Source organism: Lysinibacillus sphaericus (assembly GCF_006864135.1).
Lineage (GTDB): Bacteria > Bacillota > Bacilli > Bacillales_A > Planococcaceae > Lysinibacillus.
Genome location: NZ_SADV01000001.1, coordinates 173,014 through 230,684 on the forward strand (window position 1 = coordinate 173,014; position 57,671 = coordinate 230,684).

Sequence of the window (57,671 nt, forward strand, 5' to 3'; positions counted from 1 at the left end):
ACGCACCATGTGTAGACGTATGGGAGTCACCACAGACAATCGTTTTACCAGGCTGCGTTAAACCTAGCTCTGGTCCAATCACGTGAACAATCCCTTGGTCAGGATGCCCCATTCCTGCAAGTTCAACGCCAAATTCTTCAGCATTTTTAGCTAACGTTTCGATTTGGTTACGCGCAATCAAATCATGAATCGTTGGTAGATTTTTTGTAGGTACGTTATGATCCATTGTTGCAAAGCTTAAATCTGGGCGACGTACTTTACGTCCGTTCAATCGTAGACCTTCAAAGGCTTGTGGAGAAGTTACTTCATGAATTAAATGGAGATCAATATATAACAGGTCCGGTTTGCCCTCTTCCTGATAAACGACATGTTTATCCCAAATCTTTTCAATTATATTTTTGCCCATTATCTTCACCTATTTCTTTAAATGTATGTTGTCATAATGCTTTCTGAAACAAAGCTTGTATCTATCTCGTTAATGACTTTATCTGTCCATTCATTCGTCGATAGTATACGACTACCATCACGTGCAAGATCTGCTGTGAAATAGCCATCATCAAATACTGCACTTACAGCACGTTCGATTTCTGAAGCCTCTTCTTTTAAGCCAAATGAATATTGTAGCATCATGGCAACTGAAAGAATGGTTGCGGCAGGGTTCGCTACACCTTGACCTGCAATTTCTGGTGCTGAGCCATGTACTGGTTCATATAGACCAAAATTATCTCCGCGAATAGAAGCAGATGGTAGAACGCCTAAAGAGCCTGTAATAACAGATGCTTCATCACTTAAAATATCTCCAAACATATTTTCAGTAACGACCACATCATAATAACTAGGATTTGTAATTAATTTCATAGCAACTGAGTCTACTAAATTGTGCTCTACTAGCACATCTGGATACTCTTTTTTCTTCGCTTCTACAACTTCGCGCCATAAACGACTTGTTTCAAGTACATTCGCTTTATCAACAGAGCATAATTTGCCCCCACGTAAACGTGCTAATTCAAAGGCATTTTCAACGATACGTTCAACTTCAGCAGTTGAGTAAACAGTTGTATCTATCGCGCCATTTTCAGTACGCATACGTGGTTCCCCGAAGTATACGCCGCCTGTTAATTCACGTACAATCATTAAATCGACGTTTTCGGCTACTTCACGCTTTAATGGTGAAGCATCTAGTAAACTCGGGAACGCCTTTACTGGACGTAGATTTGCGAATAAATCGAAATGTTTGCGAATGCGTAATAATCCTTTTTCTGGACGTAATTCCGGTGGATTATTATCCCACTTCGGACCACCAACGGCTCCTAGTATAACTGCGTCACTATTTTCACACATCTCAATTGTTTCATCTGGTAGTGGATTATTGTGTTGGTCGATGGCAGCGCCTCCGATTGTTGCATAACTTAAATGGAATGTATGGTTGAATCGCTTACCAATCACCTGCAATACACGTACAGCAGAAGCAACAACCTCTGGCCCTATTCCGTCACCAGGAAGTACTGTAATTTTTTTCTCCATCGTCAAAACACCTTTCTTTGTATAGCGTTGAACTACGCTATTTTAGTAAGACTCTCACCTATATTTATAGGTGAGGTCATCAATATTACGACTACACGTAATCGGAATCATTGCGTTTGGATGTGAATGATGTTGACTCTATTCACTACTATTAAAATTGCTGACATTGATTAACTTACAGATTGTGTACGAAGGCTTGCTTGGATTAAATGACGGTTAATGGCATTTAAATAAGCTTTTGCCGATGCTGCTAAAACATCCTGTGATGAGTTTCGTCCGGTTGTTGACATACCATCATATCGAATATTAATCACAGCTTCGCCTAATGCATCTCGTCCTTTACCAACCGACTTAACTCGATAATCAACCACATGAATATCTCCTTGAACAAGTTGCTCAAGTGTATTGAAAATAGCTTCTACCGAACCCGAACCCGTTGCCACAACTGTCTTTTCTAAACCTTCTGGTGTTAAAACAATCGCTGTTGCTGTTGGTATATTTTCTGTACCATATTGTACCTGTACCATCTTTAATTCGTAGAGTGGAACATCTTCTATTTGAACTTGTTCCTCAGTAAGAAGCGTTCGTGTATTCCATATGAATTGGGGAAGTTGCTAGGAAAATAAGAATGTGTGGTTGTTCGGCCACTTGAATCGCTTCCCACGTTGTGCCGATGTCTTTTTGTACACAACGAGCTAAGCCTGTTACGATAGAGTGTTTCACTGTTTCTGCAATACGATTTACCGCCTCAAAGTCACCTGGTGACGAAGCAGGAAAACCTGCTTCAATAATTGTCACTCCTAGGCGCTCCAGTTGCTTGGCGATTTCAATCTTCTCTGCTGTGTTTAGATTAATACCAGCAGATGTTCGCCGTCGCGAAGTGTTGTATCGAAAATATCAATTTTTCGTACTTGCAGCCACTTCTCTTACGACCTTTTCTTTACCTTCGTTGATGAATGGCATCATAGCACGTAATTTAGCACCAACTTCTTCGATTTGGTGGTTTGCACCAGCTTCTTTGAATTTTGTATATTCTGGACGACCGTTTTCATTTTCTTGAATCCAACGGCGAGCGAATGTACCATCTTGGATATCCGTTAATACATCTTTCATACGAGCTTTAACTGAGTCATCGATAATGCGCGGGCCTGCAACATAGTCGCCCCACTCTGCTGTATCTGATACTGAGTAACGCATTGTTGCCATACCACCCTCAAACATAAGGTCAACAATTAATTTTAGTTCGTGAAGTGTTTCAAAGTATGCTAGCTCTGGCTGGTAGCCTGCTTCTACTAAAGTTTCAAATCCTGCTCTAACTAATTGTGTAGCACCGCCACAAAGTACAGCTTGCTCACCGAATAAATCAGTTTCAGTTTCTTCTTTGAATGTTGTTTCAAGTAAACCGCCACGAGCTGCACCGATTCCTTTACCGTATGCAAGAGCTAAATCTTTTGCTTGACCAGTTGCATCTTGATGAATTGCGAATAAACCTGGTACACCAGCACCTTCTTGGAATTGACGACGAACTAAGTGTCCTGGACCTTTCGGAGCAACTAAGAATACGTCTACATCTGCTGGTGGTGTAATTTGACCGAAATGAATGTTAAAGCCGTGTGCAAACATAAGTGCTTTACCCGCTTCAAGATGTGGAGCAATTTCAGCCTCATATACCGCTTTTTGGCGCTCATCTGGAAGTAAAATCTGGATAACATCTGCTTCTTGCGCTGCTTCCGCAACAGTCTTTACATCTATTCCATCCGCATTTGCTGCATTGAATGATCCGCCTGGACGAACTCCTACCACTACATCGAATCCTGATTCTTTAAGGTTTAATGCATGTGCATGACCTTGTGAACCATAACCGATGATTGCGATTTTCTTTCCTTTTAATACTTCCTCGTTGATGTTTTGTTCATAGTACATAGTAGCCATTGTTTTTTCCTCCTAATTTTGGGTTTGTTTTTTTCAACCTCAGATGCAAGTAAGCCAACAAGGGCTATGCATCCAAAGCTGTGAATTTTATATGCAAACTATTTTAAAATAGAGAGCTGCGTATTTGAGATTTTTTGTGTTTCACGAACAGATGCAGTAGCCCCTGTACGCGTTAATTCTTTAATACCATAAGGTCGAATTAGTTCAATAAAGGCATCAATCTTATCTGGATCGCCTACTACTTGATATGTGACAACGTTTTTCGCTGTATCAATAATTTGAGGACGGAATGGTTCCACTATTGAATTCATTTCTAGTCGTAAGTTTGGTGGTGAAATTACCTTCACAAGCGCTAACTCGCGTAGCACGATTGATTTATCTGTAATATCATTGACCTTTAATACATCAATTTGCTTCGATAATTGCTTCACTAGCTGTTCAATTTTACGCTCATCCTCAACGTTTACAACAAAAGTCATTTTCGAAAAGTTTGGTTGCTCTGTATGACCAACTGTGATTGATTCAATATTAAATTGACGCTTCATAAGTAAGCCTGTTACACGATTTAACACACCACTTTGGTTAATCACTGTTACTGTAATTACTCGTTTCAATTCTTTTTCACCCCAATCATTTCATGTAGGCCTTTGCCTGGTGCTACCATTGGGTAAACACATTGGCTCTGTTTTACACGACAATCAATTAATACTGGCTCATCGGAAAGTAGTGCCTCACGGAAAATACTTTCCGCTTCATCGATTGTGTTTATTCGGTAGCCTTTAAGACCATATGCATCCGCTAATTTAACAAAATCTGGTTGGATCGGCATTAATGAAGATGAATAACGCTCCTCATAAAATGTTTCTTGCCATTGGCGTACCATTCCTAGACAGCTATTATTTAAAATCACTACTTTTACCGGTAAGTTGAATTCTTGTAGTATGGAAAGCTCTTGCGCAGTCATTTGGAATCCTGCATCACCTACAATGGAAACAACTTTTTTGTCTGGTTTCGCAAATTGGGCGCCAATTGCAGCTGGGAAGCCGAAGCCCATCGTACCAAGTCCACCAGACGTTACCCATCCGTGATCATTGTTTAAGCGATAATATTGCGCAGCCCACATTTGATGCTGGCCAACATCTGTAGTAACAATTGCGTCACCTTCTGTAATTTTATGCACAAGCTCTAGTGCTTCCTGCGGTAAAATCTCTTTGTCCCCTGGCTCCTTGCTGTACCATAATGGATATTCATTTGCATGATTATTTAAGTACGCTAGCCATTCAGTTGTATCAGGACCATCAAAGTCCTTTTTCAATAATGCTTTTAATGCTTCTTTGGCATCTGCAACGATTGGAATATCTGTCGGCACGTTTTTTCCAATTTCCGCTGGATCAATATCGATGTGTATAATTGTTGCATTTGGAGCAAATGTTGCTAAATTACCAGTTAAACGGTCATCAAAGCGAGCTCCGATATTCAACAGTAAATCTGATTTTGTAATAGCTGTGTTCGCTGTTGCAGTTCCATGCATTCCTGCCATACCTAGGAATAATTCATGCTCTCCATGAATTGAACCCAGTCCTAATAGAGTGTTTGCTACTGGAATTCGATATTTTTCAGCGAATGCTGTTAACTCTTCTTTAGCATCTGCAAAGAGGACACCAGCTCCAGCTAAAATGATGGGATTTTTGGCCAGTGAAATCGCCTGAATGGCCTTTTGAACTTGTAAATAATTCGGTTTGTATGTTGGTTGATAACCCGGTAAATAGATTTCATCAGGAGCCTGTGGTGGATTCTCCACATCAAATAGCATTTGAGAAACGTTTTTCGGGAAATCCACTACAACAGGACCCTTCCGACCAGTGCTGGCAATATGGAAAGCCTCTTTAACAATACGCGGGATATCATTAACATCCTGTACCTGATAATTGTGTTTCGTAATGGGTGTCGTAATTCCCATAATGTCCGCTTCTTGGAAAGCATCTGTACCAATCACAGATGTTGAAACTTGACCTGTGAATACAACTAATGGGATGGAATCAATCATTGCATCAGCAATACCAGTTACTAAGTTTGTTGCCCCAGGACCGCTTGTCGCAATAACAACACCTGTTTTATTTGAAACACGCGCATAACCTTCCGCTGCATGGATTGCACCTTGTTCATGTCTAGTTAAAATATGACGAATTGGATTTTTATACATTGCATCATAGATTGGTAGTACCGCTCCACCTGGGTAACCAAAAACAATTTCAACACCTTGTTCATGCAGTGCTTGCACTAATACGTCAGCACCATCTTTCGCTTGATAGGTTTGTTCAGCTTTTACCGTTGTTGCTAATTCTTCTTTCTCATTGATAGAAACATTCGTACTCATCAAATATGCCTCCTTCTTATCATTCAATTTCACATCAGTCATGTGCATCATTGAAGTATTACAAACTGGCTATCTCCTTGAAAAGAGATGACAGACTCTTTTAACGTCCTAAAAAAAATAAAAAGCCTTTTTCTCCACACGCAAAGAATTACCTTACGTAGGGATGAAAAAGACTTTCCATGGTACCACCCTTTTTTATAGCAAATAATTGCTACCTCGTGAATAAATATCAGCATTTATGCACCAATGCGAAATCATTCGCATCCAATACGGTGTCATAAATTATTTATTCATTAATAACGAGCACTTTCGATTATGCCCGGAGCTATCTAATGGCGAACACGCGTTTAATAGCTCACTCAGAGGGGATGTCGGATCTAGTTGTATTGCCGGCTTCCAGCACGACCGGCTCTCTGGTAATACAAGGCTCTAGAACCTTTAACCTCATCAACGCTTTATCTTTTTAAATTTTCATAACGCCACCTGTAGAGGCGCTTGTTACTAATTTTGAATATCTTGCTAGCCAACCGCGCTTAATTTTCGGTTCAAATTCCGGTAGTTTTGTACGACGTTCAGCTAATATTTCATCTGAAACTTCTAAATTAATAGTACGATTTGGTAGATCAATCGTAATAATGTCACCGTTCTCTACTAAAGCGATTGGACCGCCTTCTGCTGCCTCTGGTGAAATATGTCCGATTGAAATACCACGAGATGCACCTGAGAAACGTCCATCTGTGATTAACGCAACTTTTGTGCCAAGACCACGGCCTTGAATCGCAGACGTTGGTGCAAGCATTTCAGGCATCCCTGGGCCACCTTTTGGTCCTTCGTAGCGAATGACGACTACATGGCCCTCTTTAACTGTCCCGTTATCGATATTTTCTTGTGCGGCTTCTTGTGAATCAAAGACGATTGCTTCGCCCCTGAATACTTTAATAGAAGGGTCTACAGCTCCTACTTTAATAACAGAACCATCTGGCGCAATATTACCAAATAACACTGATAAACCACCAACTGGGCTATATGGATTGTCTTTCGTACGAATAACTTCAGCATTTGTAATATGATAATCTTTTACAAGCTCACCCATTGTTACACCTGCAACTGTTGGCCGATCTGGGTGAATGGCACCTGGGATAGATGCTAATTCATTAATAATGGCACTAACGCCACCTGCTTTATTAATATCATCCATTGAAATATCTGAAGCAGGCATGATTTTCGCTAGATATGGCACACGTTCTGCCACTTTATTAATATCTTCAATGTTATAATCGATTTCAGCTTCATTGGCGATTGCTAGTGTATGAAGGACTGTATTTGTCGATCCCCCCATCGCCATATCAAGTGCAAATGCATCATCAATTGCTTCTTTAGTAATAATGTCACGAGGTTTGATGTCCTCTTTAATCATACGGACTAATTGTTTAGCAGCTTCTTTAATAAGCTTATGGCGCTCTTCAGAAGTAGCTACGATTGTTCCATTACCTGGTAAAGCCACCCCTAGCATTTCCATTAAGCAGTTCATAGAGTTTGCAGTAAACATTCCTGAACATGAACCACATGTTGGGCATGCATTGTTTTCAATATCTAACAGCTCTTCAGCTGACATTTTGCCTGATTTATGAGCCCCTACACCTTCAAAAACGGATGTTAATGACAATTGCTTGCCAGTAACAGATGTTCCTGCCTCCATTGGACCACCAGATACGAAAATGGACGGTACATTAGTACGAACTGCTGCCATTAACATTCCCGGTGTGATTTTGTCACAGTTAGGAATATAAAATACGCCATCGAACCAGTGTGCATTAATAACAGTTTCAGCAGAATCTGCGATAATTTCACGACTCGGTAAAGAATAACGCATACCAATGTGCCCCATTGCAATACCATCATCTACACCGATTGTATTAAATTCGAATGGAATACCACCCGCTTCAATGATGGCCTCTTTGACAACATCAGCAAATGTACGTAAATGGACGTGACCTGGTATAATGTCGATATATGAATTACAAACACCAATAAATGGCTTACCTAAATCTTTCGCTTTTACTTTGCCTGTTGCATATAAAAGACTTCGATGCGGCGCACGATCTACGCCTACTTTAATCATGTCACTTCTCATTTTAAACGCCCCTCATTTATTGCTATGTTCGTTGCTATATACGAAATGTTCTGTCTATTCCATTTTTGCGTATATGTTAATCTCTTAGGAGATTACTAGCTGCTGTAACGAACGTGTTAAATTGTTGTAATCATAGTACGAAAAAAAGGTCTAGTCAACAGTATTTTTAGAATTGTTTGAACAATTTAAATAATACATAAAATTTGAAATCGTTTTCATGCTGATTAAGTGTCATTTTTATCTCGCTCCGAAGAATATTTTGACATTTCGTTCAAATTTTATTTTTTAAAATAATCTATCAATAATGTTGCCAAATCCTCCAAAAGTGGTTGGACAGCTATTTAGCGAGATAGCGCTTATAAAGTAAATAATTTTCTTAAATACCCTGTCAAAAACACATGATCAGGATCATATTGTCTTTGAATGGCTAAAAACTTTTCGATATCTGGGTATAGCTCGTAGACATATTTAGCAGTTAAATGACTTAGCTTGCCCCAATGCGGTCGTCCTTTATATTTCTTCATCATCGTATGGACCCATTCAAAATAAGGATCTTCCTGCATTCCTTTATACATATGAAAAGCAATAAACGCTGATTCTTGTCCTTGGGTAGGACTTAAAAAACCAGCTTCCCCTGCCGTTGTCCGACATTCTACCGGAAAATGCACATTAAAAATCCCACTTTTAAAGGTTGCGTGGATCTCTTCTATACATGCTCCAAATTGTGCTAACGGAATAGCATATTCACTTTCTTGGAACTTAACGCTACGTGGAGACGGATAAATTTCATAGCTTATCCCCGTTTTCTCTCCCTCCACAACATTGGCTGCTGCTAATTTACTCATAGCGCCACTTAACACAGGCTTCCATTTACAAAGTTCAGACATAGCAAAAAAAGCACCGTTCTCTACTATTTGAAGCTTCAATGTTTCGATTCTCTTATTCCAATTACTCTGATAAACAGGCGCTATAGCGTTCATGCGCTTCACTTGAATGGTTTCGCTACCCGGGAAATAAAACCATTCAACATGTCGATGCTGTCGAATATCTTCAGCAAACATCGCCAGCCCATTTGCTAAAGTATCCCTTGTGCTCACATAATGTAAGCTATAAAGAGGTATCACCTTGATCGTTACTTTCACAAACACACCAAGCATACCAAGTGAAACATGCAAAGCTTCTGATAAATCATCCATTCCTCTCGTATGCTCTCTATAAGTACCTGTACCATCTACAAACCCCCATCTTGTTACAGCTGAGGATAACGAACCGAGTGTTACACCTGTTCCATGGGTACCCGTTGACACTGCTCCTGCAATCGTTTGCTCTTGAATATCCCCCATATTGATAAGGGCAAATCCATGCTTCGCAAGCAATGGGCCTATTTCATATAAATACGTTCCAGCCCAAAGTGTCGCCTCTTGCTTCTCCTCATTTACAGCTATAAGCCCACGCATATTATGTAAAGAAAGTGCTATATGTTCAGGCATCGCAACAGCGCTAAAGGAGTGAGCTGCACCTGTGACACGAACCGTTTTTCCTAATTCACGTGCATGCTTCAAGATATTTGTAACCTCTTCAATAGAGCGAGGCAGGTACATCTCAGATGGATAAGAGATGACATTACCAGCCCAGTTTGTCCACTTCTCACCATTTTTCCACTTATCTATAGAAAACATTGTCCATCCCCCCTGTAGGTTGTATAAGTTCCTACATACTTGTCTCCTCTAATTCCATGTAGTTCTTGAAATCTTTCACAAAGTTCACCAGCCTTCGCATGTCGAAAATAAAGCGTGTCTCCTATATTAACTGTTTTACGCTTTACTTTAACGGGTGTTTGAACTTCTCCTGCTCCTTCTAGACTAAGATATGAAAAAAAGGTCGGCTCATAGAATACCGGTAAACGATCAGCACCAATTGCCCCAGACGCCGTATAACCTCCACCATGACAAACAACAATATTTCTTTCTGGCTTTCTTGTTACACTTAAAGCAAATCCAGCTGCCTTTTCCAGCTGTAGATGCGTAAATTGATCAAATAAAGCTGGAGCATAAAATGCAGAGCCAACCGTAATTTCTGTTATTTCCTTCTGTTGTGCCGTGTATGCCATACTCCCTGAACCACCACCATTCACAAAGTGCAAGCTTGGAAAATACGCTTTTATATGCGCAATTGCTATTCTACGAAACTGGGTAACTTGCTTTTTAGCTTGCAATTGCATTACTTCAATAAATTTCCCTTTAACAGCATTGACTGGACGATTACCGACTCCTGCTATTTGAGCCTCATAGCCCATCGCTCCAACCACCTTAATAAATTCTTGATTTTTAATATAGTCGAGGAATGGTGTAAGTGACTCAAGTGAATGAAGCGAAGAGCGTTTTGTACCAAAATAAAGCAACTTAAAATCGTTAGATACATTAATATCAATACATACTTGCACGCGGACACCTAGCTCTTGCCCTAGCTCCGCCAAAAATCTGACATGTTCCCGCTTATCCACCATAAAGGTGACCGTTTTTCCCGCCTTTATGAAAAGTAATATCTGACGAACAGCAGCTACCTCCATCACCGGATATCCTATTAATAAATTATCAAAATGCTGTTGTAGTAAAAATATTGTTTCTGCCGCTGTAAACGTCATAAATCCCGTCACATTGGGTAGATTCTCTTGTAAATAACGTAATATCTCCACAGAACGAACTGATTTCGTAGCGATACGTATTTTTTTCTGTCCACAAGCATTGTGTACAGTTGAAACATTGTGATCCAATGCATCAAAATCCAACCAAGCAAATGGACGTTCTAGTTCATGAAACGCGTGATTAAATCTAGTGGTCATGCTATCATTCCTTTATTTGTACTTTGTCTTTAATATTCATGTTAAAAATTATATTAAAACAATAAAAAACAACCGTGGACATATAATCAAATTTGCCTTCACGGTTGTTTTAATAATGGACAAGCATTTAACTCACCTTTCTATTATGTTAAGAGATTACGAGGAAAATATGAAATCCGCTGCTAAATTTAACAATACTAGCAGATGTATGCCTGCAATCAGTAATCCTTGGCGATTTAAACGTTTCATAGCTGTCATATTCATATAGACCACTCTCCTTTTTTCACATTATACTCTCAGAAAAATCAATTTTCAAACTATTCGTAATATTAAATAAGAATCATTTTTCTGACAAACAGGCCCAAATATGGCATGATAAAAGTGAAATTATACCTATAGGGAGAGTGAAAAGGTTGAAAAAGGCTTTATTAGTCATTGATTATACGTATGATTTTGTCGCTTCTGATGGAAAACTAACTTGTGGAGAGCCCGGTCAAGCATTAGATAAAAAAATTTCATCCTTAATTCAAAAATTTATGACTGAAAACGAATTTGTCGTTTTTGCGAATGATTTACATGAGGAAGATGATCCGTTCCATCCTGAAACAAAGCTATTTCCCCCTCATAATATTCGCGGCACTAAAGGACGTCATTTATTTGGGCAAGTTGGCGAAATTTATAAGCTTCACAAGGATAAAGTTTTGTGGCTCGATAAAACTCGTTATAGCGCTTTTGCCGGAACCAATTTATCGATTTTATTGAATGAGCGAGGAATCAAAGAAATTCATTTAGTTGGCGTTTGTACTGATATTTGTATTTTACATACAGCAGTTGATGCTTATAATTTGGGCATTTCAACTGTTGTTTATGCAGATGGTGTTGCAAGTTTTGATGCTGCAGGTCATGAATGGGCATTACGTCATTTTGAACATACATTAGGCGCAACAGTTGTTAAGTAATTCATTTTCGCGTTCCATCTTCAGAAACGGGAATCTTCTGTACGTGCTGCTACGTTCAAAAAAACAATGCTGAATGACAAACATTATCGTGAATTTGTAATAATTACTAACGAAGCGAGACGCGGTTAATTTACTTCATTCAGGGCATAACTAAACAATCGCCATTATATCTTAATTTTAAGGAGATGAAAAAAATGATTAGCTTCATTTGGTATTTAATCATCGGCGGAGTATTAGGTTGGTTAGCTGGCGTAATTTTAGGTAAAGATGTACCTGGCGGCATCATCGGAAATATTGTTGCAGGGGTTGTGGGTTCTTGGATCGGTAGTATGGTTCTTGGCAACTGGGGTTGGCGAGTTAGTAACTTTTACGTATTCCCAGCATTAATCGGTGCGGTCGTTCTGATCTTCATCGTAAGCATTATTCTAAAAAGTATGCGTAAAGCAACCTAAATATGTAATAAAGAGCCATCATTTTTGATGGCTCTTTACATATATTTTTGAAAATAAAATGATACGTTTTACATGAATTTGTTGAGTCCTTTTCGCATGTAAAATATCCATTATCGAATTCCCCTTTTATAACAACAAATGATTTAAATTACATAAAAGGAGATGTGGTTGATTGTGAGGCAGGGCTACTCCTTGGCAATTAGCAATAGAAGAACAAAGCCTAAAACCATCATATCCTGTGATAACGCCTTCGTGACCAACACCATGTTGGCCAAAAGACCATGCAGTGAAGTGGTTCATCGGACGCCCCCAAGGAAGTGCCATGTAGGAAACCGCCCATATTTTGCTAAATCGTAATAGAGATATTTTACTTTTCTTTATAAACGACTGCTTCCTTTAGCTCATCATGATAGTCATTATACAAATTGAAATAATGTAACACCTTTTTAACATACTCATCACTATGGTTGTAATTAAAAACAGCTTGCTTTATATGACCATCTGCTGCACCATTTTTCGATAAATAATTCGCAGCACTGAATATAGCGTCCTCAATATCATAAGGATCTGCTATGCCGTCTCCATTAGCATCTACGCCATACCCACCATATTTTTTAATGGTTTCTGGATTTATTAATTCAGCCTTCGATATATCCCCTTTTCCTAACCCCGAGCAGGAAGGATGTTGCCAGCCGACAAAAGTACAAGGCATAAATTGCATCGGTCCTTCTGCCCCAGCTGGTGAAACAAGCGACTTCATTGAGGAAAATCGTGTTTCAATTCGATGATGGGCAGCAAGTAAAGTCCAAGGTACGCCGTATTTCTCTTCTGCTGCTACATAGATCGGAATATATTGCTCGGGAATTTTCATATCGAAATTTTGTTGAATTTCTTCTAGTGCTTTTTCCCGTGCTAATTTTTCAAATATAGGTAATGTTTGTAGCTCCTTCCATGCCAAAAAAGCGAAAACACAAACAGTTATCGCTATTGGTATTAATAAAGCTATCATGCCCAATTGAGCGGAAGGCGATAGCATTGGTTTTTTCTTCTTTTTTTTAGTCATATGTCACACCTAATCTTTTATTCTATTTCTATATTACCAAAATTTTTGATTATATAGCAGATTTTTCGGTATATAATTACCACTACTTTAATAGTTGAAAAGGGAGGGGAAAATATAGTAAAATATAATTCGATTATTTTATATGGATAATAATAGGAGGAATTGATTTTGTGGAAAGACTTTAAAGAATTTGCTATGAAGGGTAATATTGTCGATCTAGCAGTAGCAGTTGTAATTGGTGGTGCTTTCGGTAAAATTGTTACCTCTTTAGTTGAAAATATCATTATGCCATTAGTCGGTGTCTTAACTGGTGGTATTGATTTAACAAAAAGCTTTATGTATGGCTCAGGTGACGCTCAAGTAAAATTAGGCGTATTTTTACAGTCAATTCTTGACTTTTTAATAATCGCATTTGCAATTTTCATGGCATTACGAATTATGACTAAGCTAACTAGTAAAAAAGAAGAGGCTGTTGTGGAAGAACCAACACCAGAATTAGATACTAAAGAAGAGCTTCTAAAAGAAATTCGAGATTTATTAAAAAAAGAACACGCTTAAATTGAAATCAATTATGCCTCGGCATTTCAGTGGGCTGCAAGAAGTTGAAAAGAATCTGTCTAATTACCTCGACTTATACCGAGGTAATAGGCAGATTCTTTTTTCTTTAAGGTCGTAAATTCCATGGTTCAAAAACGTCTACATGTTTTCCCGGTACTTCTTGTTCTATTGCATCGATAATTCCTTGGGCAATTTCACTATTTGTTAGCCATCTTGAAGAGTTGTTGTCTTCAATGATAAACCCAAGTTTCACCACTCTATAAGTTATATTAGAAGGGATATAATTTTTTGTATGTTCATTATTTACGTAAGAGCTACTCCCTTTAATATGGTATAAAATCACATTCTTCGTGTTAGGAATTGCTCTAAAAAGCGACTCCCTGACTCTTGTATCAGAGCCATGAATCCAAGCAATAACACCATCAAATGAACCATGTGTTTCTTGAGACCCCATTAACGCCGTTGTAAAGCTATTATAGTTCGTATAATCAACTATTAACGGTGATAATTTCGAAGAATAGTTAGCTTCATTTATCAAACTTTGCATTTTCTTTTGTTGTCTCCCGATAACGGTTACATGATTTCCTTGCTGTATAAGCCATAAAGAAACATCCTTTAGCATTCCTGTTCCGCCTATTACTAACCAATGTTTCATCGTTTCTTCCTCCCTCTCACATTTCCTACTATCCCTAGATGATTTAACATAAATAATATCACTAATTTTCTGAAATTATCTTGTTCTTCTTTAGTATACATGTTAAATTGGTAACAATTATTGAGATTATGGGGAAAAGAAGTAATAGATTCCCCTTTTATTATGATGAAGAAAAGAGTGACGACATGACAAACAGCAGAAGTATTGAAACAAAACTTGTACAACTTGGGAATTTAAGTGATCCTAGAACTGGCGCTGTCAGCCCACCTATCCATTTATCGACAGCTTATAAACATACAGGTATCGGTGAATCCACTGGTTTTGATTATACACGTACAAAAAATCCAACTCGTGCTCTATTAGAAGCAGGAATTGCCGATTTAGAGGGCGGAGATGCGGGCTTTGCCTGTAGCTCTGGGATGGCAGCTATTCAATTAGTTCTATCCTTGTTTAAGCCTGGTGATGAATTAGTGGTGCCTGATGATTTATATGGTGGTACATATCGACTTTTTAATTTCTTTGAAGACACATACAATATTAAGCCTGTCTACTCAAAATTTGAATCAGTTGAACAGGTAGAAGCATTAATCAACGACAATACGCGTGCTCTATTTATAGAAACGCCAACAAATCCGCTTATGCAGGAATTTGATTTGCAAGTATATGCAGAATTAGCTCACAAGCATGGGGCTTGGTTAATTGTCGACAATACGTTTTACACACCATATTTCCAACGTCCAATCGAACTAGGTGCAGACATTGTCATTCATTCAGCTACTAAATATATTGGCGGACATAATGATGTGTTAGCTGGTTTAGTTGTCGCAAAAGGTAATGAATTAGCCGAACGTATTGGCTTTATTCATAATGGTAGCGGTATGGTTTTAGGTGCAATGGATTCCTGGTTACTTATTCGCGGATTAAAAACGATGCATCTTCGATTAAAGCAGCACGATGCGAACGCCAAAGCAATTGCCTCATATTTAGAGGAAGAAGAGCTTGTAACAGACGTGCTATACACAGGAAAAGGTGGCATGCTTTCATTCCGCTTGGCAAAGGCGGAGTGGATTGACCCATTCCTTCGAAACTTGAAGCTAATTACTTTTGCTGAAAGCCTTGGTGGTGTTGAAAGCTTTATTACATATCCAGCTACTCAAACACATGCGGATATGCCTTATGAGGAGCGTATCGAACGTGGTGTATGTGACCGATTACTACGATTTTCTGTTGGCGTTGAAGAGGCTGAAGATTTAATTGCAGATTTAAAACAAGTTTTCGGTACCCTTAGAAAAGAGGTTAAAAATGAAGCAGCATATTGAAACAAGTCTAATTCACGCAGGTGTCCGTGACGGCTATGAAAATAAAAAAGGTGCAGTCAATGTGCCTATGTATGTATCATCTACTTTCCATCAGGAGAGTTTCTATGAATTCGGCGAATATGATTATGCACGTTCTGGCAACCCTACGCGGGATGCATTAGAAAAAGCAGTAGCTGAGCTAGAAGGCGGAGTACGTGCCCATGCATTTTCTTCTGGGATTGCTGCTGTATCTGCAGCATTAATGCTATTATCTCAGGGAGATCATATTGTCATTACGGAGGATGTATATGGAGGGACATACCGCTTCGTCTCTAAAGTTTTACCACGCTTTGGTATTTCTCATACTTTCGTTGATTTCACAAATTTAGCAGCAGTAGAAGCAGCCATTACACCAGCTACAAAGCTACTCTATATGGAAACACCGTCAAATCCAACACTTGGCATCACTGATATTCGCGGAGTCGTAGCACTTGCCAAGCAGTATAATTGCTTAACATTTTTAGACAATACGTTTATGACACCTTTACACCAACGTCCACTTGAGCTAGGTGTCGATGTTGTTATTCATAGTGCGACAAAGTTTTTATCTGGGCACTCTGATATTATCGCGGGATTGACAGTAACAGCTGACGAAAAACTTGGTCAGGATCTGTACTTTATCCAAAATTCATTTGGCAATATATTAGGTGTACAGGACTGCTTTACTCTATTGCAAAATATTAAAACAACCGATGTACGTTTTAGTCGTTCTGCTGAATCGGCACAAAAGATTGCAGAGTTTTTAGCTACAAATCCCCTTGTCGAGCAAGTATACTATCCGGGACTTACATCACATCCTGGTTATGAGATTCATCATAGTCAATCCACGAGTGCAGGTGCAGTACTATCCTTCCGTTTACCAAGCTATGGAGCTGCAAAAGCGCTAGTAGAGGCGATGAAAATTCCAGTTTTCGCTGTCTCTCTTGGCGGTGTTGAATCGATTTTATCCTACCCTGCTAAAATGAGTCATGCTGCAATGGAGCCTGAGGAGCGTGCAAAACGTGGTATTACTGATGGACTTTTACGTTTCTCAGTAGGACTTGAGCATGTTGACGATCTAATCGCCGATTTCGCTCAAGCATTAGAGGTAGTTGTCGCAAAGGTTTTATAACCACAAAACAACCGCGTTTTCGATTTACGGAAACGCGGTTTTATTCATTAAATGTTCCTTCTAAATGTTTATGTTTAACAATCAGTTGTTCACACGAGCCAACACTCTATATAAATAATCTCCATGTCCCTTAGCCAAAATTACTTCTTGTTCATCTGTTATCCAATAAAATGAAAATTCTAAACCTACCTCATTTACACCTGTCGGACAATGCTTCCAGGAATCTCGTTGTTCATTTGTCGTTAAATGATAAAAATAGCGTTTTTGTAATAGCCCTGAATGATGATTAAAATAATCCTGGGCAATTAACCCCTTTACTTCTAAAAAGGATAAACCTGTCTCCTCAAACATCTCTCGTGTTACTGCCTCTAACGGCGTTTCCCATTCCTCTACCGTGCCTTTAGGAATTTGAATTCCTGCTCCTTCTGTATTTTGCTCAAATACTAGCACTTGTAACTGACCCTCATGCTCTCTCGTAATATAGCCAAATGCCTTTTCAACAACTTGCATGAAGTCATCTCCTTTCGCGTCATTTAATGTTACAATAAATAGAAAAATTGGAATTGCAGGTGAAAAGTATTGATATCAATTATACGGCATATGCAAAAGAATGACATCATTTCTGTACAAGAAATTGCCAAAAAGAGTTGGCATCAAACATACAAGGGAATTATCCCAATTGAGATTCAAAATCGTTTTTTACAAGCTGCTTATAGTAGTGATCGATTACTAAGTCGTTTAGAAAAACGTCTATTTTTAGTTGCTATACTTGAAGAATCACTAGTAGGCTTTGCAAATTTTTCAAATGTTGTAGAGGGTGAAGCAACACTTTACTCCATCTATTTACTTCCAGAAATTCAGGGCAAAGGAATTGGTACAGCCCTATTACAGGAAGGGATCAAAATGCTTCCAGATTTAACATCACTTTTAGTTTGTGTAGAAAAGGAAAACACAAAGGGCATGAACTTTTATCAAGCGAAGGGCTTCAAGAAATTGGAGGAGTTTGATGAGCTATTTGATGGTCATTTATTAAAAACAGTTAAACTAGGGTTAAATATAACTTAGTGTAACGGAGCTTTAACTTACCCCGTTACACATTTTTTATGTCATCTTTTGCTAGATTGATTTGCTCTGATTGGATGACAAGTGCTGTTAACCCTGAATTACTGCCAGATTCATGTGCTTCGCCTGTTTGCCAAAGAACACCTTCTCCAGTTTTTATAAATACTTTCTCTTGATCCTCACCACAAACCCATCCTTCACCTTGAATTACAATAAATAACTGCGGTACAGGCGCCTTATGCATCCCAACGACACCACCAGGCTCTATATACATGAAGCCAATATTTGTAGGCTCCTCTGTTTTCATGATTTTCCTATAAAAAGCATCTATCGATTGAGAATTAGTAATTTGGTTAGCCAATTTTTGTGTGAAATTATATTTTTTCATGTAAGGATTTCCCTTCAAATTTTTACTACTATCTTGTACATTAAAATATCATCTATATATTCATTGTCTTGTAGCTTAATTTCATTTATTTTTCTTCCTTCTTCAACAAATCCCATCTTTTTATAGAGCGCAATAGCCCTTTCGTTCGTTGAAAATACACCAAGACTAATTTTTTCGATATAAGGGTTGTGCTCTGCCCATTCTAGTAGCTTTTCGATTAAGCGTTTGCCAATCCCTAGACCACGATATTTATTAAGTACCATCATACCAAATGTACCTGTATGTGCTAATCGTTTTCTTTGCGGCGATTGAAATACAAGCCACCCAACTATTTTCCCTTGATATTGTGCGATAAAAATTGTTTCTCGTTCATTTGTTATTTTCGCTTGTATCCATTCTCTTTGCTCATCAACCGTTCGCTGAAATTCATCTATTGTCGTGATTAAGTAAGTTTCTTCTGCTAAAACTTCTTTCTGAATTTCCAACAAGGCTTCAGCATCTTCTTGAGAAGCAACCCTAATTTTGATATTTTCTGTCATTAATCCACTCTCCTTTTATACTTACGATGTCTTCTTAGGTGATTCTTTTAATATTTTGTTGAGTATGTAGCATCAAGTACTTGCTGACTCGCTCCGTTTAAACTATTGACAAGCTTTTCATTTGTTTGAATATACAGAATAATTATAACAAGAACATTAAGTTCAATCTCTTCGTCAAATCGGCCTGCTGTTCCACACGAATAGTCTGTTGTTCCTCACTTTTAACAAAAATTAATTTCCTTCATCCTTGAAAATCAAAGCAATTTTTTGAGCAATCTCTTCTGGAATATATCTTGCAGTTGAATTTGGTTATCAAATAACTTACATGATTACGCACCAATTGTTACAGCATCCTGTTCTTTTTACTGTTTGAGAATTTACACCCTTAGTTTAGATTGGAGAAAATTAACCGTATTAGTATAGGACGTTATCTTCATAATAGAAATGACTCCCTCTTTATTTGTGTTAAAGACTATATATAAATAATAGTTGGATAAATTTACAATTTCAAGAAAATAAAAAACCCAGAATATTTTCTGGGCTTGATGACACTTACTTTTCTAGCTGATTAAAACTGACGGGCTTTTGCTTCACTTCTCAAGATACGGTTATGGAGGGTAATCTCCGTTTCACCATTTACTTGAGATTTTGAGCGTTTAATCCTTGACCAGTTGCGGTGGATTTTCTGAGATTTTGGGTCTAATTGTTCGAACCTACTCATTTGCCATCCTCCTCATCAATATAGACTTTATAAGTGAAACCTTTTTTAGTATGACCTTACAATTAATAATTATTCAATTTCCCATCTCCATTATCCCCAAACTTCTTGCAATGTACTTCTAAATAACGCATCTAATTTTTGTGTAGGATCATCGACTTTAACATGAAGATTTTTACAGTATGTCTCAATATGCAGTATTTCTTTATCTAAATATTCATTGATACTGTCAATTCGCGGCTCCATATTTAGTTCATCACCTGCCATTTTTCTCTGTAAAAGTTGCTGAATTTCCGTTTTTAAAGGGCCCTCAGAAATTATTTTATTTAACAATTCCTGGAAATCAATTGGTGGAACCATATTTTTTGGTTCGATCCATTTTCATGCTAAGATTGGTCTTAGAGGTATTCAAAGTATTAGTCCACAATTCGATGATAAGAAAGAGTTAATTAAGAAATGGGGAAATTAAGGAGGTTTTAGTATGTTGAACACTTCTTCAAAACGCGTCATCACACTAACAGTTGTTACACTCATAATCTTATTATCTTTGTTTTTAATAATGGGGAAGAAAAAAATAACGCCAGTGGTTCAAGTAGACGCAAACGAAATTACTTTTGAAACTCCTGATGAACTGGATGCTGCTGCAGATCTCATTATTATCGCATCTCCATCTGATGAGTTTATGGACCGTGAACACAAGGTATCCTACTTTGATGACGGTACGATTCAAGACTATTATACTTTAACAGAAGTCCAAATTGATAAAGTTATTAAAGCATCTAGCGACTTTAATCTTGCAAACAATAATACTATCAGTATTATTGAACCCGTTGGAATTGTAGACCGAAGTGTAGGTAAGAGAAAGTTAGTAACCAATCATTATGAGGAACTCAAGGAAAAAAGTTCTTACATTTTGTTTTTAAAACAAAACTCAATGGGACAGTACGCAATAATTAATAACAATTTAGGGAAATTTAGCCTGGATAATACGGATTCTTTATATAATGGAGATAAGAAATCATCAGAAGCTGAGAAATTTAAAAATGAAGTTTTCCAAAAATATTCTATCGACGAAACAAATTAAAAGTACACTTTCTTTGAGAACCGTAAAAAGCACTTGATTCCATAAATTTATGGATAAATATCCTAATGATGAAAAAGCCCAGGCTCAAATTGAGAATCTGTGCTTTAACATTAGTCTAGAATTCACTCAGCATACGGTTGTATGCCGAGACGTTTATTTCGAGGATAACATTATTAGCAACCGCCTGTGAAAAAGACACTGATGCAGGTCAGTTAACCTTTATCACATGAATGCGATTATTTTAAGCTAACACCCTTTATTGAACTCCTTTTCGATTCCGTGACATCCCGCTTAAAGAAGTTAAAGCATTTGCCTTGTATCAACTATACCTGTTTTATCACATACTCTAAGTTGGTTTCGACCGCTTTCCTTTGCAATATAAAGTGCTTGATCCGCCTTGTCAAGTAGCTCGTAAAATGTTGAAATATTTTCAGAATCACCGTATCCTGCGATGCCAATACTCACTGTCACATTGATCTCAAAATCCGCAATATAAGGATGATCTTCAACATGTTGCCGGACTCTTTCCGCAATTTTCACTGCACTCTCTAGCATAGTATTTGGAGATAAAATGACAAACTCCTCTCCCCCATACCTTGTAACAATATCGATTCTTCGCACAGAATTTGTAATGATGTTTGCGACATGCTTTAGCACTTCATCACCGATTAAATGTCCATAGGTATCATTAACCTTTTTGAAAAAATCAATGTCAATCGCTATACATGAACAATGGTGTTGTTCTTCTAAACATTTCTGAAAAGCAAGCTCCCCCTGCTCAATCAAATAACGACGATTATACAGCTTCGTCAGCTGACAGGTAATCGATAATTCTTTCAGTAAAATAGTATCTTTTCTTACTTTGTCGCTCATTTCATTGAAGGACGCACAAAGCTCCTGAAATTCTTGCGCATATGGTGTCAGCTGTTGGTCATTTATTTGATATTCATAAAAACCTTGTTCTACCTTTCTAACTCCTGTTAGAAGCTGCTGGATAGGTTCTTCAATTTTTTTAGAGAGATGTAACATCATTTTAATCATAAAAAATGACCCTACTACTAAACAAATAGTTATCCATAAAATTCTATTGATTAATGGTTTATAGGCCTCTAACAGACCAATTTCTGATATAATAAACCATTTCCCTCCATTTATAGGCTTACTTTTAGCAAGAACCCACTTATTATTCGCGTCTTTATAAAGCTCGAGGCCGCTTGTTTTATTTTTTAAAGCTACGTTTAGGATATGGTCATCAACTAAATAATTTCCTGAAGACCGTTGTTGTTTATTGTTAAATTCAGAGAGCATAGTACCTTCTTGGTCTATAATATAAGCATGACCTAAAAAACCCACTCTCGATTCTTGCAGCAGTTGATTGATGATATCTAAATTTACTGCGCCGAAAACTACACCATTGAATTGTTGCTGTGCATTAAGAATCGGTGAAGCAAATGCCATAATAGGCTGCTTTGTAACTTTACTTATTAAAATATCTGTTATATATGGTTGTTTCGTTTTTTTAGCAACTTGAAAATACTTTCGGTCATTAACATCCACGCTAACACCATTTTTACTGTATTCAGTAACTGTATCAACTTGCACGATGCCCTCTTTATTGACGAATATTAAGTCTGTGAAATTTGTTTTTTCTTTAAAATCTTGAAAAAATTTTTGTGATTTTTGAAAATTATAGTCCTTGACAAAATCAAAATTAGCTATTGTATGTATATCACTGGATCGCTCTGCTAACCAGCTTTCAAAAAAATAGGATTGAGCATCCAAATAATGCGTCATCTTTTCATTTTGATGTTGAATGGTTTGTCGATATTCAATATAAAGCGTTGGAATAAAAATACATAAACCAGTAATAAAAGTGATCCATACAAGTGCTCGATGAAGCTGACCTTTTATTGTGTTTGGCTGTGGAAACTTTTTTAAAACCCTCAAAACACTAACCTCCAAATTAATCTAAACATTTCCTTAAAATGGGCAATAAATAGTAATTTACTCATTAAAAATACCACAACCGTAAAATTGCGGCAGTGATAAATTTAACTTTTCCAGAAAATGTTTTGGTAGCGAAAGCAAATCGACCAACTACAATTATGCCGAGGCATAATTGATTAGTTTGTCAAAGAGGTATAGCCGTGTAAAAGTGGCATATCAAAGACTATTTATATTACATAACTAGTTTCCACTATTAATAGATTCAATTAATACTATTGGGCTTATCATAAAAATTAATCTCTTCATTTCAAACTCCTTCTATAATCATTACTAAATTCCCTTAAATTAATAAACCTAACGTTTTGAGTGTTGGATTCAATTAAAACATTGTAAACAGCTTCAGTAATAATTAAATTACCGTACCAGTTATTAAAGTAGAAAATATCACTACCATCCCACTCTTTTTTATCTACGCTTACCCCTTCTCAAATTTAAGACCTCACAAATATAAGCTGAACTAATCCGAATTAGTTCAGCTTTTTAAATAAATTGTTATAATGTTGAACATTAATAAAAATCAAGAATGGTTTTTTTGTTGTTTATTATTTTATGATTTTCCAAAACTCTGCTCCATAGCTTTTATTTTTAAATTCAACAGATGTTTGTGTTTTCGCAAAACTCTCACCAATATCTATCTTGTTTACCTGATTTTGTAATGGTGAGCCAAATGAAAATTCCATTTGCAAATCAGTTAGGTTAAACAAAATTGAATGTACTGTTCCAAAGCCTTCTTTGTAATTATGGACAGACAATCCTTTAGGGAACTCTGTTAAAAGAAGTTCTTGGATTTCATCGATAGATCTTTTTCCACTTTCTTTAAATTTCTCCTCTAAAATATTATATCTTAATTGAGAATGCTCGAGCTTGCCAGGCTCCATTTCTTGTATTGTGGAAAATAGTCCGTGGTTAGTTGCAATAAGAAAATCTAGTTCTGCACGTTTAACCTCTTTTATTCCGTCATATGTTCCAATCAAAGCTGCATCGCCATTCGCATCAGCAATAAGTAAATTCATATTCGTTCCTACTGGCATAGTGTTAACCATATAAATTGCTTCTTCTACATTTCCGCAATTTTCTAACAGCGCTCTAACAATAACCATAAACTGTAATCCAGGTACTGCTGGTGGTCTCATTCCAGGATATTTGCCAATGGGCATGCCACAAGATGCATATGCAATACATAGTCCCTTCTCATTTAAACCTTCACTTCGACCGAATGTCGAAACTGAAAATCCTGTATGAGCATATTTCCCTTCAACACGAGTAGTACATAAGCGCATATCCGAAATATCAGGCGATAAATCATAATTTCTTAAAACATATGTTTTACCATCTGCCATCTTTCCAGGTAAAATAGCCGCTAAACTACATCCCCCAGGCATTAACCATGCATTTTGATAAAAATTTAGTTGTTCAGGCGTATAGCCAAAGCCTTCTGCAAAGCCTTCTAATTCTTTATTTAAGCCTGGGCAATACTGCTCTATTTGTGTTTTCATTTCTAAATAAGCGTTGTCAGCAGTTAAATTTTCCGTAAAGAATAGCGATTTTGCAAAAGGATTCTTTTGAAACTCTCGCGCTTGATGTTGTCCAATCTCATATTGTTTTCATCGATATACCCCATTCTATATTTAAGTAGCAAGACATTTCTTACCTTGCTAAATACAGAATAAAGTCTCCAGCTACTGGAGAGTTTAGCTAGTATCTTAGTTTCACAAATACTTTTGTCAAAAAATCATTTGGATGTAGCTCAATATTTGGTTTAATATTAATTGGATTTACAACCTCAGTTGGGATTAAACCTATTATGTACTGCTCCATAAATGTCCCTGCTGCCTGAAGGGATTGCTCAGTCAGCCATTCCTGCAAGCGACTATAGCCAAAATGTAACTCTGAATACGGTCCCGTTACATTTATACAAGCATACTTGCCTTCTGTTATTACTTTAATATACTCCTCTTGTTGAATTGCTTTTACTGGTAACAGTAGTTCAACATCTGCTATATTTTGGTTCCTTTCTCTTTCGTGAAAAATTGCAACAAGCGCCCCCTCTATCTCAAATTGATACGCATATATTCGTTCAAATAATTTTTGTACTAGCTTATCCATTTCTATAATATGTATCTTTTCATGGATAGAAAACACCTGTATGTTTGGACGTTCTTCTATGTAACAACTTGATAATATTGGCTTTTGCTTTGGATTAAACGTCTCAGTGTTCCTAATTGAATTTTTCACTTGGACAATATTTTAAAGTTGTTCAGCGATTACTTTTTGTTGGTGCTCTAATTCCTGAACTTTTTTATTTAATCTTATCTCTAAATCTTGCTTATCACTTTTCCCTTTAATAATCTGTTCAATTTCGTTTAATGAAAACTGGCAATGTTTAAGTACCTGTATAGTATTTAGTTCTTTCATTTTATCGTAATCATAATAACGATAGCCCGTCACTTCGTCTATCAAGGATGGTTCGAGTAACCCAAGATCGCTATAATAACGAATCGTTTTTACAGGAACATTACACAGTTTTGAAAATTTCCCAATGCTATACATAATAAAACCTTCTTTTCAAATATTGTTGAATTCGATTAATCCGCTTAGTTATTACTATATCGTACGATAAAAATATGGTAAATGATTTAACAAATAACATCCCGAGCCCCAAAAAAGTATGCTCTGATTTGAGCATACTTCCTTTTGTTAGATACTAATTATGAGCATTACTTTTTTCGCAAGTTTTTCTCCATTTCGCGCAAGTATTCACCTTTCTACCGTGGATAGCTTAGTCTCTACTTCCATTCATAATAAACTGCTGAATGGCTGGCAGTAATTCTTTATGAAGTGGTAATGATGGGTCTGAATAGGTTGCTGCATTTTTCGTACGATCTGCTGGAGCATTTTTTAACACATGATTCATTCCGTCCATATATACAAGCTTAGCATCTGGCTTACCTTTTTTTAACGCTTCCGCATCCGTTGTAACTACTTGTAAATCGGTTGTTCCTTGAAGAATTAAAACTCGGCTATTTACTTTCGCTAACTCATTTGCAGGATTATATTTTAACCATGAAATCATATACGGTTGAACTGAAGAACGGAAGAGTGACTGTAAATCTGGAGAAACGTTCTTCACTAGCTCGCCTTTTTTCAAGGATGCAAGAGCATCTGTTGATTCTTTTAGAAGCTCTGGCGATATTTGACCTTTTAATTGCTCTAACAAAATTTCATCGGCTGGTCTACCAGAGCCTGCTATAGAAACAAAGGACTCTACTTTTGTTTTTTGTGCTGCTAGTAAACCGATCAGTGAGCCTTCGCTATGTCCAATAATATGAACACTCAAATACGCTTTATCGGCTAAAAGGGTATTAATCACTTGAACTGCGTCATCTACGTATTGGTCAATCGTAATATCCTCTTCCTTAGTTAAAAGGGACTGATTATCGCCAAGTCCACGTTTATCATAGCGAACAGTAGTAATACCGTCTTTTGCTAACCCTTCCGCTATCATTTTTAAGCTATCATTTTTACCAGCTATTGCTGAATTTCCATCCTTATCAGTTGGACCAGAGCCTGCTATAATAAGTGCAACTGGAGATGGCTCCTTGCTAGCCTTTTGAAGAGCCACTGTTAACGCACCATCTTTAACAGGAATCTTGGACGTTTCATACGTAACTGGTTGTTCTTTGAATGGCTTTAAGACAAGTGGGAATTTGCCACCACTTTGTTGAAACGTTGCTGCAATTTGCCCATCTTTTAATGTTCCGTTAATGACAACAGCCGAGTCATTTAAATTGATCGAAACACTTACTTGATCACCATCGTATTTGATGCTTTTAAATGGATAATCGGATAATCCTTGGGCTGGTACTGATAATGTCCCACTATCTTTCTGCAAATCAACGATAATCGGAAGTGCTCCGTTTGGCGTTTTAATATTCCCTTCCCATTTACCTACTAGCTGTTCATTCATTTTATTGTCCTCCTTTATCTCTTTACCTTTTGTGTTGTCCTCCTTTTGTGCGCATGCTGCTAATAAAAAAAGTGCACAACATAAAAATAATAGTTTTTTCATAAAATCTCTCCCTCTAGACGAAAATGACTAATAAGATTGGTAAAAATATTACAAGTAAAATGATATAGCTCCATTTATTCGCTAAATTCACAGTCCAACCAACGCCGTATTTCTTTTGCACTAATAGTGAAGGATCATTTTTATTGAGATAAACAATCCCCCATTTCCAGTATCGATCATCGGCTGCAGCTGTTTCGTTTGTCTGTAAATCATCAAAGCGCTCATTACTGTTACTTAACTTCCAAATTAACAGGATAAGTCCCCCTAAAGAGACGAACATAAAAACAATAAAAAGCGGGAAGAAGTAAGGAGCTGTTTGATTTTTTAAAATAACTGTCGTGTAATGTAAAACAACAAGAACAATAGTCATACTATAATTAATCGCTGCTAAGTACCAGCTACCATATTTACGCTGGTTAAGCTCTCGATTGGCTGAAGCCTCTTTTGCTTGTGCACTCAATTGTATTTTGGCACTTTTCATACCGATACTGATGATGAAAAAGCTAATTTGTGTCCCTAGTAAAATAAGTGGCATTACAATAACTGCTAGCCATGTTTTTTCAGTCCTACCGTCTACCTCACCTGCTGCATTCCAATGGGTAGCAAAAACATCTGGGATGGCATTGTAATTCATATAGGTAAAAGTAATCAATGCTAAAGTGATAATAATCGGTAATGCGAAAAATGTAGGTGAAAGTACTTCATCTCGATCTCGAAAAGATAAATCCATCACATAAACAGTTTTTACATGTGCTTCCCAATTTTCTTGTTTTTTCAGTTTTTTTGTTTTTATATGATAAAACATATAAAGTCCAGCTGCTATGAGAAGCACGACATAAAGCAAAACAAAGGATAATAAAACAAATTGCTCTTCTTGAATGGACGTAAACAGTAGTAAAATTTGAGCTATAAGACATGCAACTGCTATGCTCCCGACCATCATACTGTAATGCTTTTTAAAAATAAGTAATTGTTGATGTTGCACATAAGGTTCTGGAATAGATACACCAAACACAGTTGTTTTTCTCGCTAAATATGGTGTTAAAGTTTCCAGTACACCTACAAAGATAAAGATGCTTAATATAAAAAGCATATTTCCCCTACTTCCATTGTTTTAAAATTCGATGAAACAAACTCGTCATTTGTTCTTTTTCGAGACCCCGTGCAATGGCCTCTGCCATAATTGGTTTTAATGCATTTTCTACTTTTTCAACTTCCGTCTCTTTCAGTTCTTTTTTTTGACCACCGATAATGATCGCTTTTGCTTTCGGCTTTAATTCGATTAAACCTTTTTCTTCAAGTTCATGATAACTCTTACTAACCGTGCTGACATTAATCCCTAAATCCGCAGCCATTGAACGAACTGAAGGTAAAGTGTCACCATTTTTTAGGTTTCCCTTTGCAATCAACTCAATTAACTGATTCGCTAATTGTTTATAGAGCTGTAATTCACTGCTTGGATCTAAATGAATATTCATTTTACCCCTCCCATCTGTATCGCTTATCACCAAACAGAAATCTGTCATATGTAGAGTAATACAGATTTCTTAAAAAGGCAAATTTTCTCTAAATTGGGGATTAACCAATTAGGCTATTTTCTCTGAGGTTTTTAAGGTATTTAATGCGAAATAAAAAAGGACCCAGAAAAATTCTGGATCCCAAGGACACTTATTTCTATTTGATTTGATCTGTATCGGTTTTTGCTTCTTCTTAAGATACAGCAAAACAGAATATCCGCCTCGCTGATTCCATAAGATTTTAGAAGCTCACCCTATACAGTTGTGGCGGACTTTCCTGAGATTCCTGGTCTTTGGGTGTTTGACTACTCATTCTACATCCTCCTAATCATTTTAGATTAATAAGTGATTCCGTTCTTAATATGAACCGTTTCGTAAATGTTTATTCATGTGAAGCACATTTTTATGAATATGCCTTGTTATAGAATTAAAACTCCTAAGCTTCTTCTTTAAAAATTTGTTGCGCAATGGTTAAAGCATTTTGGACACGTGGAAAACCAATGTATGGTACTAATTGTAATAATGCTTCCACAATTTCTGTCTGTGTTAAACCTGCATGTAGACCACGTTTAATATGTGTTTTTGTTTGTGGGGCAGCACCTTGAGTTACTACCGCTGTAATGACAACAAGTGCACGGCTCTTTGCATCTAGCCCTGGTCGTGAATAAACATCACCATAGGTAAATTCAACAATCATTTTGCGTAAATCTGGTGCTATGTCAGCTAGTACATCTGCCTCCATCATTCGTGCCGCTTCTTCCTTTGTCACATACTGTTTAATTGTTTCTAACCCCTTTGTAAAACGCTCGTTCATTGACAATCTCTCCATTGTTATTTCTTTACACAAAAACCCCAATTCCGCGTCTCCAGAATTGGGTATTGTCCTTCACCTATGTAAGGGTCTCTTTTTCGTTTCACCCTCTGGCTCTAACGAAAAAGGAAAATATTGTTTCATAGTGCCTCACTGGACAGCTTTAATGAATATCTATGCAAAAGTCACAAGGACATGCACGCTAAGTTATAGTTACGAGAGACAGGATTTTGCCTTTTCAATTTGGATAATTACTTGATCAAATCCTGTACCTCCTAAAGAATGACGACGACGAACAGCAGCTTCAGGTGATAATACATCGTAAATATCCGCTTCGATAAGCTCACTTTCTTTTTTCATGTCTGCAAGTGGTAAATCTAATAAGTAGATGCCCTGTTGAATACATGTGAATACAAGTTTTCCTGTCACTTCATGTGCTTCACGGAAAGGCATCCCCTTTGTTGCTAGATAATCTGCAAGCTCCGTAGCATTGGAGAAGTCAGCATGTACTGCCTGGTGCAAACGCTCTGTATTGACAGTCATTGTGCGAATCATACCTTCAAAGATTTTTAATGAACCAAGAATTGTCTGGACTGTATCAAACATACCTTCTTTATCTTCCTGCATATCTTTGTTGTATGTTAACGGTGTTCCTTTCAGAACAGTTAATAAGCCCATTAAGTTACCGTAAACGCGTCCCGTTTTTCCACGGATTAACTCCGCCATATCAGGATTTTTCTTTTGTGGCATAATAGAAGAACCTGTTGAGAAGGCATCATCTAATTCGATAAATTTGAATTCATCTGTCGACCACAAAATAATTTCCTCTGCAAACCGAGATAAATGCGCCATTAATAATGATGAATTACTTAAAAATTCAACGATAAAATCACGGTCACTTACTGCATCCATCGAGTTCGCATAAACTTCGCTGAAGCCTAAAAGCTCCGCGGATTTTAAGCGATCGATTGGGAAAGTAGTACCTGCCATGGCACCTGCACCTAAAGGCAGAATATCAATACGCTTAAGCGACTCCGTGAAGCGTTGTTTATCACGCTCTAACATCCAGAAATAGGCCATCAAATGATGGGCAAATGAGATTGGTTGCGCACGTTGTAAATGTGTATAGCCTGGAGCAATTGTTTCTACATGCTCCTCAGCCTTTTCAAGCAATGTCTTTTGGAATATCTCAATTAAACCGATTGTTTCCTTCACACGTTTTTTCAAGAAAATATGCATATCCGTTGCTACTTGGTCATTTCGGCTACGGCCAGTGTGAAGCTTACCACCTACAGGACCAATTAAATCAATGAGCATTTTTTCCAAATTTAAGTGGATATCTTCATTAGCAACTGTAAATTCAAGCTCACCTGCGATTGCTTTTTCTTGTAATTGTGCAAGGCCACCTAGAATGGTCTCTACGTCAGCTGCTGGTAAAATTCCTGTTGCGCCAAGCATCGTAACATGTGCTACGCTACCTTCAAGGTCTTCTAGAACAAGCTGTTGGTCAAAGCCAATCGATGCGCCGAACTCGTCCACCCATGCTTCTGCTGATTTTTGGAAACGCCCGCCCCAAAGTTTTGTCATAACAGCTCACCTTTTCCTTAAACTCTTTTTGAAAAAGGTGTAGTACAGCGTTTAATGCTACACTACACCCTGCTGTCAAAAGATTATTTTTTATTTACTGAAGAGTTAACCACTGTTGGCAGACCCCATAATTCGATGAAGCCTACTGCTGAAGCATGGTTGAATTGATCTTCTTTAGAATATGTTGCTAGCTTTTCACTATAAAGTGAATTTGGAGATTTTCGTCCTTCCACAATTGCATGACCTTTGTAAAGCTTCACGCGCACAGTTCCGTTCACAAACTTTTGTGATTCAGCAAGGAATGATTCCAGTGCTACACGTAATGGAGAGAACCATAAACCATCATAAATTAATTCAGATAATTTTTTCTCAATGACTGGCTTGAAGTGTGCTAACTCTTTTACAAGCGTTAAGTCTTCAAGTTCTTTATGAGCCGTTAATAGAACTTTTGCTCCTGGAATTTCATATACTTCACGAGATTTAATACCAACTAAACGGTTTTCAACGTGATCGATACGCCCAACACCATGTGCTCCAGCTACTGCGTTTAGCTCTTGGATTAAATCGGCAAGCTTCATTTCGTTACCGTTTAACGATACTGGTTTACCTGCAACGAATTCAATTTCTACGTATTCCGCTTCATCTGGAGTGTTTTCCACAGAAACTGTTAAACCGTATGCTTCTTCTGGTGGAGATACCCATGGATCTTCCATTACGCCCGCTTCATTTGCACGGCCCCATAAGTTTTGGTCGATAGAGAATGGTGAATCTAATGTTGCAGGAATCGGTACATCATGTTTCATAGCATATTCGATTTCCTCATCACGGCTCCAGCCCCACTCACGTACAGGTGCTAACACTTCTAAGTCTGGATTTAACGCTTTAATAGAAACTTCGAAACGAACTTGGTCATTACCTTTACCTGTGCAACCATGAGCTACTGCGTCCGCACCCACTTGGTTTGCAATTTCCACTAGTTTTTTAGAAATTAATGGACGAGAAAGTGCTGATACTAGTGGATATTTTTGTTCATACCAAGTATGAGCTTGTAATGAGATTAATGCATATTCTTCAGCGAATTCATCCTTCGCATCTACCATATATGATTCAATTGCTCCTACTTGAAGAGCTTTATTTTTTACAAACTCAAGGTCTTTACCTTCACCAACATCAAGACAAACTGCAATAACGTCCCAACCTTGTTCTTTTAACCACGGAATTGCTACAGAAGTATCAAGACCTCCTGAATATGCTAATACTACTTTTTTATTCGCCATAAAAATCGCGCCTCCAATTAATCTATTAGATATGTATGTTTATACATTCATTTAAAACTTTATACACGAATAGTATCATGTTATAAAAATAAAAACAAGTGCATTTTTATAAATTTATAGACTTTTATGTTTATTGTAAAAAGTGTGTCATTATAACACTTTAAGCGCTTGTAAAAACTATGAATAGTTTTACTCGGAAAAACGATTTTTTACGCGCAACATGAATGTATATAGTATTCGCCGGAGCGCGTAAACTAGCGCTAACTTAGCGGCGTTTTTTGCGCGAATGGACATCCTTTCATCACCTAGTTGACGGACTTGCCCGGCATACAAAAAAGAGTTGTCTCAGCGCAAGAGACAACTCTTTACTTAATTTCGTTCGTTTTAATGAAGATTTATCGAAACTATTTGAGCTTTTATCGAAACAAAACCTCATTTTATCGGAACTTTTTGGGCTTTTATCGAAAAACAAGCTCTTTACTTCTTATTGAAAAATGATTTACCTAAAAATTCTACAGTTGCAGGTGCCATTGCATACAGCTTGCTTGTTAACCCCATGACCCTTGGTAAATTAACCTCTCGAACTGGTCGTTCAATTGTTTTTACTGTAGCTTGTGCCACTTCTTCAGCTGTAAGTAAAAATCTTCCTAAAGACTCGCGATAGCCACTTTCATCACTCGCCTTATCTAAAAATGGTGTATCGATTGGACCTGGATGTATCGCCGTAACTTTAACATTATACGGAGCCAGTTCCATGCGAAGCCCATTTGTAAAACCGACAATCGCATGCTTTGTAGCAGCATAAACACTAGCCTTAGGTGTCGCTACCTTTCCTGCCTGTGAGCCGATGAAGATTAATTGACCTCGCTGACGTTGTATCATAGGTTCTGCTAGACGTTTTGCTAAATACATCGGTACACTGACATTTAGCTCTACCATTTGTCTAATAGCTTCATCTGCTAAGTCTGTTGCAATGCCAAATTTACCTACCCCTGCAGATAAAATAGCTACATCAAGAGGCGGTAGTTGTGCGCATACTTCATCGATTGTAGATAAATTAATTAAATCTGCTTGGATCACATTTGCGCCTACGCGTTCTAATGCTTTTAATGCAACTACATTGCGTCCTGTTGCATAAACCGTATGACCCTGTGCTACTAATAATTCTGTAATTTTCAATCCTACACCACTTGTTGCACCTGTAACGAAGATGGTCTTTTTATTCATGTTCATATTTAAACCTACTTCCTTTGAAATAAATAGATACCTTCTTCCGTTTTTGTAGATGTAATGAAATTGTTGGCCTCTAAGTAATCTAAATAACCGAGCGTTTTGGACAACGTCAGACCAAACTGACGCTGAAAAACAGCTGGGTAAAAGCGCTTCGTTACTTGTACAGCAGTTAATGAATCATCTCCAAATAATTCACAAACCTTCAAAGATTGCTGATGCTGACGTTCTAGTCGTTTATCAATTATATTAGGAATATTCTCTAGCTCAGCACCATGTCCTGTAAACATCTTTTTTACAGGTAATCGACGTAAAATTTCTAGTGATTCATTATATTGTAGTAACGATTTAGTACGTCCTAATGTACGGTCTAGTGGTGGCTCAATTAATGGATTTGGCGTTATTTTTGCAAGCAATAAATCTCCACCTATTACATCATGAGTTTTTTCATCCCAGTATATTAAGTGACTTTGCGCGTGTCCTAATGTTTCAATAGCTTTTAATCCAGGATGTCCTGGCACTTCATCTCCATCGTTAAGAATTTGTGTTAAAGGTCGTTCACCTACAAGCTCTATTTCACGGCGGACATGTACACTCGGCTGGATATATTCTTGAGGAACTCCGTGCTCAAATAAGCGCTCACTGTAAAACTGCACATGGTAACGTAAAAAATCCTCGTCACGACGAAGCCATTTATCGTTATAGGCATGCCCTAAAATTTCAGCGTTCGGAAAGGCATCCACCCAACCTGCATGATCTGGATGATGATGGGTTAACACAACCTGTTCAATATCTCGCATATCAAAGCCCACTGCTCGAATACCTCTTTTAAGTGCATCATAGGCTTCCATTGTTTTTGGACCAACATCAAAAATGGTCAATGCATCTCCTTTTACAACAAATGCATTCACATCTCCTACTTCATAGGGTGTTGGTATTTCTATTTTGTGTATAGACAAAAGCTGTTTCCCCCTTTAATGCAACTAGTGAATACCTATTCATTCTATTTTACAAGTTTTTCTTCTTTTCGTCACCCTCCTGTTGACAGGTTGACGTATTATTAATATAATTTTGAATAATCTAATTATTTTGTGCGTTGATGAAGCCAAGTACGTAATTGGTGAAGGTGTCTTAGAGAGTGTTACATTTGCTGAAAGTGACATCACCCGCTCCCATTACAGAACCTACTTCTGAGCAGTTATGAAAACATAACCGTTTCCCTTGCGATAAAAGGGCTATGAGTTGTGCCAATTGGCAAACAAAGGTGGTACCGCGGAAACAACAGCGTTTTCGTCCTTCTTTATAAGGACGGGAGCGCTTTTTTTATCTTCATTTAGCAAATGCTTTGGTAGCGAAAGCGAAGCGGCAGCTGAATGAAGATAAAGCCTCCGGCGGATGTCACGGATTTTGAAAAACCGGACGCATTGTTTATCTGTAGCGAAAGAGAAGCGACAGCTACAATTACGCCAAGGCGAAATTGATTTTGAGAACTGGAGGTTTTATCATGAAAAAAATACTATTTATTGGTGCAGGCTCTATGGCAGAGGCATTGATTCAGGGCTGGATTAAACAAAAGGTATTTACAGCACAAGAAATTTACGTCACCAATCGCACAGATAAGGAACGCTTACAATTTTTACACGACACATATAATGTAAATAGCAATTTTGATGATGCTATTTATCAGCAGGCTGATTTAATCATTCTAGCGATGAAACCAAAAGATGCCGTTGTAGCGATGCGTGAGCTAAAGCCTAAAATTACAGAGCAATCAGCCGTACTTTCTATTTTAGCTGGTATTGCCATTACTACTATTACAGAACATTTAGGTGCTCGTCCAGTCGCACGCGTTATGCCTAATACTTCTGCGACTATTGGGATGTCTGCGAGCGGGATTGCCTTTAATGACGAAGTAACAGCAGAACAACGCGCTCTTTTCTTACAGCTTTTAGAGGCGATTGGTTCAGTTATTGAGGTAGATGAGGATCAATTACATGCTGTAACTGCCCTTTCCGGGAGTGGGCCAGCTTATATTTATTATTTAATGGAGGCATTTGAACGGGTTGGTACAAAGGTCGGTCTCTCGAAGGATACAGTACGACTATTAATGACACAAACACTTGCTGGTACTGCAGAAATGCTGAAGCAATCCGTCGATGAGCCTGATGTATTACGCCAAAAAGTAACCAGTCCGGGCGGTACAACAGAAGCTGGAATTAAAGCTCTTGAGCAATATCAATTTAATGAAGCCATTGAAGCATGCATTAAAGAAGCTGAAGCTCGATCTCGATTACTTGCAAATAGTAAATAATGTATGCCAAAATAAAGTATATCAATAGGGATTAGGGGGCTTTAAATTGGCTAAATTATTCGAACCTTATCAATTGCAAAATATCACTTTAAAAAACCGTGTAGTGATGGCGCCGATGTGTATGTACTCGGCACAGGATGATGGACTTGTCACACCTTTCCACCAAGTACATTATGCAACGCGGGCTGCTGGTCAAGTTGGTTTAATTATTGTTGAGGCTACAAGTGTTGTACCAGAGGGTCGTATTTCTAGTAACGATCTTGGTATTTGGAATGACGCTCATATTGAAGGTTTAAGTCAATTAGTTCAAGGAATGAAAGTATACGGAGCAAAAGCTGGCATACAGCTGGCACACGCTGGACGTAAAGCAACTGTAGATGGAGAAATATTTGCCCCATCAGCTATTGCATTTAGCGATGCTTTTAAAACGCCAACTGAAATGACACTAGAAGACATTGAATATGTTGTAGAAGCATTTAAACAAGCAGCTGTCCGGGCAGCTAAAGCAGGCTTTGACGTTCTTGAAATCCATGGAGCACATGGCTACTTAATAAGTGAATTTTTATCACCAGCAACGAATAAACGCAATGACCAATACGGTGGCTCTCAAGAAAATCGTTATCGATTATTACGTCAAGTCATCGATGCTATTCGAAGTGTTTGGGATGGCCCTTTACTTGTACGCGTTTCCGCTGAGGACTATGCAGAAGATGGTACAACAATGGATGATTTTATCGTCTTCAGTCGTTGGATGAAATCACAAGGTATCGATTTAGTGGATGTTTCTACAGGTGGTGTAGTGCAAGCACATATTAATGTTTTTCCAGGCTACCAAGTAACTCATGCTGAAGCGATTAAGCATGGTGCTGATATTCCAACTGGAGCAGTCGGCCTTATTACGACAGCTATTCAAGCAGAGGAAATTTTACAAAATAATCGTGCTGACTTAATCTTCCTTGCGCGTGTTCTTCTGCGCGAGCCATATTGGCCACTTCATGCTGCTATGGATTTAAGAGAAGAAGTTAAACCTCCAGTGCAATACGTACGTGGTTGGTGAAAAATAGCGGTATAGCGACTATTCATCAACATATAAAAAACAGCTTGTTGCTTAATGCTAACAAGCTGTTTTCATGTTAATAAACAGGATTTTTGTTTAATTTCATCTTCAATTGCCTTCACTATCGTCTCTGCATCATCTGCCGTTATGAGTTCTCCATTGACGATGGTGAAAATCCCTAATACCTCGCTGACAGTATACTCTTTTACCAATCTAATTCTGCACGAGAAAATATTAATGGGTATGAAACAAAACAAAGTTCTCAAAGTCATCAGAGTAATCTATCCTTCTATCTTTTGCCTCAACAATGTGTTAGAATCATCACCCTCATTTTCGACGGAATATACCTATTGCTATCGAAAAAAAACGATATAAAATCTCTTTTTCCTGGAACATCGTCAGATACAATTTCATTAATCTCAGAAGTCAATATTCCCTTCCAAGAATTCTCAAACAAAATATCTATTAATGTTACCTTTTGAATTTTTATTTATGTCTACTACCCCTTGTTATTTCAAATTTTGTATTCAACTACATTGTGTTAAGAAAACACCTAGCGCAAAGTTAGGACAAGGAAGTAGTACTACATATTTCACGGATTTCTTAGCAATTATTTGTAACCTGGTAAGAGTTCATACTACGTTCATCTAATTTAGGAAAATCAATATATTCTCATAGATTAGAAATTGATGAGTTTTAGAGCAAAAGTATTGTGTCCATTTTAAAGGAGCTTTTGATGTAAAAATCGAAATTTTGTGATAAATTAGACACGACATAGTAGGATGAAAACTTTTAAGGAATCGTTATTGTTCTGTAGAGTTTTCCTTCCTTTTGGAGATAGTAGATAAGACTAGTTAATGAGTCAATAAAATTGAAAGGAGCCTTATTCATATTTGAAAACTCAACTAAAAATGAAAAAAAAATTAGTTATTTCTATGCTTTTAATTACAGGTCTTGTTACCTGCATTATTGGTTGTTCAGAACATACAACCAATAATGCAGAATCAACTATGGAAGGAATTGTAGCGAAAATAAAGGATAATCAGATATTAGTAGTAAAAGGCGTGACAAAAGAGGAAATTAAAGGTTTATCTGAAGAAGAAACGATAAAGAAAGCTCAAAGTGCGGCTTATTTTGAATTAAAACGAGAAGTAAAAAATATGAAAGTCGGTAGTAAGGTAAAAGTTTGGATTGAGAGCATAGACACTTCGAATCTAGCTTATGGAATTAGTAGTAAAGTAGAAGTTATAAATTGAAAAAGTAAAAGCACCCTTTAAAACCTAAGCAGGGTTAAAGTGCTTTTACTTTCGTCTTGCCAATGGCTCTTGAAGCGTTTGTTTGTTACTTGACCGTATGGTGTTACAGCACTATACGGTCTTTTTCTTACCCCTATTATAACACATCACTTTTATTTTCAAGAATTTATACCCAAAAAGTATCGCTGATAGAACCACGAACATCGATGATTAAAGTGGAAGAATGGCTTATTGCCAAGATGCACTAAACTGCTTGGCTACTTCTATTTCAAATCCCTTTTTACACACACTAAAAACTCAATCATGCCTTCTTCTATTTTGGCTGTTGCACTTCCACCTAATTTTTCTGCTAGCAGCCTGACAATAGATAACCCTAGTCCCGTGTTTTTACGTCTGGAATTGTCTGTTGTATAAAATCGATCAAAGAGCTGGTTAGGATTTAGTTGACTATTTTCATCAATCGGATTTTGAAAACAGATATATGCATGTTCTTCTTCTAACCACAGCTTGATCGTTACATCCCCTTGCGCATGCATGATACTATTTCGTACTAAGTTTTGTACAATGCGTAAAAGCATTTCTTCATCAGAGTGAATAATGAGCGGCTCAAAATTTGGTAAGTTGACGGCTATTCCTTTTTGTTCAAATTGTACAAAGGCACCAGCAATCTCTTCAAATACTATGTTTGAAATATTAATACGATCTTTTTTGGGCTTATCTTCATTACTATGCAAATAGGAATATTCGAAAAATGTTGCTAATAATTGCTCTAGTCTTCCAACATGTTTTTGTGCGATTTCAAGCTTTGCAAGCTGCTTTTCTGTTAAGGGTTCTTTTAAAAGCATTTGTTGATAGCCCTTTATCGCAGTGAGTGGCGTACGAAAATCATGCGAAATGTTTGAAATCATTTCCTTATAGTATTTTTCTTCCCGCTTAATATACGACCTTGATTTTTGTGATTCTATTAATATGCGATTTATATTTGCCACTAGTTGATTTATTTCTTTGTTTAATAGCTCTACGCTAATTGGCTGTGTATATTGCTCATGTAGACGTTGTGACAATTGAATGTTCATCAATTGTAGTTGCCTTTGTATATAAAAAATATAAAATAGTAATCCTACAATGATTACAATTGCCACAATCCACATTCCCTACCATCTCCTTACTTGATTTCTGCTTTTCTAAATGTCATGAATGTTACATATAAAATGACTACTATAAATACGACACAAATGGAGACGGCCGAAATTAAATCACCTTTACTCATGCTTAAATTAATCGCAAGATACTCCGCTGAATAGGGTGTGAAGGACAATACTTTATCTACCATCTTAAATGAATTCTGAAAACTAGCAACTTGCCCAAAGAACATGGACATCATGTAATACGCAGCTACTACAAGCACCGATTTTCTGAAGGCAAACGCCAGTAAAATACAAGTCGTTAACTGCGCAAGATAGACTATTGTCATAGTGCTCATTATTGTTACGTAATCGGCAAAGCTGCCACTAGTAGTCGCCGTTAGAATGCTTAAAAAACCTGCTGCTTTCCCGCCCATACTAATCGTGCTGTCCATGGATAAACCAATTATTGTCACGATGATATAAGGACTTACAAGAACAATAAGTAAGATCCAAAAAACAATCGCTTTACTGATGACTATTTGGATTCTTGCAAAGCCGCTTATAATCGGATGATGGATATTTTTTGTATCAAAATCTGAACAAATAAGTGTAGTGGCAAGTACTGCGCCTACTATTGACATCATATTCATATCAGATAGTAAAAAACCAACGTTGCTGATGCTTTCATTTATTGAGTTATTGCCTATAGCATAAGCAATACTAAACATTGCTGTTGCAGAACATGTTGTAAGAGCCAGTAAGACCCAAAATATTTTGGATTTAGTTGTTTTATAAAGGTAAGCACGTACTAAATTAAACATGGCGCTCACCTCCAATTAACGTAAGGAAGTAGTTCTCTAATGTGTCTCCTTGTAGACTAAATTCCGTAAGTGTTACCCCATTTTCAAATAAGGCGGTTGATACGTCCCCAAGATTCTCTAAGAAATCATACAATTTAATTGTTTTATTTGGCATGACTTGAAAATTTTGTGTTTTAAGAATTGTTTCTAATACATGTGCACATTGTTCGGGAGCTGTACAACCAATGCGAATATAATGTCTACATTCTTCGTCGAGCTGTTGTTGCGTCATTTGTTTCATAATTTTCCCTTTATGAATAATGATATAATCAGTTGTTGTTTGATAAAGTTCCGGTAAATTATGACTCGAAATTAAAATCGTCATCTGTCGCTCTTCACAAAGACGTGTTAAAAGCTGACGAATTTCAACAACACCTATAGGATCTAACCCATTCACTGGCTCATCTAAAATCAATAGCTCTGGATTAGTTAATAACGCAATAGCAATGCCTAAACGTTGTTTCATGCCGAGTGAAAAATGCTTAGCTTTCTTATTGTTTGTACTCGTCAATCCAACCAATTGCAGTATTTCATCTTCTAGCTCCTCATTCGGAATCCCCCGCATTAAACGATGATATTTAAGGTTTCCTTTTGCGGTCATATCAGGGCTAATCGCTGGTTGTTCAATCATACTGGCAATCCTTTTTCGTTGCTGCTGTATTTCCTTGTCAGATGATTTCCCAAATAACTCAAATGAACCTTCTGTTTGAAAACTAATCCCTGAAACAATTTTCATTAAGGTTGTTTTTCCCGCACCGTTTTCACCAATAAGCCCATAAATACGTCCTTCTTTTAATTCGATTGATACGTCGTGAAGTACTGTATGCTTTTTATATGTTTTCGTTAATTGATTCGTTTTTAATATGGTTTCTCCCATATTAAGCACCTCCCTTTCATATTCATAGATTACTCATGAAAGGTATAGATAAAGTAAAGATGACGTATAGATTACGGATGATTTATGGACGTAAACGATAGCCAAGCCCACGAAGCGTCTCGATATAATCTGCTTGTGAATTTTTTGTCTTCAATTTATGTCGAAGATTACTAATATGAATTTTAATAATATGTTCATCTCCTAAATATTCTTCTTGCCAAATGGATTCGTATAAATTCGCTTTCGTGAATACTTTTTCTTGATTTGCCATAAACAATTCTAGCAGTAAATATTCCTTTGCAGTTAGTAAGACCTCCTCACCACCCACTGTAACCCGCTTAGCGACATCATCCAGCATTATATCCTTGTATTGCAGCTGCTTCATTGGTGTAGCTTTTTTAACACGACGTAATATCGATTCAATACGAGCGAGAACCTCACCAAGGTCAAAAGGTTTCGTAATATAATCGTCCGCTCCTAAACGAAGCAAATCAATTTTTGTTGACACTAAATCTTTTGCTGAAATCATAACAACAGGTACATCCGAAATAGCGCGAATTTCTTTTAATAATTCATCACCACTTTTATAGGGAAGCATAATATCAAGAAGCACAATATCAAATTCATTTTGTAGAAATGCTCGATGTCCTTCTACTCCATCCATCACACTTGTTACCTGATAATCTGCTTGCTCAAACAATTCTGTTAACATTGCATTTACATCTTCATGATCCTCAACCATTAAAATTCTCAATACAACCACACCTTTAATAAATTATGACTCGGCATAATTGCGTCCGGAATCGGCTTTGCGCTTAGGCCTGCAAATATTTTTTGGGCGAAAGCGTAGCGTCAGCAGCAGGACTCTTTTCCATCCGTCGTCTACTTGGCCTTCCGTCGTTCTGCCCGACCTTTCCGTCGCCTGCTTTTCCATCCGTCGCTCTGCTCGGGACTTCCGTCGCTTCGCCTTTTCTTTCCGTCGTTCTGCTCGAGCCTTCCGTTGCCTTCTTTCCCATTCATCGCTCTGCTCGGGACTTCCGTCGTTTCGCCTTTTCTTTCCGTCGTTCTACTCGGGCCTTCCGTCGCTTCGCCTTTTCTTTCCGTCATTCTGCTCGGGACTTCCGTCGCTTCGCCTTTTCTTTCCGTCGTTCTGCTCGAGCCTTTCGTCGCTTCGCCATTTCCTTCCGTCGTTCTGCTCATGCCTTCCGTCGCTTCGCCTTTTCTTTCCGTCGTTCTGCCCGACCTTTCCGTCTCTTCTTCTTTTCGATTCGTGACTTCCGCTTGGAGGCAATACCTTCTTTGCTGAAAAAAAGTTAAAATATCCCTATTAATATTATATGGGAATTCATGTTAATAAACATTAAATAATTTTATTAACTATCACCCTATTGTCTAGCTGATGCATATGAACTGTAATACTTGGCTGCGATAAATGAAGTTCTTCTGCGTCTACTCGAAAATTACAAGATTTAGCGGCAACTACAAAAGACTGTATCCATTTATAATCCAAACGCTCACCTCTTTCTATCAATTATGCCTCGGCATAATTGCGTCCGGAATCGGCTTTGTGCAAGCACAAAGCCGATTCCAAAACATCCGCCGGAGGCTTTAGCTTCTTTCAGCGGATGTTTGAACACCCGCTGAAAGATTAATCTTTTTAACCAACTTCATTAACTATATTTAATTTACTAAATTATCGAACAATAATAAACTAAAATTAGATCGATTACTTTTAACAAAGGGGAGAATCGTATGTTAGCTAAATTAAGTAAGCAATTCCGTACTTTTGCCAAAAATGAATGTGAAAATTCAAGTCCACTATATGAACATTTAGCCAATAAGATTGCCGATGATGATGAAATATTAAAAGTTGCCGCATTTATACCTAAAGGACAACCTGTACCTAATTTATTATTAGCTGGCGTTCAGTATTTACTGTCATCAACCAAAGACGAATTAGTTTATTTTTATCCATCCTTAACGACAACACCAAAACCAATAAATGAAGTCTATCCTGTTTTTAAAGCATTCGTATTATCCCATTCAGATGAATTGAAGATTTTATTTCAAGAAAAACTTGTCCAGACTAATGAGATTCGCCGTTGTACTTACCTTTATCCGATGATGACAGAAATTTATGAAGGCCATCAAAAACCTTTAGCCTTAATAGAAATCGGGGCAAGTGCAGGACTTCAACTTGGGATGGATCAATATAATTACTGCTACAATCAACAGCTTCATATAAACCATTCAAATAGCGCTTTCGTTTTGTCCTCAGAAAATCGGGGAGAACGGCTTCCAGCTTCCATTACAAATGCTCCTGTTGTTTGTAAACGTGTTGGGATCGATTTAAATCCTATTGATATTCATAATGAGGAAGAGCTTCGATGGCTCCAAGCTTTAATTTGGCCAGAGCATCAAGAACGTAGACTTTTATTAAATCAAGCACTCCCTATTTTAAAAGAACTCGATTTAGAACTGATAAAAGGAGATGCTATTAAATTTATAAAAGAAATTAGTAGAGATATTAATCAAGATGCGCTATTAGTTGTTTATCATACGCATGTGGCCAATCAAATCCCAATGGAGTTACGCCTTGAACTAATTGAACAATTAAAAGAGATCAGCATGGAACGACCTCTCTATCATTGTTATAACAATTTATTTGATATACAACTGCATCAAGATTTTATGGATCAAGGTGAAATAGAATCTATCCGAATAATGGAACGACCTGATGGTCATGCTCGATGGTTCAAGTGGTCCAACCAAAAATAAAAGTTGCCACGAAAAAACGCTGCATGAGATTTTTCTCTCATGCAACGTCATGTTGATTAAAAACTATTAAATCAATGAAATTAAGTTTTCTCGGCAAAACGAGGGGTTGATTTCCGCTCCGGCTGGGCGCTTTCCTAGGGGCGTCCGATGAGCCGCTTCGCTGCAGGGTCTCTGGCCAACACAATGTTGGTCACGAAGGCGTTATCACAGGACGTGATGCTTTTAGCCTTCGTTCCTCTATCGCTGATCCCCAAGGAGTCGCCCAGCCTCCAATCCAATCAACCGCTTTATTAAGCAAGTATCTTATAGTATATCACTCTATTTTTTTGCAGTATATTTTCTAATTGCTGGTAAAATATCGTTCCCGATAATTTCGATATTTTTCATTAATTTATCGAATGGCACACCGCCAAAATCAATTTGTGCCATAAATCGTTGCATGCCATAGAGCTCGTATTGATACAGTAATTTTTCAATAATTTGCTCCGTACTTCCGACCATTAAGGCATCTTTTGTATCCGGTGCTTCCGCAAATTGTTGCTTTGGATAACCTGCGCCGCGAATTGCTTGGAATCCACCATTTAAATGGGGATACATCCCTTGTAGTGCCTCTTCCGTCGTATGTGCGACGTGGAATAGGCTTGTTGTAGCAATCGGTAACTCTTTCGGATCAAAGCCATTTCTCTCCGCTGCCTCCCTGTAGGCATCAACTGATGGCTTAAAGTTAACAGCGGGACCACCTAATGTCGTTAGCATCATTGGAATGCCCATATAGCCTGCTTTCATGGCACTTGCAGGTGGACCACCAACAGCTCGCCAAATTGGTAACGACCCATTTTTAGGTTGTGGCAAAATTTGTGCATTGTGAAGTGGTGCACGAAATTGTCCTTCCCAAGTGATCAGCTCGTTGTCATTTATTTTTTTCAGTAACGCTAATTTTTCTTCAAAAATTTCTTCATAATCCTTTAAATCGATACCTAGTAATTGATATGCACCAACTCGAGAGCCACGCCCTGCGACTATTTCTGCACGTCCATCTGAAATTAAATCAATCGTTGCAAAATCTTCATATACGCGTACAGGGTCAGAGACACTAAGGACTGTTGCAGAGCTTGCTAATTTAATTTTTGATGTAGCGTGTGCGATTGCTCCTAAAACAACTGTGTGTGCCTGTGTCGTAAAGTACGATTGATGACTTTCGCCAACAGCAAAGACATCAATATCCGCTTGTTCTGCAAGCTGACTTGCTTCAATTAGCTCTTGGATTCGTTGTTGAGCTGAAATACGTTCACCTGTTAATGGATTTGGAATATGATCCCCTAATGAATATAGGCCAAATTCGATGCCTTTCGATTGATCAATACGGTATTTATCCATGATGAATATCTCTCCTTAATCTAGCGGCTCTAAAATAGCTTCGATTTCTGCACGTCTTTCTTCTAAAAATGGTGGAAGATCAAGTTCTTTGCCAAGATCCTCTATTGCCGAATCAACTGTAAATCCTGGGCCATCTGTTGCCATTTCAAATAAAATGCCATTACGATCTCTAAAATAAAGACTTTGGAAATAATAACGATCCACAATGCCAGTACTATCAAAGCCCTGCTCCTTAATTTTAAGATCCCACTGTTGTAATTCCTCCACTGTTCCAACACGTAGTGCAAGATGGTGAATACTACCACGTCCAGGTTTCTCACTTGGCCCTTCTAATTCTTGAACAACGATTTCTCCAAGCACTTCACCAGGAATCGATTGCAATACTGCTTCTTTTTCACTTTCTGTTACAACTGTGTAATTAAATAGCTCTTTTAATACACTTACTGTCCGTTGCAAGTAACGAACTGTCATTTCAACTGTACCCATCCCTAAAATACGATGTTCTGCAGGGATATCAGAGCCGTCCCATGGTTGCCAATGAGCTGGTGTTTCATGACCATGATTGTTTAACAGCACCATTCTTAACCCTTCATGATCCTCAAAAAACAATGCATCTTTCCCTGCATAAGTTGTTATTTCACTATGCTCAATCTTTAACTGTTGAAAACGGTTTTTCCAAAATTGCAGACTGTCATAGCTTGGCACTAGTAATCCAATACGTGTAATGGCATTTGTTCCGCGCACTGTCCGACCTGCTACAGGCATTTCAAAAAATGTTAATTCTGTACCTGGTGCTCCAGTCAAGTCTCCATAAAACAAGTGATACATGGAAGGCGAATCTTGGTTTACTGATTTCTTTACACGACGTAAGCCGAGAAGTTTTGTGTAAAAATCATTATTACGTTTCCCGTTTTTTGTTAGCATTGATATATGATGATGTCCACTTAATTTGTTCATGAATGTTTCCTCCTTGTTTTCGCTTGACTAAGCAAGTGATTGTGTAAAAAAATCACGCTGGTGGTAATTTTTTATCACGACTATGCTTCTCTATTTTCGACATTAGTGTATTTAAAGTTTTCAGTTCTTCTTCTGTTAATACTTCTTCAAAAAATGAAGATTGAAATTGTAGCTGACTTGGTGTTGCCATATCAATCATCTGCTCGCCTTTTGCTGTTAGTGAGATTGTTTTAGTCTTCCAATTTTGCTTCCGTTCAATAAGTCCATCTTTTTCAAGACGAGCAAGCATCCTAGACATACCACCTTGCGTCACTATCACTTTCTCTGCTAATTGGGATTGCGTTAACGGTGCATATGTCTTAATTTGGATTAGGACATCAAATTGTGCAGTCGTTAAACCAAAGCGCTTTAAAAACTCATTGGATAGCTGATTACTTTGATTTGTAAAGCGCATCATCCGAATCCACGTCACTGTCCCGAGCGTATGTTTTTGCATCGCTTCCTCCCCCTCTCATTGTCACTTTACCACGCAAGTGATGTACAAGCAAGAAAAATATCTTGAATTCAAGATATTTTTCAGTGTGAAGCTCACACTATATAATGCCATGCGTCGTAATCGGATATAAGTTTCCTTTAAAGGCAAAGGAAATTCTCCCTGTTTCTTCAGACACTATCATGACAAGCGCATCACTTACTTCACTTAACCCTAATGCTGCTCGATGCCTTGTGCCTAATTTCTTTTCCCCCATATATCTCTCTGACAGTGGCAGTACATTTGCTGCTGATTTAATTAGATTTTGGCTTATTAAAACGGCGCCATCATGAAGTGGATTTCCAGGGAAAAAAATAGATTCTAATAAGGAATGCGTTACTTCTGCACCAATATGAATACCAGGCTGTATAATAGATGCTACTGAATCCTCCCGTTCAATAACAATTAATCCGCCGTGTCTTCTTTTAGACATATTTTGTACGCTATGTGAAAGCTCAGGATATTTTTCAGTAAACGGCGAAAGATAGCAATTCAAATAAAACGTAGCAGCCTTCATTTCAATCGTTACAAATTTCTCTTTTATTTTTTCAAAATTCCCAAGAAGACAGTTTGTATCCGTATCCATAGCTTCTACACTTTGCTGTAATGAATGTATGACCTGCAAAAGCTCTTCCTTTAATGTTTGTTTCATTGGTGAAAAATCGCAATTTGTTGGATCCATAAAAAACACCCCGCTTTTCAAATTTAACATGAAAAAACTTGTATTTTTAGTTTCTCTCTATGGAATTATTTTATTCGCCTTGAATTCAACATACACACTACATAAGTTGTAGATTAATCCATCCTTATCACGCCAAGTGAAGCGTAATAAAGAAGCAGGTAACAGTATGGCTGTTTTCTTTCAAGTTAAAAAGCGTATTCAAATTGTAATTGAATACGCACACTAATCTTCTACTGATAAATTTTAAAAAGTTCATATTTTTAGAATCCTATTTATAGATGATAATGGGTGTCTAAAAATTATAAATCCGTTTTCCCTATTAGTACTACAAATAAAATTGCAATTCCCACCACCAATACATAAGCTTGCTATACCGTATTTGATACCTCGTTTTTGCATCTCCAATGCAAGGGAATAAGTAATACGCGCACCACTTGCCCCAACTGGATGTCCAAATGCCACTGCCCCTCCATTAACATTTACTTTTTCTTGATCAATATCTAACTCCTTTAAAACTGCTAAAGCCTGTGCTGCTAATGCTTCGTTGAGTTCATATAAACCAATATCATCTAATGTTAAATTAGCTTTACTCAATACTTTACGAATTGCCGGGGCAGGACCAATTCCCATAATAGTTGGGTTTACACCTGCTGTTGCTGAAGTGACAATCTTAGCTAATGGATTTAACTGATGCTCCTTTACAGACATGGTCAATCCCCCTTTTTACATCCCGCCTGAAACATTCAATGCTTCACCCGTTATCCCCGTTGCTTGCTTCGAAGAAATAAAGAATACACTATCTGCAATTTCTTGTGCTGTAATAAAACGTTGCATCGCTTGCTTTGGATAGACAATTTCATTTAATGCCTCATTTTCCGACATGCCTCTACTTTCTTCAAGATCTTTTAATTGTTTTATAAGTAATGGTGTTTTCACAGGACCAGGTAAAACAGCATTCACAGTAATTCCATGCATTGCACCTTCTAGTGCTGCTACACGTGTCAAGCCAATGACACCATGCTTCGCTGCGACATATGCAACTTTTTCAGGTGTAGCCATTTCACCATGAACCGATGATATATTAACGATACGTCCATGTTGTTGCTTTTTCATATAGGGGAACACATACTTAGTCATTAAGAATGGTCCTTTTAACATGACATTTTGAAGCAAGTCCCACTTATCTTCTGGAAAATCTTCAATTTTAGCACGGTATTGTATACCAGCATTATTCACAAGAACATGCAGTTCATGCTTTCTGCAAATGGTATCAATTACATATTGGACAGAAACTACATTTGAAACATCTAACTCAATTGCCTCGACCTTGCCTGGATATAAATCTGCCACTGCTTGAGCTGCTTCTAACTTTAAATCTGTAGCAAATACATAATCCCCTTCCTCAACAAACTTTTTCACCATCGCTGCCCCTAAACCGCCTCCTGCACCTGTCACTAAAATATTACGCATGCTCAATCTCCCATTGTATTTTATCGAATGTTTTTAGTTGTTGAATTAATGAACGATCACGCTCTATTACGTATTCATCTAAGCTTTGCCCTGGATAGTCAAAGAAACCTTTCGAAGATTTGACACCTAAATTACCTTGATCGATTTTATCTTTTATTACGCTAAACGAACGCACATTCGTTTCAATCTCTGGTTGTAATTGTCCTAATACAATATCCCAAATATCTAACCCACCAAAATCAATAATTTTCAGTAAACCACTTGACGAAAATCGGAATCCAGGTCCTGCAAAGATGGCCCTTTCTAAATCTCGCTCTGAGACAACACCATCTTCTAACAATGATAATGCTTCACGTGCTAATGCTACTTGGATACGATTGGCTACAAGACCTGGCACCTCTCGTCGAACTTCAATTGTAACCTTCCCCATTTTTTTCATAAACGCATTAACTTCATCATAGGTCTCTTGTTTCGTATCAGGCCCTTTAAGAAGCTCTACAAGTGGAACAATATGCGCTGGATTAAAAAAATGTGTTATCATCACTTTATCCTTATGTTTTTCTACATTACGACTGATTTCTGATAGTTTTAAACTTGAAGTATTAGATGTTAAAATTACATTTTCCCCGCAAATTTCATCTAGTTGCCTGAAAATTTCCTGTTTGAGTTCGAGGTTTTCTGTTGCAGATTCAATTACCAAATCACATCCAGCAACACCTTCGATTTTTGTAGTAAAGGTTAACCGATTTGTAATTGTTTCATCTGAATCGCCAAACAATGTCCCTTCCTCACGAAAAATTTTTAAATAAGTTTTTAATTTTTCACCTGCTAATTGCAAAGATTCCTCCTTAATATCTTGTAAAACAACGGGCATTCCATTCGTGATAATTTGAAACGCTATCCCAAATCCCATTGTTCCAGCTCCAATAACTCCAACCTTTTGAATCATACTTACTTCCCCCTTAGGCATTAGTATAATAAAACCGTAGCAATCAACATTGGAATACTTGCAATTAAAGGCGCAATAACCGAAACAACGAAGATATGTTTATAGGCGTCTTTATGTGTTAACTTTGAAGCAACTAATATTGTAATGACAGCACCATTATGCGGTAATGAATCAAGTCCTCCTGAGGCAACTGCCATTACCCTATGCATGGCATCCGGATTTAATCCTAAATTTAGATAAGTTGATGATAGCGCTTCCATTGCAATCCCTAAACCACCACTTGAAGACCCCGTGATGCCTGCAAGTGCCGTTGTTGCTAAGAAAAGCGAAATTAGGGGACTACCGGGAATTTGTGTCATGGCTTCATTGAAAAGACTGAAACCTGTTGTAATTGCAATGACAGAGCCATAACCAACGTCTGCACTCGTATTAACAATTGGTAGTATGGCTGATACTGCACCTTCATTTAGTGTATTTTTCTTTATTTCAATATAATTCCAGAATAATATAGTTGTTAATACTACAACACCCATTAATGTATAAGTAATATCAATTTTGAAAACATTCAGTATCACTAGTAAAGCAATTGGGGGAACTAAACTCACAACAATATTTGGTAATGGACGACCTTCATAGAGGTCCTTAATTCCTTCTTGACCATCTTTTTCTGGGTTTGTCATATTTGCATAAGTTTCCTTACGTTGTTCTGAACGTTTTAACGCGAACTTCATATACCATAGGTTAATCGCAATGACGAACACCGCTGCAATAATACCTAGTAAAGGTGCCGCTGTAACTGTTGTCCCAAGGTACTTTGTCGGGATAATGTTCTGTACAGAAGGTGTCCCTGGCAACATGGTCATCGTGAATGTCCCAATCCCTGTAAAGAACGGTGCCATGAATAGATGCCACGGAATATCTAGCTCTTTGAATAATGGTCTTGCGATCGGTAATACTGCAAAAACTACTACGAATAAGCTTATCCCACCATACGTTAAAAACGCACAAATGACCATAATTGCTACTAACACTTTGTATTTGCTATTCTTACCAATAATCAACAATAAGAGATTAGCAATTTGACGAGCTGCACCACTATCATCCATTAGCTTTCCAAACATAGATGCAAATAAAAAAATCAGGAAATATTTCTGAACATAACCTATAAATCCTGTCATGTACGTATCTTGGAACGTCTCTAAAATCGGAAATCCATTCGTTACCATTACAAATAAACTCACAGCAGGAGCGATGATGATAATACTAAATCCCCTTAAAGCTAATACGATTAAAAGAATTAATGAAATCACAATCGTAATTAAACTCCACATCTACTTTTCCCTCCTGATAGTTGTTTATTTTTGTCTCAACGGTAAACCAATTCGCCTTTTTAATTCTTCAAATGTCAAATCTCCATAAATATCATTTATGAAAATCTCATCATCTTGGAAAATAAAATTTGCATACTCCGTTACAAATTGATTAACACGTCGTTCACCACTTGAATCAAGCGTTAACGATTCTACTAACTTAGGAGTTCCATCTTTTTTAAAAAGAGTACTAGCTACAATTACTTTCTTTGCTCCAGCGACTAAATCCATTGCACCTCCAACACCTAAAATTGGTTGATTCGGTACAGACCAGTTTGCGATCTCACCATAACGGTCAACCTCAAGTGTTCCTAAAACAGCTACGTCTATGTGTTTTCCTCTAATCATTGCAAACGAGAATGCGCTATCAAAAAATGACGCTTCGGGTGTAATTGTTACGGGATGTTTCCCTGCATCAATTAAATCTATATCTATGTCATCCATGAGTGGTGATGGACCCATGCCTAGTAGCCCATTTTCAGTTTGCAAATATACTTTTTTATCTGCAATATATTTAGAAACAAGTGTTGGAATTCCTACCCCCAGATTCACTACGTCCCCATCTTTTAGCTCAATTCCAATACGCTTTGCAATTATTTCTCGACTATTTAATGTCAACATAAGTACCTCCCTGTTTGATGTATTTACTTTCAACTATGAAATCTACAAAGACGTGTGGTGTTACAATTTCTTCAGGATTTAGCTCTCCAATTTCAACGATTTCATCTACTTCAGCAATAACTACCTCTGCAGCAGTAGCCATTAGAGGATTAAAATTCCTTGCAGTTGTGTGGTACACTAAATTTCCTGCTTTATCGGCTTTCGATGCTTTAATAAGTGCTATATCCCCTTTAATTGCCTTCTCAAATAAATAACGAACCCCATCAATTTCACGAACTTCTTTGCCTTCAGCTAATCGTGTCCCAACAGCTGTTGGTGTATAAAAACCACCTATTCCAGCACCACCGCAACGAATTGCTTCTGCTAACGTCCCTTGTGGCATTAAATCAATCTCCAATTTTCCAATTGACCAAGCCATAACAGCTTCTTTGTTAATTGTAAAAAAAGAACCAATCGCTTTAGCAATTTTCCTTGCCTCGAACACTTTATGAAGCCCTTTGCCGTCATCACCTAAGTTATTACTAACAATCTCATAATTTCCTGCCTCGAACTTTGCTACAGCATCTAATAATGTTAACGGCGTTCCTGAAATACCAAATCCTCCAACTAATAAACGCATATTATCCTTAAATAATGATTCCAACTCTTCAGAACTTCTTAATTTTTCCATTTTAAAACACCTCCATACATTAGATTGTGGTCTATATTATGAATGTAGCGCTCGAAATATTTAAAAGTCTTGGATATGATAATGTTTCTGTGGATCGAATTACCAAGGAGAGTAAAACACCTAAGGGGTCTTTCTATCAACACTTTTCTTCTAAATCAAATATTTTCATGATGCGCTTTAAGAAGATGAATGGACATTATGTACAATCTATGAGGATAATGAGCACACTTTTTTCACAAATGAAAATCGTAAGTTGAACGTAATTCTTCTTTTTTCCAAGTAATTGTACAAAGTTTAATGGGGGCCTTTTTCTAAATTAGAGGATTTAGGGGAAACACTTGTCAAGCAGCTCATCATGTGCCTTCGTTTATAAATGAGTTTTGACTTCTAATATCAGCAATAACTTTAACAATATGACAATAAAGACTTCAAAGAAAAAAACACGTGTATCCATTAGATAAACTAAAGAATACACGTGTTGTTATTACTTACATTTGTCCGGAACGAATTTTCTTGACGATACTGAATGTTGTGTAGGCAGCAGCCGGTGCAAGCACTACAATAAAAATAAACCAAACCGTTAAGTTGTCCGTCGCTTTTAATGTGTCATAATTTGAGATAACAAACATAATTAGTCCAAATAGTAATAAATAGCTCAGCACATTGGGAAAAATAACGATTAAACGCAATAGTGCTGGTGGCATCTTTTGCTGATTCATATAAAACCACTCCCCTTTAATCAATTATACAAAAATTAACTATTAATCGCATTATAATTCTTCCATATTCCAAATTTCCATTCTAACTATTACTACTTTTCTTTTAACTTGAAAGGTAGAGACTACTTAATCATATGGCTGTTTTCTTACATAAATTGTTGCTACCTACTAATAGAGCAATTTACAATGAGGTATTGGTTTCGCTGGCTTGTAAATAGAGAACAAATGCTAAATTCCACTCGTTGAAAATTACCTCAATTAAAAGACTAATTTTCAGGTATATATTTGTTACTTCCAGGGAGTTTCTTCATTTTATTCCAAGCTTCAATCGCCTCTGCACGACTTTTCCCTTTATTTTTTGAATCAGAGAAAAAGTCACGAATGAATTGATTGTATTCAAACTGAGGTGGAATTTTCTTCTGGTGTGATGGGTCTTTTTTACGTTTTTCTTCTTCATACCAAGCATCCACAACATCACGATACGTTTTTCCAATATTGTTTTTAATGTAGTTTTGGATATAGGTAGAAAAATGAAACTTTGGAATTACCGTCTTGAAAAATGCTCTCACATCTTGACTACAACGATGATTTTCCGTAATGACTGTATCAAGACTTAATTCACTGTTAGTTCGAGGTTTATTATTAGCCTTTGAATTTCTTTGTGGTTTTTTTATCTTTCCTGTCCGAAGAAAAGTTTCAATTCTATCAGAAATCTCGATCTTAGAGCCCGACGCGCTTATTCCATTATCTCTACAAAATGATTGCAATTCTTCTTTTAACCAATAAAAATCCATAAAATCTTGACTACTAATTTCTTTTGTAAGCATAGGTCTCATGCATAACACTCCTTATATGTACACATCCATATTATAGAACATTCGCTCTTTAATGTAAGCAAATTTTTATTAAAAAGAGCAACAAACTTTACGAAAACAGCCAATTGTAAAAACATAGAGCCTTGCTACAGTTTATTGTAGTAAGGCTCTTAAAGTTGTTCTTTGAATGCTTAATCATTATGCTTGTTGTTTAAACTTATTTTTAGATGGAACAAATAGAGTTAATACAAATGCAATGATCGCTAAGATTGTCATGAAATAATAGGCATCACTTGAACCTAAGATTGAAGCAAGTGTACGAATACCTTCAGCCGTAGCATCTGGTGTTTCTACTAGCAATGTTTTCGCATGGTTTGTCGTTTGTGCTGTGAAAATTGTAATAACGACAGCAGATCCAATTGCGCCTGCGATTTGACGTAATGTATTATTCACTGCTGTACCATGTGTGACAAGTGTCTTCGGTAAGGCATTCAAACCAGCTGTATTCAATGGCATTGTGATAAAACTCAACCCTATACGTAGAAAAATAGTACGTATCATTATAAAGCTATAGGTTGTTGTTTCTGATAAATCCGTTACACCCCACATTGAAGGAATGACAAAAATCAAACCGATAATAAATAACGGCTTTGCTCCAAAGCGGTCATACATTTTTCCTGTCACTGGAGACATAAAGGCATTTACAAGTGCACCCGGTAATAATAATAAACCGGCATCTAAAGCTGTAAATCCTCTTCCGTTTTGTAAATATATTGGTAATAAAATCATATCCGCATACATCATCATTGTAACAATAATGTTGATGATGGACGTGAGCGTAAATAACTTATTGTTAAAAACGGATAAGTTAAGAAGTGGATCAGATGATTTAATTTGTCGAAGACAAAACATTGCTGTAATCATTATCCCTACAAGTATAGAAGCAATTACAACTTTATCATCCCAACCATGGCTTCCTGCATTACTAAATCCATACAAAATAAGACCAAAGCCCATTGTTGATAAAATAACGCTGATACCATCTAACTTTGCTTTTGCGGTTTCTGAAACATTATTTAAATATTTCATTGCCATAAATAGAATGGTCACGACAAATGGAATGATGCCGATAAATAACCAACGCCAAGAATAATTATCTATTACAAAACCTGCTAATGTTGGTGCAATAGCTGGAGCGAAAATCATAGCTAGCCCAATTAACCCCATCATACTACCTCTTTTTTCAGGAGGGAAAATAAACATCACGATACTCATTAGCAACGGCATAATAATTCCCGCCCCTATTGCTTGAATCATACGACCTATTAGTAAAGTGGTGAAGTTCGGAGCTATTGCACAAAAAATAGAGCCTACTAATAAAAACAGCATTGAACTTATAAATAATTGGCGTGTTGAGAAGCGTTTCATTAAGTATGCTGTAATAGGGACTAGCACCCCGTTTACTAACATAAAACCAGTAGCTAACCACTGAACGGTTGTCGCAGAAACAGAAAATACGTCCATTAAATTACTTAATGCAACGTTTAACAGCGTTTGATTTAGTGTAGATAAAAAACACCCGAAAATTAAAACTGTTAATAGTACTTTTTTATTGATCGATTCCGACATTACATTCTTCCTCTTTCTACTTGTTTTATTAACACTATGTCAATAAAATAGATAATAACACGTTTATTTTTTGATTCCTATTTACAATTTTTCAAGAACTGTCAATTAAACAACAAAGTTAAAAATACTATTCATTAAATTTGTATTTAATAGATAAAGGAGAATTAAATTGACCACACACAAAAAGCAAGACCCACGAGCTATTCGCTCTAAACGGGTATTTAAAGAAGCTGTCGTAGATATATTAATCGAAAACCCAGATATTTCGAAACTTACAGTACAAAAAATAGCCCAACGTGCAGAGCTAAATCGAGCAACTTTTTATTTACATTTTATAGATATTAATGATTTATTAAAGCAAGTAGTTTACGATATGTTCGACGACTTGTTGTCGGAAATGTCTCCTTCTTTACAAATTGATAATTTAAATAATCAAGAACAATTAATTACATTTTTAGATTACTTTTATAAGCACAGAAAAATTTTAGCTGTTCTATTTGAGCACCCTGGTTTCATAAAAAAATTGCATAGGACATTAAAGGATTTGATTGTCATACAACGTAAAAGTGAAGGTGCTGATAGTACTCTATCAATGGATATTCTCGCATCTTCAATACTTGGCATTATCATGTGGTGGCTCAGAAACGGGGTTCACTTTAGCTCCGAATATATAGCCAGTCAAATTATTGAATTATATCGATAATTATTCGTACTAATAAATGGCTGACCTCAAAATATTGGGTGTACTTCGCTATGAAAACATTTGTTGCTGGCGCTTCGCTTTCGCACAGTTAAAACATTTGTTGCTGGCGCTTCGCTTTCGCACAGTTAAAACATTCGCTGAATAAAGATGAAAGTACCCTTTAAATGAAACGTCATCTAAAGGGTACTTTATGTTTTTGCTTAAGTTAATTTGTTGTTATTCCAAGAGAATACAGATTGATCGGATGTCAGGAAGGTTTGTGGGAAAACCTCCTGTGCATCTGCTAAAAATTTTGGTAAATCATGTGGTAAAAAGCGGGCACTTAAATGGTTTAGCAATAAATAGTTCGCTCCTGCCTGTTGTGCCACCTTGGCCGCTTCGACATTTGTAGAGTGTCCGTAGTTCGCTGCTAAATCTGTCGTAGTACCATCAAAGGTCGCTTCATGAATCACAATATCTGCTCCATTAGCTAATGAAACAGCCTCTGGACAGTATTTAGTATCTCCTAAAATAGTGAGCGTAAAGCCTTTTTTAGATGAGGCGACAACATCTTTCGCATATACAACGGTGCCATCCGTTAGCTCAATATCTTTCCCTGCTTTTAATTGCCCTAGCAAAGGACCTTTTGGGACACCAAGGGCCTGTGCTTTTTCCATTAATAGTTCGCCAGGTAAATCCTTCTGCTCAATACGGTAGCCATAGCATGGAACTACATGTCGCAATTCACTTGCACTTACTGTAAAATGTTCATCTTCATAAATAATACCTTCATGAACTTCAACAAATTGTAATGGATATGTTAAATGCGTCTTTGACAAGGCTAAAGTTTGCTCAATCCATTGCTGTAAACCTTGTGGGCCAAAAATCGTTAATGGCTCGTCCCCGCCTTGAAATGAACGAGAGCTTAAAAAGCCAGGTAAGCCAAAAATATGGTCACCGTGTAAATGTGTAATAAATATTTTCGTTACTTTACGTGGCTTTAATGATGTATGCAAAATTTGATGTTGGGTCGCCTCCCCACAATCAAAAAGCCACATTTCCCCCACTTCATCCAAAAGCTTTACCATTAGGGCACTTGTATTTCGTTCCTTTGAAGGCATTCCTGCGCCTGTTCCTAAAAAATGTAGTTGCACATATGCCACCTCACTTCTATTTCTATATCGCTTTATTGTACCCTATCGCTTCCAATAAAAAAAACCTTTGGTCTGTTCGTCCAAAGGTTTCATAATTATTTCGGCTCCCATGATACGAGTGCCGCATGGAAATCATGACGATAATAATAACGACCGTTCTTTTCTTCAATAAACGGCAAGAGCGATTCTTCAACATGCTCTCTATTAAAAGTGTTATTTACTATTTTTTTACATTGTGTTGTTATTAGCTGTTCATAGCTTTCATATTCATACACTCGTTCTAACGGGATGATTTTGCACTCTGCATAAATATCCATTTCATAGAGCAAATTTAAAAATTCTATATAATCTCTTCGTGGAAATTTAATATCATAGCCATACTTGTCGTATAAAACTTCATAATGGGGTTGAATCGGCCCTGTCGTCATGCCAATAATTGCACGCTTTTTAGCTAGACGATTCATATGGTAAAGAGCTGATTTGATTTCATACATACGATAAAAGCAATTGACACCGATGACTAT

60 protein-coding genes and 2 pseudogenes (2 of these 62 only partly in view) are annotated in these 57,671 nt (G+C 37.2%); 14 read left to right on the forward strand and 48 right to left on the reverse strand.

All coding sequences use genetic code 11. The features are described from left to right. The 9 genes and pseudogenes from leuC to C7Y47_RS00835 all read right to left on the reverse strand — a co-directional run. Window positions 1-406, reverse strand: partial view of a 3-isopropylmalate dehydratase large subunit gene (gene leuC, locus C7Y47_RS00795; RefSeq protein ID WP_142507026.1) — the beginning only. The gene continues 1,004 nt to the left of window position 1, outside the view; only the first 406 of its 1,410 coding nucleotides appear in the window; its start codon is at window positions 404-406; its stop codon lies off the left edge, out of view. A gap of 17 nt (window positions 407-423) precedes the next feature. Next, window positions 424-1,524: a 3-isopropylmalate dehydrogenase gene (leuB, locus tag C7Y47_RS00800; protein ID WP_142507027.1), complete on the reverse strand. Its 1,101-nt coding sequence runs from the start codon at window positions 1,522-1,524 to the stop codon at window positions 424-426. A 170-nt stretch (window positions 1,525-1,694) separates the two neighbouring features. Continuing rightward, window positions 1,695-2,441 (reverse strand): annotated as a pseudogene (locus tag C7Y47_RS00805) (alpha-isopropylmalate synthase regulatory domain-containing protein). After that, window positions 2,422-3,456: a ketol-acid reductoisomerase gene (gene ilvC / locus C7Y47_RS00810; RefSeq protein WP_142507028.1), complete on the reverse strand. Its 1,035-nt coding sequence runs from the start codon at window positions 3,454-3,456 to the stop codon at window positions 2,422-2,424. The pseudogene C7Y47_RS00805 and the gene ilvC overlap by 20 nt, the downstream one beginning before the upstream one ends. 98 nt (window positions 3,457-3,554) lie before the next feature. Further along, complete coding sequence (ilvN, locus tag C7Y47_RS00815; protein ID WP_049664470.1) at window positions 3,555-4,070, reverse strand: acetolactate synthase small subunit; 516 nt, start codon at window positions 4,068-4,070, stop codon at window positions 3,555-3,557. After that, on the reverse strand, window positions 4,067-5,833 hold the full coding sequence (ilvB, locus tag C7Y47_RS00820) for a biosynthetic-type acetolactate synthase large subunit (RefSeq protein ID WP_142507029.1): 1,767 nt from the start codon (window positions 5,831-5,833) through the stop codon (window positions 4,067-4,069). Before ilvB ends, ilvN begins: the two co-directional genes overlap by 4 nt. Before the next feature lie 463 nt (window positions 5,834-6,296). Beyond that, a complete protein-coding gene (ilvD, locus tag C7Y47_RS00825) occupies window positions 6,297-7,967 on the reverse strand; it encodes a dihydroxy-acid dehydratase (RefSeq protein WP_142507030.1) in 1,671 nt (556 codons plus the stop codon). Window positions 7,968-8,323: 356 nt separating this feature from the next. After that, on the reverse strand, window positions 8,324-9,646 hold the full coding sequence (locus tag C7Y47_RS00830) for a D-arabinono-1,4-lactone oxidase (RefSeq protein ID WP_142507031.1): 1,323 nt from the start codon (window positions 9,644-9,646) through the stop codon (window positions 8,324-8,326). Next, a complete protein-coding gene (locus C7Y47_RS00835) occupies window positions 9,634-10,809 on the reverse strand; it encodes an amino acid deaminase/aldolase (protein WP_142507032.1) in 1,176 nt (391 codons plus the stop codon). The genes C7Y47_RS00830 and C7Y47_RS00835 overlap by 13 nt, the downstream gene beginning before the upstream one ends. A gap of 413 nt (window positions 10,810-11,222) precedes the next feature. Here C7Y47_RS00835 and C7Y47_RS00840 point away from each other — a divergent pair, with 413 nt between their 5' ends. Continuing rightward, window positions 11,223-11,768, forward strand: a complete 546-nt coding sequence (locus tag C7Y47_RS00840; RefSeq protein WP_142507033.1) for a cysteine hydrolase family protein — start codon at window positions 11,223-11,225, stop codon at window positions 11,766-11,768. A gap of 194 nt (window positions 11,769-11,962) precedes the next feature. Next, window positions 11,963-12,220, forward strand: a complete 258-nt coding sequence (locus C7Y47_RS00845) for a GlsB/YeaQ/YmgE family stress response membrane protein (RefSeq protein WP_142507034.1) — start codon at window positions 11,963-11,965, stop codon at window positions 12,218-12,220. Between the two features lie 367 nt (window positions 12,221-12,587). Here C7Y47_RS00845 and C7Y47_RS00850 read toward each other — a convergent pair whose 3' ends face one another. Further along, complete coding sequence (locus C7Y47_RS00850; RefSeq protein WP_142507035.1) at window positions 12,588-13,283, reverse strand: lytic transglycosylase domain-containing protein; 696 nt, start codon at window positions 13,281-13,283, stop codon at window positions 12,588-12,590. 168 nt (window positions 13,284-13,451) lie between these two features. Between C7Y47_RS00850 and mscL the strand changes: the two genes are divergently transcribed. Next, window positions 13,452-13,841 carry a large conductance mechanosensitive channel protein MscL gene (gene mscL / locus C7Y47_RS00855; RefSeq protein WP_142507036.1) on the forward strand — a complete coding sequence of 130 codons (390 nt, stop codon included), beginning with the start codon at window positions 13,452-13,454 and terminating at the stop codon, window positions 13,839-13,841. A 106-nt stretch (window positions 13,842-13,947) separates the two neighbouring features. On the opposite strand, the gene C7Y47_RS00860 is transcribed toward mscL, so the two are convergent. Next, on the reverse strand, window positions 13,948-14,496 hold the full coding sequence (locus C7Y47_RS00860) for a short-chain dehydrogenase (protein ID WP_142507037.1): 549 nt from the start codon (window positions 14,494-14,496) through the stop codon (window positions 13,948-13,950). 185 nt (window positions 14,497-14,681) lie between these two features. On the opposite strand from C7Y47_RS00860, the gene C7Y47_RS00865 reads away from it, so the two are divergent. Beyond that, window positions 14,682-15,815 (forward strand): methionine biosynthesis PLP-dependent protein, encoded by a 1,134-nt coding sequence (locus tag C7Y47_RS00865; protein ID WP_142507038.1) that lies wholly within the window; start codon window positions 14,682-14,684, stop codon window positions 15,813-15,815. After that, entirely contained in the window at window positions 15,799-16,965 is a 1,167-nt protein-coding gene (locus C7Y47_RS00870) for an aminotransferase class I/II-fold pyridoxal phosphate-dependent enzyme (protein WP_142507039.1), read from the forward strand. Before C7Y47_RS00865 ends, C7Y47_RS00870 begins: the two co-directional genes overlap by 17 nt. An 81-nt stretch (window positions 16,966-17,046) precedes the next feature. On the opposite strand, the gene C7Y47_RS00875 is transcribed toward C7Y47_RS00870, so the two are convergent. After that, window positions 17,047-17,475 (reverse strand): NUDIX hydrolase, encoded by a 429-nt coding sequence (locus C7Y47_RS00875; RefSeq protein WP_142507040.1) that lies wholly within the window; start codon window positions 17,473-17,475, stop codon window positions 17,047-17,049. A 90-nt stretch (window positions 17,476-17,565) separates the two neighbouring features. Here C7Y47_RS00875 and C7Y47_RS00880 point away from each other — a divergent pair, with 90 nt between their 5' ends. Beyond that, entirely contained in the window at window positions 17,566-18,030 is a 465-nt protein-coding gene (locus C7Y47_RS00880) for a GNAT family N-acetyltransferase (RefSeq protein ID WP_142507285.1), read from the forward strand. 25 nt (window positions 18,031-18,055) lie between these two features. Here the strand turns inward: C7Y47_RS00880 and C7Y47_RS00885 are convergent, their stop codons facing one another. The 4 genes from C7Y47_RS00885 to C7Y47_RS00900 form a co-directional block, all read right to left on the reverse strand. After that, a complete protein-coding gene (locus C7Y47_RS00885) occupies window positions 18,056-18,415 on the reverse strand; it encodes a cupin domain-containing protein (protein WP_142507041.1) in 360 nt (119 codons plus the stop codon). A 14-nt stretch (window positions 18,416-18,429) separates the two neighbouring features. Further along, a complete protein-coding gene (locus C7Y47_RS00890; RefSeq protein WP_142507042.1) occupies window positions 18,430-18,954 on the reverse strand; it encodes a GNAT family N-acetyltransferase in 525 nt (174 codons plus the stop codon). 568 nt (window positions 18,955-19,522) lie between these two features. Beyond that, window positions 19,523-19,675: a YpzG family protein gene (locus C7Y47_RS00895; protein WP_082172689.1), complete on the reverse strand. Its 153-nt coding sequence runs from the start codon at window positions 19,673-19,675 to the stop codon at window positions 19,523-19,525. A 90-nt stretch (window positions 19,676-19,765) separates the two neighbouring features. Beyond that, window positions 19,766-20,047 (reverse strand): DNA polymerase beta superfamily protein, encoded by a 282-nt coding sequence (locus C7Y47_RS00900; RefSeq protein WP_255504980.1) that lies wholly within the window; start codon window positions 20,045-20,047, stop codon window positions 19,766-19,768. A 106-nt stretch (window positions 20,048-20,153) separates the two neighbouring features. Between C7Y47_RS00900 and C7Y47_RS00905 the strand changes: the two genes are divergently transcribed. Beyond that, on the forward strand, window positions 20,154-20,756 hold the full coding sequence (locus C7Y47_RS00905) for a hypothetical protein (protein ID WP_142507044.1): 603 nt from the start codon (window positions 20,154-20,156) through the stop codon (window positions 20,754-20,756). 300 nt (window positions 20,757-21,056) lie between these two features. On the opposite strand, the gene C7Y47_RS00910 is transcribed toward C7Y47_RS00905, so the two are convergent. From C7Y47_RS00910 to C7Y47_RS00960, 12 genes are all read right to left on the reverse strand, one after another. Then, on the reverse strand, window positions 21,057-22,703 hold the full coding sequence (locus tag C7Y47_RS00910) for a sensor domain-containing diguanylate cyclase (RefSeq protein WP_142507045.1): 1,647 nt from the start codon (window positions 22,701-22,703) through the stop codon (window positions 21,057-21,059). 602 nt (window positions 22,704-23,305) lie between these two features. Further along, window positions 23,306-24,355 (reverse strand): C45 family autoproteolytic acyltransferase/hydolase, encoded by a 1,050-nt coding sequence (locus tag C7Y47_RS00915; RefSeq protein WP_142507046.1) that lies wholly within the window; start codon window positions 24,353-24,355, stop codon window positions 23,306-23,308. Window positions 24,356-24,458: 103 nt separating this feature from the next. Continuing rightward, window positions 24,459-24,998, reverse strand: a complete 540-nt coding sequence (locus C7Y47_RS25350; protein WP_255504956.1) for a GyrI-like domain-containing protein — start codon at window positions 24,996-24,998, stop codon at window positions 24,459-24,461. Between the two features lie 12 nt (window positions 24,999-25,010). Next, entirely contained in the window at window positions 25,011-25,313 is a 303-nt protein-coding gene (locus C7Y47_RS25355) for a MerR family transcriptional regulator (protein ID WP_255504957.1), read from the reverse strand. A gap of 229 nt (window positions 25,314-25,542) precedes the next feature. Then, entirely contained in the window at window positions 25,543-26,832 is a 1,290-nt protein-coding gene (locus tag C7Y47_RS00925) for an alpha/beta hydrolase (protein WP_142507047.1), read from the reverse strand. A 13-nt stretch (window positions 26,833-26,845) separates the two neighbouring features. After that, on the reverse strand, window positions 26,846-27,925 hold the full coding sequence (locus C7Y47_RS00930) for a DUF1648 domain-containing protein (RefSeq protein WP_142507048.1): 1,080 nt from the start codon (window positions 27,923-27,925) through the stop codon (window positions 26,846-26,848). Between the two features lie 7 nt (window positions 27,926-27,932). Continuing rightward, complete coding sequence (locus tag C7Y47_RS00935; protein ID WP_142507049.1) at window positions 27,933-28,310, reverse strand: GntR family transcriptional regulator; 378 nt, start codon at window positions 28,308-28,310, stop codon at window positions 27,933-27,935. A gap of 475 nt (window positions 28,311-28,785) precedes the next feature. Continuing rightward, window positions 28,786-29,163 (reverse strand): carboxymuconolactone decarboxylase family protein, encoded by a 378-nt coding sequence (locus C7Y47_RS00940; RefSeq protein ID WP_142507050.1) that lies wholly within the window; start codon window positions 29,161-29,163, stop codon window positions 28,786-28,788. 210 nt (window positions 29,164-29,373) lie between these two features. Beyond that, window positions 29,374-30,747 (reverse strand): argininosuccinate lyase, encoded by a 1,374-nt coding sequence (gene argH, locus C7Y47_RS00945; protein WP_142507051.1) that lies wholly within the window; start codon window positions 30,745-30,747, stop codon window positions 29,374-29,376. Window positions 30,748-30,830: 83 nt separating this feature from the next. Continuing rightward, entirely contained in the window at window positions 30,831-32,024 is a 1,194-nt protein-coding gene (locus C7Y47_RS00950) for an argininosuccinate synthase (protein WP_142507052.1), read from the reverse strand. Between the two features lie 477 nt (window positions 32,025-32,501). Next, complete coding sequence (locus tag C7Y47_RS00955; protein WP_400936824.1) at window positions 32,502-33,257, reverse strand: SDR family NAD(P)-dependent oxidoreductase; 756 nt, start codon at window positions 33,255-33,257, stop codon at window positions 32,502-32,504. Between the two features lie 8 nt (window positions 33,258-33,265). After that, window positions 33,266-34,213 (reverse strand): MBL fold metallo-hydrolase, encoded by a 948-nt coding sequence (locus C7Y47_RS00960; RefSeq protein ID WP_142507053.1) that lies wholly within the window; start codon window positions 34,211-34,213, stop codon window positions 33,266-33,268. 545 nt (window positions 34,214-34,758) lie between these two features. Between C7Y47_RS00960 and proC the strand changes: the two genes are divergently transcribed. Both proC and namA read left to right on the forward strand, forming a co-directional pair. Continuing rightward, window positions 34,759-35,565 carry a pyrroline-5-carboxylate reductase gene (gene proC, locus C7Y47_RS00965; protein WP_142507054.1) on the forward strand — a complete coding sequence of 269 codons (807 nt, stop codon included), beginning with the start codon at window positions 34,759-34,761 and terminating at the stop codon, window positions 35,563-35,565. 46 nt (window positions 35,566-35,611) lie between these two features. Further along, window positions 35,612-36,622 carry an NADPH dehydrogenase NamA gene (gene namA / locus C7Y47_RS00970; protein ID WP_142507055.1) on the forward strand — a complete coding sequence of 337 codons (1,011 nt, stop codon included), beginning with the start codon at window positions 35,612-35,614 and terminating at the stop codon, window positions 36,620-36,622. A 71-nt stretch (window positions 36,623-36,693) separates the two neighbouring features. Here the strand turns inward: namA and C7Y47_RS24785 are convergent, their stop codons facing one another. After that, entirely contained in the window at window positions 36,694-36,834 is a 141-nt protein-coding gene (locus C7Y47_RS24785) for a hypothetical protein (RefSeq protein ID WP_185903375.1), read from the reverse strand. Window positions 36,835-37,515: 681 nt separating this feature from the next. Between C7Y47_RS24785 and C7Y47_RS00975 the strand changes: the two genes are divergently transcribed. Further along, window positions 37,516-37,878: a DUF3221 domain-containing protein gene (locus C7Y47_RS00975; protein ID WP_142507056.1), complete on the forward strand. Its 363-nt coding sequence runs from the start codon at window positions 37,516-37,518 to the stop codon at window positions 37,876-37,878. Window positions 37,879-38,141: 263 nt separating this feature from the next. Here C7Y47_RS00975 and C7Y47_RS00980 read toward each other — a convergent pair whose 3' ends face one another. The 4 genes from C7Y47_RS00980 to C7Y47_RS00995 form a co-directional block, all read right to left on the reverse strand. Continuing rightward, window positions 38,142-39,029 carry a sensor histidine kinase gene (locus tag C7Y47_RS00980; protein ID WP_142507057.1) on the reverse strand — a complete coding sequence of 296 codons (888 nt, stop codon included), beginning with the start codon at window positions 39,027-39,029 and terminating at the stop codon, window positions 38,142-38,144. Window positions 39,030-39,043: 14 nt separating this feature from the next. Beyond that, window positions 39,044-39,826 carry a hypothetical protein gene (locus C7Y47_RS00985; RefSeq protein ID WP_142507058.1) on the reverse strand — a complete coding sequence of 261 codons (783 nt, stop codon included), beginning with the start codon at window positions 39,824-39,826 and terminating at the stop codon, window positions 39,044-39,046. Then, complete coding sequence (locus C7Y47_RS00990; RefSeq protein WP_142507059.1) at window positions 39,819-40,742, reverse strand: ABC transporter ATP-binding protein; 924 nt, start codon at window positions 40,740-40,742, stop codon at window positions 39,819-39,821. Before C7Y47_RS00990 ends, C7Y47_RS00985 begins: the two co-directional genes overlap by 8 nt. An 82-nt stretch (window positions 40,743-40,824) precedes the next feature. Continuing rightward, window positions 40,825-41,496 carry a response regulator transcription factor gene (locus C7Y47_RS00995; RefSeq protein WP_436970091.1) on the reverse strand — a complete coding sequence of 224 codons (672 nt, stop codon included), beginning with the start codon at window positions 41,494-41,496 and terminating at the stop codon, window positions 40,825-40,827. Window positions 41,497-41,576: 80 nt separating this feature from the next. On the opposite strand from C7Y47_RS00995, the gene C7Y47_RS01000 reads away from it, so the two are divergent. Together C7Y47_RS01000 and C7Y47_RS01005 are read left to right on the forward strand one after the other, a co-directional pair. After that, a complete protein-coding gene (locus tag C7Y47_RS01000; protein ID WP_142507060.1) occupies window positions 41,577-42,059 on the forward strand; it encodes a hypothetical protein in 483 nt (160 codons plus the stop codon). A 435-nt stretch (window positions 42,060-42,494) separates the two neighbouring features. Then, window positions 42,495-43,520 carry a DUF2332 domain-containing protein gene (locus tag C7Y47_RS01005; protein ID WP_142507061.1) on the forward strand — a complete coding sequence of 342 codons (1,026 nt, stop codon included), beginning with the start codon at window positions 42,495-42,497 and terminating at the stop codon, window positions 43,518-43,520. Between the two features lie 318 nt (window positions 43,521-43,838). Here the strand turns inward: C7Y47_RS01005 and C7Y47_RS01010 are convergent, their stop codons facing one another. From C7Y47_RS01010 to C7Y47_RS01055, 10 genes and pseudogenes are all read right to left on the reverse strand, one after another. Further along, the gene (locus C7Y47_RS01010) at window positions 43,839-44,897 is read right to left on the reverse strand and encodes an LLM class flavin-dependent oxidoreductase (protein ID WP_142507062.1); all 1,059 of its coding nucleotides are present in this window, start codon (window positions 44,895-44,897) and stop codon (window positions 43,839-43,841) included. A gap of 15 nt (window positions 44,898-44,912) precedes the next feature. After that, window positions 44,913-45,854 carry a ring-cleaving dioxygenase gene (locus tag C7Y47_RS01015; protein ID WP_142507063.1) on the reverse strand — a complete coding sequence of 314 codons (942 nt, stop codon included), beginning with the start codon at window positions 45,852-45,854 and terminating at the stop codon, window positions 44,913-44,915. A 52-nt stretch (window positions 45,855-45,906) separates the two neighbouring features. Next, complete coding sequence (locus C7Y47_RS01020; RefSeq protein ID WP_142507064.1) at window positions 45,907-46,350, reverse strand: MarR family winged helix-turn-helix transcriptional regulator; 444 nt, start codon at window positions 46,348-46,350, stop codon at window positions 45,907-45,909. 97 nt (window positions 46,351-46,447) lie between these two features. Next, the gene (gene cdaS, locus C7Y47_RS01025; protein WP_142507065.1) at window positions 46,448-47,068 is read right to left on the reverse strand and encodes a sporulation-specific diadenylate cyclase CdaS; all 621 of its coding nucleotides are present in this window, start codon (window positions 47,066-47,068) and stop codon (window positions 46,448-46,450) included. Window positions 47,069-47,320: 252 nt separating this feature from the next. Further along, window positions 47,321-47,770, reverse strand: a pseudogene (locus C7Y47_RS01030) (hypothetical protein); the annotation flags it as partial. A 21-nt stretch (window positions 47,771-47,791) separates the two neighbouring features. Further along, on the reverse strand, window positions 47,792-48,538 hold the full coding sequence (locus C7Y47_RS01035; protein WP_142507067.1) for a 3-hydroxybutyrate dehydrogenase: 747 nt from the start codon (window positions 48,536-48,538) through the stop codon (window positions 47,792-47,794). Beyond that, the gene (locus C7Y47_RS01040; protein WP_185903361.1) at window positions 48,531-49,487 is read right to left on the reverse strand and encodes a 3-hydroxyacyl-CoA dehydrogenase family protein; all 957 of its coding nucleotides are present in this window, start codon (window positions 49,485-49,487) and stop codon (window positions 48,531-48,533) included. The genes C7Y47_RS01035 and C7Y47_RS01040 overlap by 8 nt, the downstream gene beginning before the upstream one ends. A gap of 20 nt (window positions 49,488-49,507) precedes the next feature. After that, window positions 49,508-50,818 (reverse strand): GntP family permease, encoded by a 1,311-nt coding sequence (locus tag C7Y47_RS01045; RefSeq protein WP_142507069.1) that lies wholly within the window; start codon window positions 50,816-50,818, stop codon window positions 49,508-49,510. A gap of 24 nt (window positions 50,819-50,842) precedes the next feature. Continuing rightward, a complete protein-coding gene (locus C7Y47_RS01050; protein WP_142507070.1) occupies window positions 50,843-51,478 on the reverse strand; it encodes a CoA-transferase in 636 nt (211 codons plus the stop codon). Next, entirely contained in the window at window positions 51,462-52,148 is a 687-nt protein-coding gene (locus tag C7Y47_RS01055) for a CoA transferase subunit A (RefSeq protein ID WP_142507071.1), read from the reverse strand. The genes C7Y47_RS01050 and C7Y47_RS01055 overlap by 17 nt, the downstream gene beginning before the upstream one ends. Before the next feature lie 38 nt (window positions 52,149-52,186). Here C7Y47_RS01055 and C7Y47_RS26025 point away from each other — a divergent pair, with 38 nt between their 5' ends. Continuing rightward, window positions 52,187-52,405 (forward strand): TetR/AcrR family transcriptional regulator, encoded by a 219-nt coding sequence (locus tag C7Y47_RS26025; protein ID WP_142507072.1) that lies wholly within the window; start codon window positions 52,187-52,189, stop codon window positions 52,403-52,405. A 231-nt stretch (window positions 52,406-52,636) separates the two neighbouring features. Here the strand turns inward: C7Y47_RS26025 and C7Y47_RS01065 are convergent, their stop codons facing one another. From C7Y47_RS01065 to C7Y47_RS01075, 3 genes are all read right to left on the reverse strand, one after another. After that, window positions 52,637-52,867 (reverse strand): acyl-phosphate glycerol 3-phosphate acyltransferase, encoded by a 231-nt coding sequence (locus tag C7Y47_RS01065; RefSeq protein WP_142507073.1) that lies wholly within the window; start codon window positions 52,865-52,867, stop codon window positions 52,637-52,639. Between the two features lie 266 nt (window positions 52,868-53,133). Continuing rightward, the gene (locus C7Y47_RS01070; RefSeq protein ID WP_142507074.1) at window positions 53,134-53,703 is read right to left on the reverse strand and encodes a DUF6434 domain-containing protein; all 570 of its coding nucleotides are present in this window, start codon (window positions 53,701-53,703) and stop codon (window positions 53,134-53,136) included. Between the two features lie 177 nt (window positions 53,704-53,880). After that, window positions 53,881-55,311: a DHA2 family efflux MFS transporter permease subunit gene (locus tag C7Y47_RS01075; RefSeq protein WP_142507075.1), complete on the reverse strand. Its 1,431-nt coding sequence runs from the start codon at window positions 55,309-55,311 to the stop codon at window positions 53,881-53,883. A gap of 169 nt (window positions 55,312-55,480) precedes the next feature. On the opposite strand from C7Y47_RS01075, the gene C7Y47_RS01080 reads away from it, so the two are divergent. Further along, on the forward strand, window positions 55,481-56,014 hold the full coding sequence (locus C7Y47_RS01080; RefSeq protein WP_142507076.1) for a TetR/AcrR family transcriptional regulator: 534 nt from the start codon (window positions 55,481-55,483) through the stop codon (window positions 56,012-56,014). Window positions 56,015-56,214: 200 nt separating this feature from the next. Here C7Y47_RS01080 and rnz read toward each other — a convergent pair whose 3' ends face one another. Both rnz and C7Y47_RS01090 read right to left on the reverse strand, forming a co-directional pair. Further along, entirely contained in the window at window positions 56,215-57,147 is a 933-nt protein-coding gene (gene rnz / locus C7Y47_RS01085) for a ribonuclease Z (protein WP_142507077.1), read from the reverse strand. 95 nt (window positions 57,148-57,242) lie between these two features. After that, on the reverse strand, window positions 57,243-57,671 hold the 3' portion of the coding sequence (locus C7Y47_RS01090) for a class I SAM-dependent methyltransferase (RefSeq protein WP_142507078.1). 408 nt of this gene lie beyond the right edge of the window; only the last 429 of its 837 coding nucleotides appear in the window; its start codon lies beyond the right edge, outside the window; its stop codon occupies window positions 57,243-57,245.

Excerpts from the sequence above, each read along its gene's own strand:
- leuB (WP_142507027.1), bottom strand. The coding sequence starts at position 1,524 with ATGGAGAAAAAAATTACAGTACTTCCTGGTGACGGAATAGGGCCAGAG.
- ilvC (WP_142507028.1), bottom strand. The coding sequence starts at position 3,456 with ATGGCTACTATGTACTATGAACAAAACATCAACGAGGAAGTATTAAAA.
- ilvB (WP_142507029.1), bottom strand. The coding sequence starts at position 5,833 with ATGAGTACGAATGTTTCTATCAATGAGAAAGAAGAATTAGCAACAACG.
- ilvD (WP_142507030.1), bottom strand. The coding sequence starts at position 7,967 with ATGAGAAGTGACATGATTAAAGTAGGCGTAGATCGTGCGCCGCATCGA.
- C7Y47_RS00830 (WP_142507031.1), bottom strand. The coding sequence starts at position 9,646 with ATGTTTTCTATAGATAAGTGGAAAAATGGTGAGAAGTGGACAAACTGG.
- C7Y47_RS00835 (WP_142507032.1), bottom strand. The coding sequence starts at position 10,809 with ATGACCACTAGATTTAATCACGCGTTTCATGAACTAGAACGTCCATTT.
- C7Y47_RS00845 (WP_142507034.1), top strand. The coding sequence starts at position 11,963 with ATGATTAGCTTCATTTGGTATTTAATCATCGGCGGAGTATTAGGTTGG.
- C7Y47_RS00850 (WP_142507035.1), bottom strand. The coding sequence starts at position 13,283 with ATGACTAAAAAAAAGAAGAAAAAACCAATGCTATCGCCTTCCGCTCAA.
- C7Y47_RS00860 (WP_142507037.1), bottom strand. The coding sequence starts at position 14,496 with ATGAAACATTGGTTAGTAATAGGCGGAACAGGAATGCTAAAGGATGTT.
- C7Y47_RS00865 (WP_142507038.1), top strand. The coding sequence starts at position 14,682 with ATGACAAACAGCAGAAGTATTGAAACAAAACTTGTACAACTTGGGAAT.
- C7Y47_RS00870 (WP_142507039.1), top strand. The coding sequence starts at position 15,799 with ATGAAGCAGCATATTGAAACAAGTCTAATTCACGCAGGTGTCCGTGAC.
- C7Y47_RS00875 (WP_142507040.1), bottom strand. The coding sequence starts at position 17,475 with ATGCAAGTTGTTGAAAAGGCATTTGGCTATATTACGAGAGAGCATGAG.
- C7Y47_RS00880 (WP_142507285.1), top strand. The coding sequence starts at position 17,566 with ATGCAAAAGAATGACATCATTTCTGTACAAGAAATTGCCAAAAAGAGT.
- C7Y47_RS00885 (WP_142507041.1), bottom strand. The coding sequence starts at position 18,415 with ATGAAAAAATATAATTTCACACAAAAATTGGCTAACCAAATTACTAAT.
- C7Y47_RS00890 (WP_142507042.1), bottom strand. The coding sequence starts at position 18,954 with ATGACAGAAAATATCAAAATTAGGGTTGCTTCTCAAGAAGATGCTGAA.
- C7Y47_RS00895 (WP_082172689.1), bottom strand. The coding sequence starts at position 19,675 with ATGAGTAGGTTCGAACAATTAGACCCAAAATCTCAGAAAATCCACCGC.
- C7Y47_RS00905 (WP_142507044.1), top strand. The coding sequence starts at position 20,154 with ATGTTGAACACTTCTTCAAAACGCGTCATCACACTAACAGTTGTTACA.
- C7Y47_RS25355 (WP_255504957.1), bottom strand. The coding sequence starts at position 25,313 with ATGTATAGCATTGGGAAATTTTCAAAACTGTGTAATGTTCCTGTAAAA.
- C7Y47_RS00925 (WP_142507047.1), bottom strand. The coding sequence starts at position 26,832 with ATGAAAAAACTATTATTTTTATGTTGTGCACTTTTTTTATTAGCAGCA.
- C7Y47_RS00930 (WP_142507048.1), bottom strand. The coding sequence starts at position 27,925 with ATGCTTTTTATATTAAGCATCTTTATCTTTGTAGGTGTACTGGAAACT.
- C7Y47_RS00935 (WP_142507049.1), bottom strand. The coding sequence starts at position 28,310 with ATGAATATTCATTTAGATCCAAGCAGTGAATTACAGCTCTATAAACAA.
- C7Y47_RS00940 (WP_142507050.1), bottom strand. The coding sequence starts at position 29,163 with ATGAACGAGCGTTTTACAAAGGGGTTAGAAACAATTAAACAGTATGTG.
- argH (WP_142507051.1), bottom strand. The coding sequence starts at position 30,747 with ATGACAAAACTTTGGGGCGGGCGTTTCCAAAAATCAGCAGAAGCATGG.
- C7Y47_RS00950 (WP_142507052.1), bottom strand. The coding sequence starts at position 32,024 with ATGGCGAATAAAAAAGTAGTATTAGCATATTCAGGAGGTCTTGATACT.
- C7Y47_RS00955 (WP_400936824.1), bottom strand. The coding sequence starts at position 33,257 with ATGAACATGAATAAAAAGACCATCTTCGTTACAGGTGCAACAAGTGGT.
- proC (WP_142507054.1), top strand. The coding sequence starts at position 34,759 with ATGAAAAAAATACTATTTATTGGTGCAGGCTCTATGGCAGAGGCATTG.
- C7Y47_RS00980 (WP_142507057.1), bottom strand. The coding sequence starts at position 39,029 with ATGTGGATTGTGGCAATTGTAATCATTGTAGGATTACTATTTTATATT.
- C7Y47_RS00985 (WP_142507058.1), bottom strand. The coding sequence starts at position 39,826 with ATGTTTAATTTAGTACGTGCTTACCTTTATAAAACAACTAAATCCAAA.
- C7Y47_RS00990 (WP_142507059.1), bottom strand. The coding sequence starts at position 40,742 with ATGGGAGAAACCATATTAAAAACGAATCAATTAACGAAAACATATAAA.
- C7Y47_RS01005 (WP_142507061.1), top strand. The coding sequence starts at position 42,495 with ATGTTAGCTAAATTAAGTAAGCAATTCCGTACTTTTGCCAAAAATGAA.
- C7Y47_RS01010 (WP_142507062.1), bottom strand. The coding sequence starts at position 44,897 with ATGGATAAATACCGTATTGATCAATCGAAAGGCATCGAATTTGGCCTA.
- C7Y47_RS01015 (WP_142507063.1), bottom strand. The coding sequence starts at position 45,854 with ATGAACAAATTAAGTGGACATCATCATATATCAATGCTAACAAAAAAC.
- C7Y47_RS01020 (WP_142507064.1), bottom strand. The coding sequence starts at position 46,350 with ATGCAAAAACATACGCTCGGGACAGTGACGTGGATTCGGATGATGCGC.
- cdaS (WP_142507065.1), bottom strand. The coding sequence starts at position 47,068 with ATGGATCCAACAAATTGCGATTTTTCACCAATGAAACAAACATTAAAG.
- C7Y47_RS01035 (WP_142507067.1), bottom strand. The coding sequence starts at position 48,538 with ATGCGTAATATTTTAGTGACAGGTGCAGGAGGCGGTTTAGGGGCAGCG.
- C7Y47_RS01040 (WP_185903361.1), bottom strand. The coding sequence starts at position 49,487 with ATGATTCAAAAGGTTGGAGTTATTGGAGCTGGAACAATGGGATTTGGG.
- C7Y47_RS01045 (WP_142507069.1), bottom strand. The coding sequence starts at position 50,818 with ATGTGGAGTTTAATTACGATTGTGATTTCATTAATTCTTTTAATCGTA.
- C7Y47_RS01050 (WP_142507070.1), bottom strand. The coding sequence starts at position 51,478 with ATGTTGACATTAAATAGTCGAGAAATAATTGCAAAGCGTATTGGAATT.
- C7Y47_RS01055 (WP_142507071.1), bottom strand. The coding sequence starts at position 52,148 with ATGGAAAAATTAAGAAGTTCTGAAGAGTTGGAATCATTATTTAAGGAT.
- C7Y47_RS26025 (WP_142507072.1), top strand. The coding sequence starts at position 52,187 with ATGAATGTAGCGCTCGAAATATTTAAAAGTCTTGGATATGATAATGTT.
- C7Y47_RS01065 (WP_142507073.1), bottom strand. The coding sequence starts at position 52,867 with ATGAATCAGCAAAAGATGCCACCAGCACTATTGCGTTTAATCGTTATT.
- C7Y47_RS01070 (WP_142507074.1), bottom strand. The coding sequence starts at position 53,703 with ATGAGACCTATGCTTACAAAAGAAATTAGTAGTCAAGATTTTATGGAT.
- C7Y47_RS01075 (WP_142507075.1), bottom strand. The coding sequence starts at position 55,311 with ATGTCGGAATCGATCAATAAAAAAGTACTATTAACAGTTTTAATTTTC.